At 62.7% G+C, this 57,671-nt stretch carries 47 protein-coding genes, 2 tRNA genes, 2 rRNA genes and 2 pseudogenes (2 of these 53 running past the window's edge); 29 read left to right on the forward strand and 24 right to left on the reverse strand.

Annotated elements, in window-relative coordinates:
* From E5554_RS14645 to E5554_RS14660, 4 genes are all read left to right on the forward strand, one after another.
* Positions 1-1,456: ribosomal RNA gene (locus E5554_RS14645) — 23S ribosomal RNA — on the forward strand (it extends 1,336 nt beyond the left edge of the window).
* Positions 1,457-1,599: 143 nt separating this feature from the next.
* Positions 1,600-1,714 (forward strand): 5S ribosomal RNA (gene rrf, locus E5554_RS14650).
* Between the two features lie 111 nt (positions 1,715-1,825).
* Positions 1,826-1,902 (forward strand) — tRNA-Met (locus E5554_RS14655).
* Positions 1,903-2,087: 185 nt separating this feature from the next.
* Positions 2,088-3,290, forward strand: coding sequence for an integrase arm-type DNA-binding domain-containing protein (locus E5554_RS14660; RefSeq protein ID WP_136187239.1), 1,203 nt, complete (start codon positions 2,088-2,090; stop codon positions 3,288-3,290).
* Positions 3,291-3,339: 49 nt separating this feature from the next.
* On the opposite strand, the gene E5554_RS14665 is transcribed toward E5554_RS14660, so the two are convergent.
* Entirely contained in the window at positions 3,340-3,801 is a 462-nt protein-coding gene (locus E5554_RS14665) for a MucR family transcriptional regulator (RefSeq protein WP_136187240.1), read from the reverse strand.
* 266 nt (positions 3,802-4,067) lie between these two features.
* Here E5554_RS14665 and E5554_RS14670 point away from each other — a divergent pair, with 266 nt between their 5' ends.
* The 3 genes from E5554_RS14670 (at position 4,068) to E5554_RS14680 (ending at position 7,792) form a co-directional block, all read left to right on the forward strand.
* Complete coding sequence (locus E5554_RS14670; protein WP_136187241.1) at positions 4,068-4,751, forward strand: hypothetical protein; 684 nt, start codon at positions 4,068-4,070, stop codon at positions 4,749-4,751.
* A 378-nt stretch (positions 4,752-5,129) separates the two neighbouring features.
* A complete protein-coding gene (locus tag E5554_RS14675; RefSeq protein ID WP_136187242.1) occupies positions 5,130-7,331 on the forward strand; it encodes an alpha-amylase family protein in 2,202 nt (733 codons plus the stop codon).
* Between the two features lie 179 nt (positions 7,332-7,510).
* Entirely contained in the window at positions 7,511-7,792 is a 282-nt protein-coding gene (locus tag E5554_RS14680) for a hypothetical protein (protein WP_136187243.1), read from the forward strand.
* Between the two features lie 77 nt (positions 7,793-7,869).
* On the opposite strand, the gene E5554_RS14685 is transcribed toward E5554_RS14680, so the two are convergent.
* Positions 7,870-8,064: a hypothetical protein gene (locus tag E5554_RS14685; protein WP_136187244.1), complete on the reverse strand. Its 195-nt coding sequence runs from the start codon at positions 8,062-8,064 to the stop codon at positions 7,870-7,872.
* Between the two features lie 43 nt (positions 8,065-8,107).
* Here E5554_RS14685 and E5554_RS23075 point away from each other — a divergent pair, with 43 nt between their 5' ends.
* Complete coding sequence (locus tag E5554_RS23075; protein ID WP_168708717.1) at positions 8,108-8,284, forward strand: hypothetical protein; 177 nt, start codon at positions 8,108-8,110, stop codon at positions 8,282-8,284.
* A gap of 774 nt (positions 8,285-9,058) precedes the next feature.
* Here E5554_RS23075 and E5554_RS14695 read toward each other — a convergent pair.
* The 5 genes from E5554_RS14695 to E5554_RS14715 all read right to left on the reverse strand — a co-directional run bounded on the left by E5554_RS14695 (position 9,059) and on the right by E5554_RS14715 (position 15,646).
* On the reverse strand, positions 9,059-10,270 hold the full coding sequence (locus tag E5554_RS14695) for a hypothetical protein (protein WP_136187246.1): 1,212 nt from the start codon (positions 10,268-10,270) through the stop codon (positions 9,059-9,061).
* Positions 10,271-10,392: 122 nt separating this feature from the next.
* Positions 10,393-12,045, reverse strand: coding sequence for a S8 family serine peptidase (locus E5554_RS14700; protein WP_136187247.1), 1,653 nt, complete (start codon positions 12,043-12,045; stop codon positions 10,393-10,395).
* 2 nt (positions 12,046-12,047) lie between these two features.
* Positions 12,048-13,166 carry a trypsin-like serine protease gene (locus tag E5554_RS14705; protein WP_136187248.1) on the reverse strand — a complete coding sequence of 373 codons (1,119 nt, stop codon included), beginning with the start codon at positions 13,164-13,166 and terminating at the stop codon, positions 12,048-12,050.
* The gene (locus E5554_RS14710) at positions 13,163-14,428 is read right to left on the reverse strand and encodes a hypothetical protein (RefSeq protein ID WP_136187249.1); all 1,266 of its coding nucleotides are present in this window, start codon (positions 14,426-14,428) and stop codon (positions 13,163-13,165) included. The genes E5554_RS14705 and E5554_RS14710 overlap by 4 nt, the downstream gene beginning before the upstream one ends.
* Positions 14,429-14,449: 21 nt before the next feature.
* Entirely contained in the window at positions 14,450-15,646 is a 1,197-nt protein-coding gene (locus tag E5554_RS14715) for a M23 family metallopeptidase (RefSeq protein WP_136187250.1), read from the reverse strand.
* Between the two features lie 356 nt (positions 15,647-16,002).
* On the opposite strand from E5554_RS14715, the gene E5554_RS14720 reads away from it, so the two are divergent.
* The 4 genes from E5554_RS14720 to E5554_RS14735 are packed head-to-tail and all read left to right on the forward strand — an operon-like array spanning position 16,003 to position 18,806.
* Positions 16,003-16,716, forward strand: a complete 714-nt coding sequence (locus tag E5554_RS14720) for a hypothetical protein (protein ID WP_136188380.1) — start codon at positions 16,003-16,005, stop codon at positions 16,714-16,716.
* Between the two features lie 16 nt (positions 16,717-16,732).
* Positions 16,733-17,893 carry a M48 family metallopeptidase gene (locus E5554_RS14725; RefSeq protein WP_247594276.1) on the forward strand — a complete coding sequence of 387 codons (1,161 nt, stop codon included), beginning with the start codon at positions 16,733-16,735 and terminating at the stop codon, positions 17,891-17,893.
* 12 nt (positions 17,894-17,905) lie between these two features.
* Positions 17,906-18,487 carry a hypothetical protein gene (locus E5554_RS14730; protein ID WP_136187251.1) on the forward strand — a complete coding sequence of 194 codons (582 nt, stop codon included), beginning with the start codon at positions 17,906-17,908 and terminating at the stop codon, positions 18,485-18,487.
* Positions 18,488-18,491: 4 nt separating this feature from the next.
* The gene (locus E5554_RS14735) at positions 18,492-18,806 is read left to right on the forward strand and encodes an excalibur calcium-binding domain-containing protein (RefSeq protein ID WP_136187252.1); all 315 of its coding nucleotides are present in this window, start codon (positions 18,492-18,494) and stop codon (positions 18,804-18,806) included.
* 90 nt (positions 18,807-18,896) lie between these two features.
* Here the strand turns inward: E5554_RS14735 and E5554_RS23080 are convergent, their stop codons facing one another.
* Both E5554_RS23080 and E5554_RS14740 read right to left on the reverse strand, forming a co-directional pair.
* A complete protein-coding gene (locus E5554_RS23080; RefSeq protein ID WP_168708718.1) occupies positions 18,897-19,049 on the reverse strand; it encodes a hypothetical protein in 153 nt (50 codons plus the stop codon).
* A gap of 154 nt (positions 19,050-19,203) precedes the next feature.
* A complete protein-coding gene (locus E5554_RS14740) occupies positions 19,204-20,169 on the reverse strand; it encodes a hypothetical protein (protein ID WP_136187253.1) in 966 nt (321 codons plus the stop codon).
* Positions 20,170-20,247: 78 nt separating this feature from the next.
* Between E5554_RS14740 and E5554_RS14745 the strand changes: the two genes are divergently transcribed.
* Positions 20,248-21,288, forward strand: a complete 1,041-nt coding sequence (locus E5554_RS14745) for a c-type cytochrome (protein WP_136187254.1) — start codon at positions 20,248-20,250, stop codon at positions 21,286-21,288.
* 295 nt (positions 21,289-21,583) lie between these two features.
* Here E5554_RS14745 and E5554_RS14750 read toward each other — a convergent pair.
* Positions 21,584-22,546, reverse strand: a pseudogene (locus E5554_RS14750) (cation diffusion facilitator family transporter).
* Positions 22,547-22,734: 188 nt separating this feature from the next.
* On the opposite strand from E5554_RS14750, the gene E5554_RS14755 reads away from it, so the two are divergent.
* Positions 22,735-22,821, forward strand: a tRNA-Ser gene (locus E5554_RS14755).
* A gap of 3 nt (positions 22,822-22,824) precedes the next feature.
* Here the strand turns inward: E5554_RS14755 and E5554_RS14760 are convergent.
* Positions 22,825-23,367 (reverse strand): hypothetical protein, encoded by a 543-nt coding sequence (locus tag E5554_RS14760; RefSeq protein WP_168708719.1) that lies wholly within the window; start codon positions 23,365-23,367, stop codon positions 22,825-22,827.
* Positions 23,368-23,619: 252 nt separating this feature from the next.
* Positions 23,620-24,784: pseudogene (locus tag E5554_RS14765) on the reverse strand (IS3 family transposase).
* Positions 24,785-24,993: 209 nt separating this feature from the next.
* Here E5554_RS14765 and E5554_RS14770 point away from each other — a divergent pair.
* Genes E5554_RS14770 through E5554_RS14815 form a run of 10 tightly spaced genes read left to right on the forward strand, consistent with a single transcriptional unit; the run spans position 24,994 to position 34,952 of the window.
* On the forward strand, positions 24,994-26,046 hold the full coding sequence (locus E5554_RS14770; RefSeq protein ID WP_125986038.1) for a lytic murein transglycosylase: 1,053 nt from the start codon (positions 24,994-24,996) through the stop codon (positions 26,044-26,046).
* Complete coding sequence (locus tag E5554_RS14775; RefSeq protein ID WP_136187256.1) at positions 26,030-27,001, forward strand: septal ring lytic transglycosylase RlpA family protein; 972 nt, start codon at positions 26,030-26,032, stop codon at positions 26,999-27,001. Before E5554_RS14770 ends, E5554_RS14775 begins: the two co-directional genes overlap by 17 nt.
* A 47-nt stretch (positions 27,002-27,048) precedes the next feature.
* Positions 27,049-28,212 (forward strand): D-alanyl-D-alanine carboxypeptidase family protein, encoded by a 1,164-nt coding sequence (locus tag E5554_RS14780; protein ID WP_048937070.1) that lies wholly within the window; start codon positions 27,049-27,051, stop codon positions 28,210-28,212.
* Positions 28,209-28,835 carry a dTMP kinase gene (tmk, locus tag E5554_RS14785; protein WP_136187257.1) on the forward strand — a complete coding sequence of 209 codons (627 nt, stop codon included), beginning with the start codon at positions 28,209-28,211 and terminating at the stop codon, positions 28,833-28,835. Before E5554_RS14780 ends, tmk begins: the two co-directional genes overlap by 4 nt.
* Positions 28,832-29,803, forward strand: a complete 972-nt coding sequence (locus E5554_RS14790; RefSeq protein ID WP_136187258.1) for an AAA family ATPase — start codon at positions 28,832-28,834, stop codon at positions 29,801-29,803. Before tmk ends, E5554_RS14790 begins: the two co-directional genes overlap by 4 nt.
* 43 nt (positions 29,804-29,846) lie before the next feature.
* A complete protein-coding gene (metG, locus tag E5554_RS14795) occupies positions 29,847-31,415 on the forward strand; it encodes a methionine--tRNA ligase (RefSeq protein WP_125986033.1) in 1,569 nt (522 codons plus the stop codon).
* A gap of 3 nt (positions 31,416-31,418) precedes the next feature.
* On the forward strand, positions 31,419-32,207 hold the full coding sequence (locus E5554_RS14800; protein ID WP_136187259.1) for a TatD family hydrolase: 789 nt from the start codon (positions 31,419-31,421) through the stop codon (positions 32,205-32,207).
* The gene (locus E5554_RS14805) at positions 32,204-32,992 is read left to right on the forward strand and encodes an MBL fold metallo-hydrolase (RefSeq protein WP_136187260.1); all 789 of its coding nucleotides are present in this window, start codon (positions 32,204-32,206) and stop codon (positions 32,990-32,992) included. The genes E5554_RS14800 and E5554_RS14805 overlap by 4 nt, the downstream gene beginning before the upstream one ends.
* Positions 32,992-33,651, forward strand: coding sequence for a TIGR02281 family clan AA aspartic protease (locus E5554_RS14810; protein ID WP_136187261.1), 660 nt, complete (start codon positions 32,992-32,994; stop codon positions 33,649-33,651). Before E5554_RS14805 ends, E5554_RS14810 begins: the two co-directional genes overlap by 1 nt.
* Positions 33,648-34,952, forward strand: a complete 1,305-nt coding sequence (locus E5554_RS14815; RefSeq protein ID WP_136187262.1) for an MFS transporter — start codon at positions 33,648-33,650, stop codon at positions 34,950-34,952. The genes E5554_RS14810 and E5554_RS14815 overlap by 4 nt, the downstream gene beginning before the upstream one ends.
* A 247-nt stretch (positions 34,953-35,199) precedes the next feature.
* On the opposite strand, the gene E5554_RS14820 is transcribed toward E5554_RS14815, so the two are convergent.
* Together E5554_RS14820 and secA are read right to left on the reverse strand one after the other, a co-directional pair.
* Positions 35,200-35,715 (reverse strand): glycine zipper 2TM domain-containing protein, encoded by a 516-nt coding sequence (locus E5554_RS14820; RefSeq protein WP_136187263.1) that lies wholly within the window; start codon positions 35,713-35,715, stop codon positions 35,200-35,202.
* A gap of 160 nt (positions 35,716-35,875) precedes the next feature.
* Positions 35,876-38,608 carry a preprotein translocase subunit SecA gene (secA, locus tag E5554_RS14825; protein WP_136187264.1) on the reverse strand — a complete coding sequence of 911 codons (2,733 nt, stop codon included), beginning with the start codon at positions 38,606-38,608 and terminating at the stop codon, positions 35,876-35,878.
* A 254-nt stretch (positions 38,609-38,862) separates the two neighbouring features.
* Between secA and E5554_RS14830 the strand changes: the two genes are divergently transcribed.
* The 4 genes from E5554_RS14830 to E5554_RS14845 are packed head-to-tail and all read left to right on the forward strand — an operon-like array spanning position 38,863 to position 43,097.
* On the forward strand, positions 38,863-40,380 hold the full coding sequence (locus E5554_RS14830) for a glycosyltransferase family 39 protein (RefSeq protein ID WP_247594277.1): 1,518 nt from the start codon (positions 38,863-38,865) through the stop codon (positions 40,378-40,380).
* A 51-nt stretch (positions 40,381-40,431) separates the two neighbouring features.
* Positions 40,432-41,658 carry a bifunctional glutamate N-acetyltransferase/amino-acid acetyltransferase ArgJ gene (gene argJ, locus E5554_RS14835; RefSeq protein WP_136187265.1) on the forward strand — a complete coding sequence of 409 codons (1,227 nt, stop codon included), beginning with the start codon at positions 40,432-40,434 and terminating at the stop codon, positions 41,656-41,658.
* Between the two features lie 12 nt (positions 41,659-41,670).
* Positions 41,671-42,468 (forward strand): inositol monophosphatase family protein, encoded by a 798-nt coding sequence (locus E5554_RS14840; protein ID WP_136187266.1) that lies wholly within the window; start codon positions 41,671-41,673, stop codon positions 42,466-42,468.
* A gap of 17 nt (positions 42,469-42,485) precedes the next feature.
* Positions 42,486-43,097, forward strand: a complete 612-nt coding sequence (locus E5554_RS14845) for a glutathione S-transferase family protein (protein ID WP_136187267.1) — start codon at positions 42,486-42,488, stop codon at positions 43,095-43,097.
* Between the two features lie 51 nt (positions 43,098-43,148).
* Here E5554_RS14845 and trxA read toward each other — a convergent pair whose 3' ends face one another.
* The 10 genes from trxA to E5554_RS14895 form a co-directional block, all read right to left on the reverse strand.
* A complete protein-coding gene (trxA, locus tag E5554_RS14850; RefSeq protein WP_004207167.1) occupies positions 43,149-43,469 on the reverse strand; it encodes a thioredoxin TrxA in 321 nt (106 codons plus the stop codon).
* A 59-nt stretch (positions 43,470-43,528) separates the two neighbouring features.
* Positions 43,529-46,939 (reverse strand): double-strand break repair helicase AddA, encoded by a 3,411-nt coding sequence (gene addA / locus E5554_RS14855; protein ID WP_136187268.1) that lies wholly within the window; start codon positions 46,937-46,939, stop codon positions 43,529-43,531.
* Positions 46,920-49,898 carry a double-strand break repair protein AddB gene (gene addB / locus E5554_RS14860; protein ID WP_136187269.1) on the reverse strand — a complete coding sequence of 993 codons (2,979 nt, stop codon included), beginning with the start codon at positions 49,896-49,898 and terminating at the stop codon, positions 46,920-46,922. Before addB ends, addA begins: the two co-directional genes overlap by 20 nt.
* Positions 49,891-50,598, reverse strand: coding sequence for a nucleotidyltransferase family protein (locus E5554_RS14865; RefSeq protein ID WP_136187270.1), 708 nt, complete (start codon positions 50,596-50,598; stop codon positions 49,891-49,893). The genes addB and E5554_RS14865 overlap by 8 nt, the downstream gene beginning before the upstream one ends.
* Positions 50,595-51,581 (reverse strand): phosphotransferase, encoded by a 987-nt coding sequence (locus E5554_RS14870; protein WP_136187271.1) that lies wholly within the window; start codon positions 51,579-51,581, stop codon positions 50,595-50,597. The genes E5554_RS14865 and E5554_RS14870 overlap by 4 nt, the downstream gene beginning before the upstream one ends.
* Positions 51,578-52,036 carry a tRNA (adenosine(37)-N6)-threonylcarbamoyltransferase complex ATPase subunit type 1 TsaE gene (tsaE, locus tag E5554_RS14875; protein WP_010338765.1) on the reverse strand — a complete coding sequence of 153 codons (459 nt, stop codon included), beginning with the start codon at positions 52,034-52,036 and terminating at the stop codon, positions 51,578-51,580. The genes E5554_RS14870 and tsaE overlap by 4 nt, the downstream gene beginning before the upstream one ends.
* Positions 52,029-54,377, reverse strand: coding sequence for a PAS domain-containing sensor histidine kinase (locus E5554_RS14880; protein WP_125997539.1), 2,349 nt, complete (start codon positions 54,375-54,377; stop codon positions 52,029-52,031). Before E5554_RS14880 ends, tsaE begins: the two co-directional genes overlap by 8 nt.
* Before the next feature lie 179 nt (positions 54,378-54,556).
* Positions 54,557-55,975 (reverse strand): adenosylhomocysteinase, encoded by a 1,419-nt coding sequence (gene ahcY / locus E5554_RS14885; RefSeq protein ID WP_010338767.1) that lies wholly within the window; start codon positions 55,973-55,975, stop codon positions 54,557-54,559.
* Between the two features lie 119 nt (positions 55,976-56,094).
* The gene (locus E5554_RS14890) at positions 56,095-56,700 is read right to left on the reverse strand and encodes a hypothetical protein (RefSeq protein WP_048937089.1); all 606 of its coding nucleotides are present in this window, start codon (positions 56,698-56,700) and stop codon (positions 56,095-56,097) included.
* 170 nt (positions 56,701-56,870) lie between these two features.
* The gene (locus tag E5554_RS14895; RefSeq protein WP_136187272.1) at positions 56,871-57,431 is read right to left on the reverse strand and encodes a YqgE/AlgH family protein; all 561 of its coding nucleotides are present in this window, start codon (positions 57,429-57,431) and stop codon (positions 56,871-56,873) included.
* Positions 57,432-57,575: 144 nt separating this feature from the next.
* On the opposite strand from E5554_RS14895, the gene E5554_RS14900 reads away from it, so the two are divergent.
* Positions 57,576-57,671, forward strand: the start of a protein-coding gene (locus E5554_RS14900) for a peroxiredoxin (RefSeq protein ID WP_069336045.1). Its footprint extends 387 nt past the window's final position; 96 of the gene's 483 nt are visible here — the first part of the coding sequence; it begins with the start codon at positions 57,576-57,578; its stop codon lies beyond the right edge, outside the window.

Raw genomic sequence — 57,671 nt, forward strand, 5'->3', positions numbered from 1 at the left:
TCCAAGGGTTCCTGCTTAAAGCTAATCTGAGCAGGGTAAGCCGGCCCCTAAGACGAGCCCGAAGGGGGTAGTCGATGGGAACCACGTTAATATTCGTGGGCCTGGTGGTGTGTGACGGATGCCGTAAATTGTTCGGGCTTATTGGATTGCTCCGGGCAGTGAAGGGGTCCCAGGAAATAGCCCCACCGTATAGACCGTACCCTAAACCGACACAGGTGGAATGGTAGAGTATACCAAGGCGTTTGAGAGAAGTATCCTGAAGGAACTCGGCAAATTGCCTCCGTACCTTCGGAAGAAGGAGGCCCCATCTTAAGGCAACTTTTGATGGGGGGCACAGGCCAGGGGGTAGCGACTGTTTAGCAAAAACACAGGGCTCTGCTAAGTCGGCTTCAAGACGACGTATAGGGCCTGACGCCTGCCCGGTGCCTGAAGGTTAAGAGGAGGAGTGCAAGCTCTGAATTGAAGCCCAGGTAAACGGCGGCCGTAACTATAACGGTCCTAAGGTAGCGAAATTCCTTGTCGGGTAAGTTCCGACCTGCACGAATGGCGTAACGACTTCCCCACTGTCTCCAGGATATGCTCAGCGAAATTGAATTCTCCGTGAAGATGCGGAGTACCCGCGGTTAGACGGAAAGACCCCGTGCACCTTTACTGCAGCTTCAGAGTGGCATTAGGAAAGAACTGTGTAGCATAGGTGGGAGGCTTTGAAGCATTGACGCCAGTTGATGTGGAGCCATAGGTGAAATACCACCCTGTTGTTTTCTGATGTCTAACCTCGCACCGTTATCCGGTGCAGGGACCCTCTGTGGCGGGTAGTTTGACTGGGGCGGTCGCCTCCTAAAGAGTAACGGAGGCGCGCGATGGTGGGCTCAGGACGGTTGGAAACCGTCTGTTAGAGTGCAATGGCATAAGCCCGCCTGACTGCGAGACTGACAAGTCGAGCAGAGACGAAAGTCGGTCATAGTGATCCGGTGGTCCCTCGTGGAAGGGCCATCGCTCAACGGATAAAAGGTACGCCGGGGATAACAGGCTGATGATTCCCAAGAGCTCATATCGACGGAATCGTTTGGCACCTCGATGTCGGCTCATCACATCCTGGGGCTGGAGCAGGTCCCAAGGGTTTGGCTGTTCGCCAATTAAAGTGGTACGTGAGCTGGGTTCAGAACGTCGCGAGACAGTTTGGTCCCTATCTGCCGTGGGCGTCGAAATTTGAGAGGAGTTGACCCTAGTACGAGAGGACCGGGTTGAACATACCTCTGGTGTACCTGTCGTCACGCCAGTGGCGCAGCAGGGTAGCTATGTATGGACGGGATAACCGCTGAAAGCATCTAAGCGGGAAGCCTCCCTCAAGATAAGATTTCATCGAGCCGTCGTAGACCACGACGTTGATAGGCTGGATGTGGAAGTGCGGTAACGCATGGAGCTAACCAGTCCTAATTGCTCTGTTCGCGCTTAAGAGTCCCACCATCAACGACAATGCTGGAAACAGCTAAGACGCTGATGGCGTGGTTTTAAGCCAGCCCAGATATACGAACATACAAACTCCAAAATTGTGCACGGTATCGATTAAAAACCCGCAGTTATGCGCCTGCTTCATTGCTTGGTGACCATAGCGTCTGTGACCCACCCGATCCCATCCCGAACTCGGCCGTGAAACCAGTCTGCGCCGATGGTACTATTGCTCAAGCACTGGAAGAGTAGGGCGTCGCCAGGCATTGAAGCACGCGCATAGCAACGGATCAAAAACCCATCACAATGTTACAAAACAGGGCGGCCCGCAAAGCCGCCCTTTTTGCATGTCAGGGCCACACAAAACGCCCAGTGTCGCGGGATGGAGCAGCCCGGTAGCTCGTCAGGCTCATAACCTGAAGGTCGTAGGTTCAAATCCTACTCCCGCAACCATATACTAAAAGACCAAACCGTCTCGGAGCATTCCGCGGCGGTTTTTTTATACCTTTTATGGCGGATTTGCGCCGTTTCTTGAGGATGCAGCGCCGCCCATCGGATCGCGCCTGATGCCAGGACGTCGATTTGCTTTTGGGGGTGTTTTGGAGGGTAATGCCTGTGCCCAGCAGGAGATACCCCCAATGCCGCTCAAGGAACTCGAGGTTCGCTATGCCAGCCGGCGATCGAAGGATTACAAGCTTGGCGATGGCGGTGGTCTCTATCTGCTCGTCCGTCCCACCGGATCACGCCTCTGGCGCATGAAATATCGGTTCGACGGCAAGGAGAAGCTGCTCTCGTTCGGGCGCTACCCGGAGGTTACCTTGGCTGAGGCGCGGCTGCGCCGCGCTGAGGCCAAGCTGGCTCTTGCGCGGGGCGAGGATCCCGGTCCCAAGGCTCCTTCGCCTGTGACGAGCTTTGAGGCGGCTGCGCGGGCCTGGCATGGTAACCGGGCGAGCGGGCTGGAGCCGGGGCATGCGGCACGCATATTGTCGCGTCTGGAGCGCGATGTGTTTCCGTCGCTCGGGCAGCGCGACCTCAAGGACATCACAGCAGGCGATGTGCTGTCGATGTTGCGGGCGGTCGAGGCGCGCGGCGCGCTCGATGTCAGCCGTCGGCTGCGCCAGCATGTGAGCCAGGTCTATCTCTTTGCCATCCCCCAAGGCTGGGCCACCCATGATCCGGCTGCCGGGCTTGCGACCCTGCTGCGGCCAAAGCCTCGGGTGCGGCATATGGCGCGGGTCGGGGCAGGGGAGTTGCCTGCGCTTGTTCGGGCGATCGATGCTTATGATGGCGATGAGAATCCCCGGCGGCGTGCGGTCACGCGCGATGCGCTCTTGTTCACGCTGCTGACCTGGGCGCGGACCAATGAAACCCGCTATGCGACATGGGACGAGTTTGAGGGGCTGGATGGCCCTGATCCCATCTGGCGGGTGCCGGCCGAGCGGATGAAGATGGGGCGTGAGCATATCGTGCCGCTGTCGCGGCAGGCGGTCGGGTTGCTAGAGAGCGTGCGGGTTTACAGCCGGGGGCCCTATGTCTTTGCCGGCGACAAGGCTGAGCTCCCCATATCGCAGAACACGATGATCTACGGCTGCTACCGCATCGGCTATCGCGGCCGTCAGACGGTGCATGGGTTCCGGGGCCTTGCTTCGACCTGGGCCAATGAGGCGGAATGCTATCGCCCAGATTGGATCGAGGTGGCGCTGGCCCATGCCGATCGTGATGATGTGCGGGGGGCCTATAACAGCGCCCTCTACCTGACCCCGCGTCGACGGATGCTGCAGGCCTGGGCTGATCATGTTCTGGGTATGATCGTGATGCCGCAGGAGGCGCTGGTCGCGTGATTGCAGGGTGATACGGGGATCGGCTCTGCCGGTCCCCGTATAGCTATCCTCAGGCCGGTTCGGCGACCTTCGTCTTGCGCGGGGTGCGGGCCGGCTTGGCAGGAACTGCTGCAGCGGCGCGCGGTTTGCGGCCGAGGCCGATCTTGTGGGCCAGTTCCTTGCGCTGCGCGGCATAGTTGGGCGCGACCATCGGATAATCCGCAGGCAAGCCCCACTTGGCGCGATAGTCCGCCGGGGTCATCTGATAATGGGTCATCAGGTGACGCTTGAGCATCTTGAGCTTCTTCCCGTCTTCCAGGCAGACAATATAGTCCGGCTTGATCGACGCGCGCACCGAAACCGCAGGCTCGGGCTTCACTTCTTCTGCAACCGCAGGTTCGCTCAGGCTAGCCAGAGCGCCATGCACATTAGCGATCAGGGCAGGAATATCATTGATCCCAACGCTGTTGTTGCTGACATGGGCGGCGACAATGTCGGCGGTGAGCGTGATGAGCGTTTCTTCTGCGGACATTTTTATTCCTTCTTCATGGCGACCAGTTATTTTTGCTGAATGGCAGAAGGGGGGGGCGGATTACCAGTGTGCGTTCGATGAACTATTGCTCATGTTCGATCATCGGATATTAGAATTATTGATTGGCGCTGGCATCCGTCGATTGAAGGACGAATGTTCCGCGCGCGTCATTGAGGACCACGCTCCGGGCTAGGGAAGGGGGCTCATAAACGAATCTTCCAGTCGCCCTTGTCGCAACCTGCTCAGGGCGGCAGAACCGTATCAGGATGATCGAGTTTCATGCCCCAGTCGGTGACGTAGATCAGTTGGCGCTGTCGCCGCTCCATCGCGCGGCTGTGCTTACACTGCGCCATCTCGCAGAGATTGGCCCAATCGGCCTCACACCCAACAGGGCGATGAAGCGCTACTTCGTCACCTGGGCTGCCGAAGCCTTCAATTGGCCTTTTTACACCGCAGATGAGCTCTATGCGGTCAACAAAGTTCTCAACGAACACGATTTCCAGCCATTGGCCATTCTGCATGACCTGCTTCTGGCCGCCAAGCTCTGCCGACACCGCAAGGGTTTTCTGCACATAACCAGGTTAGGCAGGGACCTGTTGCAACATCCAGCGAGCCTCTGGCTCACCTTGGCCCAGCATTTGCTCCTTTCCGCCGGTCAGGATGACATGCTGGAAATCGAATGGGTCTCGGTCCTTCATGCTGTGAACATAGAGGCTCAATCAGGCGTGACGGACGGCCAATTCTGCGCCAGGCTGACTGGCGGCGATGTTGAGGACACGCATATGAAATCGCTTGTCTATATGAATGTCCTTCGCCCCCTTTGCTGGCTCGGCCTATTGCATGAGACACGGCAAAGCAGGACTGAGCGTCTATTCACCAAGACCACCCTCTGGCCTCTTGTCCTGACATTCGAAGGTGGCGCTCCGCTGCCAGTGGTCACGAAACACTAATTGCGCAAACCGAGGCGCCAAGCATCCCGTTGCTCAGAGCGACCAATCCGATGCGCAGTGCCGTCTGTCCACTATTCCGGCAGCTCGCGACCAAAGTCCGCCCTTCAGGTCTGTGGCGGTGAATGTCTGGTCGAGGCGAAAGCAGCCACCACTGCTCATCTCCTCAATAATCTGTCTCCGAAGAGCGCCACGAAGTGGATGCCAACCTCAGCTTGACCGACACGTACGTCGCCAAGTGGGTGGGGTAAGAAGCTGTGGCGTTGATGCGTCGAGCCTTGCTGGACGCTTTAGCCGAGATAAGATATTGGTCTTACCAATCAATGCTGGTGGCGGCGTGTAAAGGAAGAGCTGCCACTGCCGCCTCCAGGGAGAGATGCCATGATATCGTCTGACAGAAGAACGTTAATCAAGGTGGCAGCATCGCTGGCAGCGGCAGCGGGCTTCCACCCGCTGTTCGGCTCATCCGCTTATGCCGCAGAAGCGCAGGACTGGGTCTGGGACCCGATGCGCTGGGTACAGGTGAACTTCACGGACGATGATCCCGGTCGGTTCGATCCCGGCTTCTGGCTGGATTTCATGCGACGCACAAGCACACAGGGCGTCTGCTTAAGCGCGGGCGGTATTCTGGCGTTCTATCCCACCGAAGTGCAGTTCCACCGGCGCAGCACCTTCCTTGGAAACAGCGATCCCTTCGGCGATATGGCAAAGGCCTGCAAGAGGATGGGCCTGCGTGTACTGGCACGCGTCGATCCCAGCGTGCTCTACCCTGATGCCCTTGCCGCGCACCCCGAGTGGGCGGCGCGCGGGGCGGATGGTAAGCCCCGCAGGCACCCGGACGACCCCTCGGCTTACCTGAGCTGCCCTAATGGCCCGTTCAGCTTTGGATGGGTGCCGCAGGTGATCCGCGAGATCATGGCCAAGTACCCGGTCGACGGCATTTTCGGCAACCGCTGGTCAGGCGGGCACGTCGGCGTATGCTACTGCGACGTGTGCAAGACCGAGTTCCGCCTGGCGAGCGGCCTCGACCTGCCCGCCAACCTGTTCAACCGACAGGATCCCGCAATGGTCGCCTACCAGCGCTGGAACGACGACAAGCGGTTCGCGCAGATCAAGGCCTACAACGAGGCCGCGCGTAGCATCAATCCACAGGCCCTGTTCGCGCCTGGATCTTCGTGGCAGCGCCTCGATCCTAAGCGCCTTCGCGGCGTGTTCCGCACGATCTATGCCGACCAGCAGCACCGCGCTGCCACCCACCCGATTTGGGCGGCGGGCCGGGGTGCCAAGGAGGCGGCCTGCGTCATGCAGGGCGCCGGGCCCATCGCGGGCAGCTTCAACGTCGCCCAAATGGAATTCAAGGACTCGGTCCAGTCGGTCGACGAGACGCTGGCCTTCATGCACGACGGCATGGCGCAGGGTTTCCGTCCCTGGCTAATCAAATTCAAGGCCGAAGTGTTCGACAAGCGCTGGGTCGCACCATTCGAACAAGCCTTTGCCTGGCACGCGCGCAACGAACGCTACTTCCGCAACACCGCCAATCTCGCGCAAGTAGCGATGATGCAGTCGCTCCAGACCAACAGCGGTTTTCGCTCGGGCGGGCCGGTCAACATGCAGCCAGTCAGCGCTATGGCCGCTGGTGGCAACGAGGCGGCACTCAACGGCGCTTATCAGGCTCTGCTGGAAGCGCGGGTGCCGTTCGCTTTGGTCGATGACCGCGACATGGACCAGTCGGTGCTGGGCCAGTACCGCACAGTCTATCTGCCTAACATCGCCTGCATGACGGATGAGCAGTGCGATAGCATCCGGCAATACGTGCGCGGCGGCGGCGCGATCGTCGCCACAGGCGAAACTTCACTCTACGATGCCAGCGGGGCGGAGCGGAAGAACTTCGGCCTCGCCGACCTGTTTGGCTGCGACTATGGCGGTCAGGTCGATAAGAAGGTCGAGAATTCGTACATCAGCATCGATGGCCCCCACCCGCTGACCCTGGGGCTGGACGACACGCCAAGGATTATCGGTGGGACGCGCGTGGTCCGCGTCAAGCCGACCGACGAAGCGAGCAAGCCGCCGCTGCGCCTCATCCGCAGCTATCCCGATCAGCCAGCGGAACTGGCCTACCCGCGTGAGCCGACTTCGGACGTACCGATGGTCTTCGCGCGCAGCTTCGGCGAGGGACGGGTGGTCTACTTCCCGTTCAACATCGACCAGTTGTTCTGGGAACAGGCCCCGCGCGACCACCTGTATTTGCTGCGCAATGCTATCGCCTGGGCATCGAACGGGCCGCAGCCGATGGAGGTGTCGGGCGCCGGCCTCGTAGACGTCAGCTATTTCAGGCAGGAAAAGTCACTGGCGGCACACCTCGTCAACCTGAACAACGCCTCGGCCCTCAAAGGCTACATGCACGAAGCCGTGTCGATCGGGCCGTTCACCGTGACACTCGACCTGCCGGACGGGACACGCCCACGCCGCGTGCAACTGCTGGAGGGCGCCAAGAGCGCCGCCTTCCGGCAGCAGGGTAACAAGCTAGTGGTCAAGGTGCCCAAACTGGCGCTGCACGAGGTCATTGCAGTGGACCTCGCTTGAGCCTCCGGGTACGTCCGACACATGGCAGTAGAGATCGATTTTTGTCCAGTGTTGGGCTGAAAGCCACCCTTTTAGTGCTACCGCGAGAAAGGCGGCTTTGTCCCAGCCCCGGTCATAAGCAGAATGTCCGCTCGGTGGTTCGCCATAATTTTGTTCGAACGGCGTGAATGGGCGCATCGATGCCGGTCGAGAGCCAGTGGGTACGTCGGACGTTTCATCTTGGCGATGAAGGCACCCACGCTTATTTAGGCGACCAAGAGCGTCAGGATGTAAATGGACACACGCGCATGGCTGCCCTCAAAACGCAATATGCTCGCCTGGTTCAGTTGGCTGTGGAAGAAGAGAAGGCTGCGCTCATTGCCCAATGCCGCCGCGACGACATCCTGCTGATCGAACAGCATAAACGCAGGGCCTTTTTCTTTCGCCAACAGGCCGATATTCTAGCGAAAGAAATTCAGTAGTATTGAGGGTATGTAGGTAGCCGCATTATTGGTCGATGCTTGTCCTGCAATCGCCTTGAGCATCGCAAGATGACCTTTCAGCTGGGGAATTGGAAAATGATTCGCCTTCGTTGCAGTTCTTTTGCCGCACCGGCTTGAGCAGGCGTCAGATTAACAGGATCGGTGATGCCAGCAATTTCCTCCAGCAATGCTTCTCGAGTGCGAAAAATCGCTTCGTCCTCGGCGAAGGCGAAATCCTGAAGAGAATATCGTCGCCGCTCTTGATCTCGCATCAATCGCCTCCGTCTTCAATGCGCAATTCATTGCGATATCGAAATGACGGTTTGGATCAAGATGCCTGTATTTCAGCTGTGTGCCGGATCGACAGCTGTTTTTGCGTCAGCCCATTTGGTGAAACTCGTCTACCGACTGCTGCCGCGAAACGAGAATGCGCCGCAAAACGGCGAGAAGGGGCGCATGTCCGACGTGCTAATTGCGCAAATCGGCGGTTGATTGATGCCAATTAATCTGGCGGCGGGGGCAGTTCCGAGGGAGCTCGGTCTGGTTCATCCACGTTGGGCGTGTCCGGCACGATCTCTGCGGGTTGTTCGAAAGGCGTTTCAGCAGGAGCCGTTTCACCTGGTATCTCCGCAGGCGACTGCGGGTTGATAGTGTCAGGCGGCGGAATTTCCGGGTTCGAAGCCATAAATATCTCCTCACGAGAGACCAGCGAGTGAGATCGACAGTAGTTCCCAAATTGCAGATCACGCGCGTGATCTGTCTCCGCCTTGTAAAAGAGATAGCCGCCGCCGGTAGTGTCTGAAGCGGGCGCGCAGCCGCCCACTTCCGTCGTCGACCCAAATCAGACCTCCAGCGGACAATATCAGTTCTCCAATTACAGACAGTCAACTTGTAGTCCCGGCTGCCTTATGGTGCAGCAAGCTCGAAGACCTTGCTGCACTCATGCTGGAACACCGACGGGCTACCTCAATGTCCGATGACCGCAACATCTCCTGTACGGCTTCCTGCAGGAAAGCCGTACGCAGGCGCTGACCATGCCAGCATAAATCCAGCCAAATTTTCGCAAACATGGCCAAGGGAAATACTGTTGCCCCCCCATGTCTCAAGCAGACGCTGCATTGGAAGCAGTGTGCATTTCGCTCGCCGACGCTTTCGGTCGTGGGGAAGCACGGACCGCACTCGAATTCCTGAACCATATCTTGGAAGATCGAACGCAAAAACTGGCCGGGACCTGCTTGACGGGGCACACGCGCCTGCCCGCCGGCATCAAGCGGGATGGCACGCGACGGATGAGTGCATCAAGGCGCCTTCCTTCGGCGTGACCATCGGCGACTGGGCGACTGCCTCCGCCGCGAGGGCCGCATCGCTGTCATTCAGGCCGATGTTGGTCAGCGCTCCCCGGATCAAGCGGCAGAATGCATCGGCAGTGGCGCCGCTGACGTCCAGAGCCTTCACCCCTTCGGCCCACCAGTCGAGCTGCCTCAGATAGCTGGCCAGCGAACCGGTCGTGCTCGTGCCATCGGATGTGAGCGGAAAGGCGAGGATATCGCCATAGTGCTGCCGTGCCTCGGCTATGGCCGATGCTCTGGCGGTCGTAAGTGCGGCCTGGCAGCCTTCGTCCGCAGTCGTGCCTTCAGGGCAGACGACCGTCACGGAGGCGAAGGATGATGCACGCGGGGCTTCAAACATCAGCGTCCATCTTCCGATATGGACATAGTCCAGATCTTCAAGGGTGGGCTGGCTCGGGTTGCCGCTTTGCTTGAGTTTCGACCATGCTCCCTGTTTGCGGGGCAGGTGGAGATTGACGACGATAGGCGTCCACAGCCGTACCGATCGGTCGACGGCATGCTTTTCTGCGATGCTGCGGGAAAACAGCTGGTTGATGGCCAGATCGATCGCCGTCGCTGTGTCCTTACCGGTGTTCGCGCTGAGCGTGGTGAGCAGTGGCTCGGCGGGCGCGATAAGTTTCGTGGCGGCGACGACGGCGCTGAGCGCGCTGCCTGCCGCCGACGATTCGACCTTGTCGGTCCCCTTGAGATCGAGCGTGGCCGACGCCACGTCGCTTGCGCTGTTGGAACGGACCAGAAACAAGGGAAAGTCGCGCGCTTCCTGACGGATGATCCGATTGAAGACCTCCCCTTCGCTTCTCGTGCTATCGTGCGCGACGGTTACGAGCGGAACGGTGGCGACGAAAGCGCCGGATGTCACCTTTGCGGACAGGGTTACGCTGTGGCGCTTGCCCACGAAGAAACGCGCGATCGCCGAGCGCGATTTGTAGGGATAGACCTGCCGATCCATTTGTTCGGAGCCGACGTTGCTGGCATTGGCGGAGGTGATGTTGAGCCGCGTATAAGTGCCGCTGGGTATATAGACGCCCGGACCTGCATCGCTCAGCCGGGTGGCGGGGGTGAGCATGATGAACGGCTGGTCGCTGCCTGCCTCCCCGTCGCTCCCGGAGACTCCTGACATAGTGGGCATGTCACCATCCCTCTGGGTCGCGCAGGCGGAAGCGAGAGCCGCTGCCAAGGTGAGCGCAATGAGACCGGCGCGAGGGGGCATTACGTTTCTCTCCTCATGACGAAAGCGCGTGGAGCGGCGGGTCACTGGGCCTCATCCTTCATCGACCGAGTGACGACTCTGACGACGCGGCTGGGCGGAACCTCCCAGGACTGGCCGTCGGGAACGGGCGAGCCGTTCTGGATGGGGGCTCCATCGGGCTGGTCTTTTGCCGGCAAAGGAGTGAAGGCGAAATTATCGGTCGGCGCATCAGCGTTCTCGCATGCCGTCAGCGAGTCTGTGTTCCCGATCAGTTGATAACGGTAGATCACCTGATATTTGCCCGAAGGCATGATCCTGACGCCGGCCGGGCGCGACAGCCGGACACCCGTGGACTCTGGTTTGTAGGGCGGTGGATCGATGCATTGGGTCACGGCGGAAGGGAGAGAGGTGATCTTGCCCAATGCTATGCGCGTCGTGCATCCCAGTGCGGCTGGGCGCTTGTCCGCAACGGGCGATCCGACCGGCTCATCGACGCAGTATTCGATCATGTCCTGATCGACATAGAGGGCCGCTTCGATATCAAGAACGCTCCCCCATTTTACGCACGCTGCCTTGGGTTTGCGCTCGTGGCAGCCTATATCAAGCTTCCAGCTGTAGCGCGAACTTGTAATCAGGCGTTCGCGCAGGTCGTTCACCTTGTCGATCCCCGAATAGGACTTGAGAAGCACGGCGGCAAACGACACGATGGCGGCAGCCTGGGATGTACCGTTCGCTGCTTTTGCCTCGTCTACGTTCTTGTCTTTGGGGCCGCCGGAGAACCAGGAACGGATTGCGCAGCCCGGCGCAGCCAGCGTCACATAATCCTCGCCGTAATTGCTGAATTCCGATCGTTCCAGACTGCTGTCATGGGATGCTACGACGATCATATTGCCTTTGGACCAGTCCGACATCGCAGGATATTGCGCGGTGTCGTAACCGAGCGGGCTAATCCCCTTTCCCATGTTTCCCGCGGAGACGACGACAAGAGAATATTTGAACTGACTCGGCAGCGCCTTGTAAGTTTCTTCGTTTCCATCACTAGAAACCGGTGTTCTCAGGCTTATATTCACGACGTCGGGCGATGATCTGTAATCCACCGGTATGTCACTATTGTCGAGATTAAGAAGTTTGTCTTTGTCCCACTCGTCAGTGTTGCTTTTTAAGGCGGCCATGAATATGTGGACAATCTCTCGGGGCTTTTCGCCTTTCGGGACGATCTTTCCGGTGAAATTTTCAAAGAACAGCCGTCGGACGCCGGGTAGGCCCAGATCGTCGATGGATGGCAGCCCCCCTCCATACATTCCGCCGAGAATGAGGCCAGTGATGTGCGTTCCATGGCCCCATGTCTCAGCGTCTTTCTCTTCACCCAGGGAGCGGATGAACTGCGAGGGCCGGGATACCCCGTCCGGCTGCTGATAGAAGAAAGTTTCAGGGAAGATGACTGTGGGCACCTCGCTGCCATCCTTGATGGCGTATCCTGCAAAGGCATTGTCGATCACCAGAACCCTGACGACCCGCTTGACTCGACCCAGACGCTCAAGTGCTCTCTGGATGCGCTTCACGTCAAACGGATAGGGAATGCTGCTTTTATCGGCGGAGAGAGCCTCCTCCCCGGTGCAGCCGATGCGCAACGCGCTGGCTTGCGCGCTTGCCTGTTGGATCGGGCTGCAGATTAGGACCGCGCAGAACAAGATGAGGGGACGTAGCGCGCCCATGGCTATTCCCTACAGCGCGTCGTGCCGGACGGATAATCGATCCCGCAGATCCCACGCGTCTTCGGTGCCTGCTTCGTGAATTTCTTCGCGAACTCGACGAAGTCCGGGTCTGATAGTGGCGACAGATAGGATACCAGCTCGGTCCCGTCCGGCGGAGTCGCCAGGCCGGCAGGCGGCGGATTCTTCTTCCAATCAGCCAGTGTCTCGCGCGTCGGGCCAACGCCTGAATTAACCGATGTCACGCGCCATCCGCGCGGATCGACCTGCCGCGACAGTACGCCGGAATAGGCCGCTCCGCCTGAATCCCCTGCGCAGACGATCGCCTGGCTGCTGCCCACGCGACCGCGCGCCTGAAGCCAGCCGGACCGTTTATCGGGCTCGAGCGTGGCGTTGCCCGCGTTCAGCGCCGCACTCGTTTGTCCGTCTCCCTCCACCCGCTGGCCAAGGATCCTGTGCTGCGTGCAGCCGTAACCGGCGAGAAGCACGGGCGAGCCACCGATGACCTGCGCCGTGTCGGTTGAAACGGTCTCCCGCTGGACGTCTACATCCTTTCCAAGCTCGCACAGCGCCCAGTCCTTCGAGTTGCGTGGGCTCCCGATGGACAGCCGGGTCGCGTCCATATATTTCGCGGGCATCTCGCAGGATTTGAAATGGGCGACTGCCACCTGCCCGGCCAGCTGGATGCCGCCATTGAGCGCCATGACCGTCTTCGATCCGCCCTTGTCCAGGCAATGCGCTGCGGTCAGCACTACTCGCGGCCCGATGACCGTCGCGGTGCAGACGGCGCCGTTGGTGAACGTCCTCTTGAACGTCGCCTTCAGCCGTTCCGGCTGAAATTCCTCGTCGGCTCCGGCAATTTGTCCGACGGTCTTGCCGTCGGCGACCTGTGTGAACAGATAATTGTCACCGTCCGCAGCGGCCTGACCCAGATCATTGCCAAACATCGGCACCCCGTCCGAAGTCTCCACCAAGCCAAAGGGGAGGCTTGCTGGTGCGGTGACAGCGGAGGTGGGTGTGTCGGTGGCGGGTCGCTCCTGCGCATGGGCCAAAGATGTCGTCCAGCCGCAGGGGAGGAGCGCGGTCATTCCCAAAAAGGTGGCTTGGCGTACGGAGCGCTTCATGGTTTGGCTTCTGTGGTTGTCGGCGACGGCTGCGTGGGCGGCATTTCGTTGACCGTCAGGGAATACGGACCCAGCCAGTCCAGATCGCCCATGACCCGGAGTGTCAGTTCGCCGGTTCGGTTGAAGGTGAAGGTGATCGTGGTTCGCCCGACGCCGGGTTGATCCGTCGACGAGGTCGAACTGATCTTGGAGATCAGGAAGCCCAGGGGTGTGATCGCACCGACGCCCAGCGACACCGCAGGAGCCTTGCCAAGACCGCTCGGATCGCGCGCTTCAAGTGTCGCCTGGAACGTTTCTTCGGCCGATCCGGTGAGCTTGTAGAGTGCGTAGGATCGATCGTTGATGACCGGGTTTTTGAAGGCGAGCATATCGTTGGTTGCGTAGCTCGGATGTATGCGGGTCGGCGCGGGTTCCGGCTGCGGCGTTGGTGCGGCATCGACCTGAACCCTGAAAGCGCCGAACTCTCCTGCTCTTGCGGCGACCAGAATGCTGTAGTCGCCATCCTCCTTAAGATAGCGGATGAGGCGGGCGTCGCGCCCTGGACCGCTGTCGGAATCCTGGCCGATCAGCTTGTTGTTCAACCGCAATTGGAGCGTCGGATCGAAATCGTCCGAATGGGCGTCGATCACGACGCGCTGTTTCGCTTTGCCCAAGAAGGTGTAGATTTGATAGGGCTGCTCCAGCCCTTCGATCCGGAGGCTGCTGCTGTCGATAGTGCCGTAGGTCGGCGTTCCAAACTGCAGCCGCGGTAGGTCGAAGGTGGTCGTGCTCTCGATCTGCAATGTGGAGATCTCAAAGGGGCCGCCCAGACCCTTTTTGTCGCGAACGACGATAATCAAAGGGGTCTTGTAGGCGCGCGGCGCCAGTACCAGTCTCGCATCCAGAAAGTCCCCGCCGTCATCATCCTCCATCAGCGGTTTCGTGCCGCCCGGCTCATAGATCTCGACAACGCTGTCGATCGTGCGTGATCGAACATCGATCTGGACGGTGGCGTCCGGCGGTGGCGTGAAGAGGTAAACGGCGGCGGTGCCGTCGCCCCGGTCGACCATGCCCGGACCTACGTGGCCGAATTCCAGTATGTCCTTTATTGCCTCCTGCGAAAAAGGCGGGGTGAACCGGATCGGTTCGGGCATTTGTGATGAGGGTGTCGAGCCGACTGATTCCTGCGCGGAGGCAGACCAGGCGAGGCCTAACGCGATCGGGAGCAGAGCAGCCGCCCGCACTGAGGCCCCAAGTGCCCGCGCATGGTCAGTACGCATCATCGCTCCCTCCGTCCCTTGTCGTCAGGGGTGCACATAGGATGCTACCAGTGAAGAATAGGGCGGCACGTGGCGTAGGCCCTTCCCGTTCCTATTCTGCAGCATCTCGAAATGCAGGTGAACCGTCGTCTTGGTGTTTCCGAAATCGTTCGAGATCAGGCCGATCCGCTGTCCGCGCATCACATTGTCGCCGAGTTTTACCGCCAGCTGGTGCATCGCGAGATGCAGGTAGCGATATTCCGTCCCGCTCGAGCCGATCAATATGACCGAATAGGATCCGATCTTGCGGATCTTGCCACTTTCGGCGGCGACAGCCCAATATTTCGCGACGCCAGGGCCGCCTGGACGAATGTCCTGCCCTTGATGGCCGGTGCCGGACGGGCACATTGGCGTAGCCCGCGACCGCGATTCACAGAAATTGTCGCGCCACGGGTATTGGTAGTTCCGTGGGTCGCTCGCGCTGCCGCGCGGCCCGCTCAGCCCGCCGACACCCCAAACCTGCGAGTTCAGATAAGCCGGCGGAGTTTCGACCGGAAAGCGGATCGACGGCGCGAAGATTGTCGTCGACGTCACGCCCTTTCCGCTTCGCGGAAGTAGTTCTCCCGGCGGCTTCGCGAAATCCGCCGGCGGCTTGGCAGACGAGACAGCCGATGGCCCTGTGTCCGGCTCGTCAGGCTGCGGTTGCGCGGGCTGCCCCTGCGCCCCACCCGCCAGAACCACGCTTTCCAGCAAGCGGCGGGCATAGGCGCCATCGGCACACCGTTTGTCCGACGGACCGTCGCATTCGACATCCACGCGATAGGCCGCACCGAAGCGGACGTAGCCCGCGCTCGCGCTGCGCTCGCCCTGATCGACCGTAATCTCGCTGGGCGTCTGCGATGGTTTCGTGGGCCGTACACCCGGCTCGTCGAAGGCGAGGCGTGTACCGGTGATGGAAAGTGTCGCGCCCTTGGCGGTTACCATCACCAAATAGCTGCTGTCCTCACCGACAAATTTGCGTGATACGAAATCGAAAAATGATTCTGGGACGAGGACGGGGAGAAATGTTTTTTCCGCTCCGGCAATGATTTTTTCTCCGCCGGAGACAGAACTCGGGCTCTCATCAGGCCAGGTTACGTCGCCGACACGAGCCGTGATCGAATTTTCTGTCTGGGCGAAAGAGATACTTGCCACTGCGGCCGCAATACCAAGAAAGCTTGCCACTCGTACCGTGCTTGCCATGTCGCCACGCCCCAAAATGGCTATATTTCTTGACCGAATCAACCGGACGAATCAGATATATTTTGGCAACCGTCGGGCAATCATGATAATTCCGGAAAGTTCCGTCAACAGTATTATCTTTGTATAAATTTAATCTTGTTAAAACCGGCACATCACGCTGATAAACGGTCGATTACGCCAGCTCCGCCGGCGTAACCGTGATGGGCGTCACGCGCATTCACAATCCGGCAGTTTTAAGATCGCTATGCGATTGGGACGTGAGGGGCACGTTGCAATCGGCGGTTAGCGACTTTGATGGCGCGGCAGCGATGGGGAGCGGGGGAAAGGTGCGGATCAACAATTTTGCGCGAGCATGTATGCTGGCGCTTGCATGCTGCATTTCGTCGACTGCAGTCGGCCAGGAGAAAACCGGCAACAAGGAGGGTTTCGCCCTCAAGCCCGGGACAGTGAAAATAATCCTCATGCGCCCTGTCATTGGAGTGGGCGAGCAGTCGACCGGGGGCCTTTATGAACCCAATGCAGACTGGACCACGCAGGCACGCGGCCATCTCGGGACGGCGCTGAGCGAAGCGCAGACGCAACTGGGAAACCAGGTCATGCCATATGAGGAAAGCGCTGGCCCAGAAGGCCCGCTGGTGACGCAATATTCCCAGTTGTTCAACGCTGTCGCGGACTCGGTGATCGAATATCAGTTCTTTCCAGGCAATCGTCTCCCCACCAAAAAGCGGGACAAGGGTTTTGAATGGGCCGTCGGCCCCGGCATTGCCGAACTCAAGTCCCTTGAGGGCGCGGACTATGCCCTCTTCATTTCAACCCATGATGAATATGGTTCGACCGGCCGCAAGATGTTGCAGATCGTAGGCATGTTGGGCGGCATCGGCGTCACATCGGGGGTGCATCAGGGATATGCCGGCCTTGTGGACCTCAAGACCGGAGAACTGGTGTGGCTGAATGCCGACCGGCAGATGGGTGGCGATGTCCGTACGCCCGAAGGCGCGCAGAAACGGATCAGGCAATTGCTTGAAGGCTTTCCAGGGAAGCCTGTCGCCCTCACCACTGCGCAGCCCTGATATGCGCGGATATGCTATGGCTTTTGCTCTCCTGGCGGAGCTGGCCTTTTCCCGGCCGGCCGTGGCCAGGGATGATTTCACGCTTGCGCCCTATATGGCGGCCTATGAGCCTTCCACCGTTGACGAGCGCGGCGTGTGGATGCTTGCCGATGAAGGCGAGCGCCAGCTTCGCGATAGTCCCTTGCGGATACGGGACGGCGGTCTTGAAACCTATCTGCGCAACGTCCTGTGCAGGGAGGTCGGCAGTGATCGCTGCACTGGTATCCGCGTCTACGCAGTCGAAGTCCCGACCTTCAATGCCTCGATGATGCCCAACGGAGCCATGCAGGTCCACTCGGGGCTATTGCTGCGCGCCCGCAATGAGGCGGAACTCGCTGCCGTGCTGGGCCATGAGTTTGCGCATTTCGAACTGCGGCATTTTCTTTACGGCTTCAAGAACCGCCGCGGCACGACCGATGCGATGGCTTGGCTCACGGTTCTGGGCGGGATCAGTAACACACCGGTCGGCGACACGAATTTCTCGCTTCTGGGGTCCATTTACCAATTCAACCGTGCGCAGGAGACGGAGGCTGATCTTCTAGGCCTGAAATATCTCGCTCAATCGGGCTATCCAGCACAATCCGCCTCCGAAGTCTGGCAGGCCCTGATGGCCGAGGCGGATGCCAGTGCGCTTGGTCGCAAGCAAAAGGTGAAAGCAAAATATTCGGCGGGCTTCTTCGACACGCATCCTGCCTCCGTGGCGCGTGCCTCCTACCTTGCCACCGAAGCGGACAAGCTTCCGCCCGGCGGCGACGCGCGAGCGAAGGAATATAATGATGCCATCGCGCCTTATATTTCCCGTTTTCTCGCCGCCCAGATGAAGCTCAATGATTTCGGGGGTAGCGAATATATTCTGGGCAATATTGCGGAACGATCCGGCTGGACCGGTGATCTGCTGTTTGCGCGCGGCGAACTCTATCGCGCCCGGGCTAATCCGCGAGACCTCCAACAGGCGAGCGAGTTCTACCGTCAGGCCAAGCTTGCTGGGTATGCCGCTCCGGAGCTCGACCGCAATCTGGGCCTTTCCCTGTTGCGAAACGGGCAAAGTGATGAGGCCCGAATAGCTCTCTCGGCCTATCTCACCGCGCGTCCGGATGCCTCTAACGCAAAAGCCATAACAGCCCTTCTTGCGAATTGAGGAATTGACGTCATGCGCCTGATTATCGCCACTGCCATACTGATGTTGACCGCCTCTTCCGCATTGGGGAATGCCTTGATTTCGCCGGGACCACGTGCCGGTATCGCAAAGTCCAGGCTCTCGGCAACGCCTGATGGCGAATGGAACCGGCTCAGTCGCAAGGATGGAAAGAATGTCGAGCTTTGGACGCTCGACGGGGATTCCCTGAACAAGGTGAGTTTCTTCGGTGGCGTTCCAGTCGGCGAGCCATTGCTTCGCGAAAACGACAAAAAGAACCGGCCTTTGCCCAGAGTGACAGCCAATATGCTGATCACCGATATCCCGGCCCTGCTCGAAACCACCTATCGCAGCCAGTTCTCCGTGAACCAGATGGAGATTGCGGACCAGGAACCTGCCTTGCTCGCCGGGAACAAGGGCATTCGCTTTACCTACGCTTTCACGCGGGCTGACGATGAAGTGCAACGCAAAGGGGAAGGTATAGGGGCTATCGTCAATGGCCAGCTCTACCTGGTGATCTACGAAGCGCCGAAACTCTATTATTTCGACAAGGATGTGGACAAGTTCAGGAAACTTGCTGCCACACTGAAGCTGTAGGCCCATGGCCCTGGTTTTTCGATATTGGCCTTGGCGCGCTACGCTTTGGCTCGTCATCGCGGGGTGCGGTGCGGCAGCATCGGGGCATCCTGGTGGCTTGAATGCTGAGGGCTGTCATAATGATCGGAAGAACGGCGGCTATCATTGCCATCGTTCTTCATCGGCACCGTCCCGGCCCCAGCCTCTGTCCTCATCAACTCACGGGGCGTTCCCGAACTGCGCTGCAGCGCGAGCAGCGGGCGCTGCGCCGGTTCGTGTCGGCGATCCTGGCTATGGCCGACACCTCGATCGAGATGGTGATGGGATCGGCTGCGAATGATCCGAATGGATTGCTGTGCGGACGACGCTGGAGTTCGTCATCAACAGGGCAAGACTGCATGCAATGCCGCTTGCGCCCCTTGTCGGTCGCTCACAGCCGGAATTCGGCTTCCCAGCTGCAGACCTTCAGCTTTTCCGGCAGCTCGCGACCAAACTCGGACGTCAAATGTCGACCCTTGATCGGCTGCTCCTGACGAGAGTTGCCACTTGCGCGGGAAAGACCGGCGAAGCGAAGTCCTGCCAAGATTAGTCGCTTGGAAGAACTTCGCTGCCCCAAAAGATCGGAGCTCGAGGGGATCACCGCCCACGTGCTCCGCCGCAGCTTTGCCTGCAATGAGGCGATCTCGGCGTTGATGCGACGCCCCCTTCCATGTCGCCACCGAATCGGAAACAGCCGTTCAAATGTCGCCGATATCTCCTTCGCGCTGCTCGACCTCGGCCTCATTGTCCCCGAGGATTCGGAGCGGTGTCATCCCCATCCGCTGCGCCACCGGCTTAATTATCGCCTCGCGCTCATAGGCAAACAGGTTGTTGGCACGATGCCTAGTAAAGGGTTGCATGTTGTCTGGGTCTATTAATTCCCACGCCTCGCTTGAGATTAGATGGCGTGCCCGCGCTTGTTCGTCCAGTTGACGGTTGAGCAATCGCACCCGAAATTCTGAAGCGTAGGCCGGCTCCACTAGGAACCGGGCGCCCTGATCGCCGCGTTCGACACCTGACATTGTCAGGAATTGGAATGCCTCGCCGCCATAGGTTTCGACCAGATCGCTGCCTTTTCCAGCCTCGACTTCGTCCGCGCGTACAGCAAGGGCCAGCATGAGCGCCTTGACGCGCGCTGCCCGAAAGTCACTCTTGACCCCTGCGATGCTACGAACTGCGGGGGGGTCGCGGAGCGACCACTGGAAAATGCCGGAGTCGACGAAGGATCGCAGATCGCCGATTGCATTTTCCGACTGGCGGCCGGTGCCGCCGAAGAGTTCGGCATAGGTCGATAGCCAAACCCAATCGATAAGCCGTGACGCGCAATCCTCATATGTTTGGTTAAGCAGCGCCGTCGCGATCGCAACGATCTGAATGCGGTACGGCACCAGCGACGGGTTCGTGATAGAGAAACGGTCGTGGAAGAACCTTGCTGCGTCCCCCAACCCCGCGAACGTTCGCTCCAGCGCGGCCGGATCATGTTTGAGGCTTTTGCTAACCTCATCGGGATTGGTCTTGTAGATGTCTGCGCCAAGGCTCACCTTAAGACACCGCAAGACGATGTCGGAATCGATATCCTGCCAGCCGAACGGCGCCAGCAGTTCCTTGCGCAACTCTTGGTCCCGCTTGAGCAAGTCGAAGCCCGGCGAGTAGGTTAGCGCCATGCTGCTGGTTGGCGGGGCCAGCTATTTCATCGGTGGTCTTGTCCTGTTGGCGAGCCTCCTTCGCCAGAGGGGGGCGGCATGATCCTTCGCATCAGCTTGAAGCGCGCAATTGTCGCGTTGCTCGGTCTCGGCATTCTGGGCATGCTGTTCGCCTGGTCCGGGGCCATGCAGATTTCCGCGTCGTCGGGCCATTGGCGTATCACCGACTGGTTCCTTCACTGGACGATGCGCAATTCCGTGCGGACTTATGCCTGGCTGGACACACCGCCCGATCCGCTCGACGATGAGGGCCTGGTCAGTGCAGCAGGGCATTTTCGTCAAGCCTGCCAGGTCTGTCATGGCGCGCCGGGTGTACGGCCATCGCCCGTAATGCAGCAGGCAACCCCGCCAGCGCCAGATCTTGCCCGGACGGCAGGGGAATGGCGGGATCGCGAATTGTTCTGGATCATCCGGCATGGCGTCAAATTCACCGGCATGCCGGCCTGGGCGGCGGCTGATCGACCGGATGAGGTGAGGCGGATGACCGCTTTCGTCCGGCGCTTGCCACAGATGACGGCGGCGCAATATCAAGCACTGACTCAGGCTGGCGAGGAGCGACGCCTGCCCGGCGTTGCTCCGGCAACCTTGTCGGCATGCACAAGCTGCCATGGCGTCGATGGTCGGGGGAGGGAGCAATCCGATATTCCGGTCCTGGCTGGGCAGAGCGCGGCCTATCTGGTCGCCAGCATGCGCCAATATAGGTCGGGGCAGCGCAGCAGTGCGGTCATGCAGACAGCGCTGGCAACGATCGGGCGCGAGGACATGGCGAGGCTCGCGACCTATTTCTCTGCGATGCCCGGGCTCAAGAATAACGCGACCTCGCCCAGTTCTCCGGGACTGGATCGTTTTGGCCAGCCCCTGCCGGCCTGCAGCAATTGTCATGCGGCTGGCAAGGCGGCGCCCATTCTTGCCGGGCAGAAGCCAGGCTATCTCGCCGCGCGCCTGCGGCTTTGGCAGCAAGACGGGAATGTCATCGACGCGCGCCTGCCGCCGGATACCATGGCGATGATAGCAAGACGTATCCCGGTCGATAAGATCGATGAACTGGCACGGACCGTGGCGCAGTCCGGTTCGGACTAAGGGGCTATCGTCCGGTCAGGCGTGCATGTTGACCCAGATGAAAGCCAGGATGGCTGCAACGATGAATGCGAAGACGAGGTAGAGCGCAAGGCGACTGGTGGCCTTGCGGGCAGGACGTTCCTTGTGATGGGGCATTTTGATCCTTTCGTGGCGATCTCCTCCTCTCAACGCGTGGAAGCGTCCATGGTGCCCGGTCATGCACGTTGAAGGCGTGAGGGGGGGCATCAACGCCTCCAGTCCTGGCGGTCAGGACAGAGGTTTGGCTGATAGGGCTTGCCGCTGTTCCTTGCGTTCCTTACCGGCCCTCCAATGATGAGCGCAGGATCCATTGCTGCACGGCATCCGCCTGTTTTTCCGGTCGGATGTAGATGGAGGTCAGGTCGGGCACGCAGGCCTTCATCTCGCGCTCAATTTCCTCGATCAGGTGCTCTGCGTCTCCCATCGGCAGATCATCGACGAAATCGGCACTGATCGCCACGAACACGGCATCGGGCGCGGTGTGGATCGTGCGCACATGATTGACCGCGCTGATCTGTGGTCGCTTGTCCAAAATGGCCCATAACGCCGAAATGATCGCCGGATCGGCACTTTCGCCGATCAGCAGCCCCTTGGCTTCGCGCGCGAGCAGCATGGCGACCCCGGCCAGGATGAGACCCACGGATCGATGCGACGCCATCGATCCGTGGGTCGGCATAATGATGACTGGCCCAGACTCCGATGCCCGCAATGCCAAGGCCGATTAGCGCCGCACTGTCCTCGAACAGGACGATGAAGCCGGCCGGATCCTTGGATCGGCGGATCGATTGCCACCAGCTACTTGAGCCCCTCTTGCCGTTGAACTCGCGCACCGCGATGGCCCAGCTTGTTCCCTCGAGCAGGACCGCGACCGCCAGCACCACATAATTGATCGTCGGGTCTCGCAACGGCTCAGGCTCGGCAATATGTAGCCAGCCCTCATAGATCGAGACGCCAGCGCCGACGGCAAAGATCAGGATGGCGACGACGAAAGCCCAGAAATAGAGTTCGCGGCCATAGCCGAAGGGGTGGGTGGCGTCGGCCGGGCGCCTGGCCTTTTCCTGGCCATAGAGCAGCAGGACCTGGTTGCCGCTGTCGACCAGCGAGTGGCCCCCATCGGTCAGCATGGACGAAGAGCCACTGATCGCCGCCGCCACGAATTTGGCGATGGCGATCCCGACATTGGCCAAGAGGGCCCATAGAGGACCATATTCTCGCGTAACCTGTGCGGCAGATCGGCCATGGGGCTCAACCGGGATAAGGGCTGGAGCGCAGGCCACGGATCAGGCGGCTTGGTGTTGATCCTCCTTAGCGGGCCAGTTCTTGGGAAGCAGTTCGAGGATGGAGATGATGACACTGCCGCTTAGCGGCGCTTGGGAAATCAATTTGGGCTGGCTATTTCTATCTCTTGATTCTAGGAACGCCGCGTTTGGACGGGTGGCCGAGTGGTTTAAGGCAGCGGTCTTGAAAACCGCCGTGGGTTCGCGCCCACCGTGGGTTCGAATCCCACCCCGCCCGGGTTCACCCGTCAACGCCTTTCGCACACCAAGCTTGGATGTCGGACAGAAGAATTTTGGGAACGATCAGCCGGCTTCCTGGACGGGCAGCGGTGTTCACGATCCCTTCGTCTGAAAGCGCAAATCCCAGAGTGCTGACGCTATCGAGTAAAATTGATAAACATCTGCAAAGGTTATCGATCGATTCCGACCGATCCTCGAATTGCTTATCTTGGGGCGCAACCCGGTTCGGATTGTGGACCGTGAATTTTCTTAACCGTTTAACGTCATTTTTTAGCTGATGAATTTCGAGATTTTGGTTTGCGATAACGCCATGCGAGATCTCCAAGTCGGACGTTTCTCGAATTGTTTGCGGCTTCAGACCGTTCTGTCTGTAAAACGTATTCTCTATAAGTACACGGTATGATTTATTCCGAAGAAGTCTCCCTGAACTGACGTTGGCATGTGGAGAAAGATACTTTGCGAGTTCGGATATGTTCGCAAATCTCATCTGCGATCGTTCCAGCTTATTTATCTGCTGGTTCATTAGTTCCAATGGTGCCGCCATGAGCGAGTTCTGGTGGTCTCGAGCGTTCTGCGACCCTTTCGGTGCGCCCATAGCTATTGCATCATGTCTGAAAGAAGGGGGATCGATACTGGCACATGCTGCTGTGGTTCCAGCATTGCTACAGCGAGATTGTCGAAAGATATCTCCGTTATAGACATTACCGAACGAATATAGTTGGCTAGTGACCGAACCGCATCCGGCTCAGGCTCTAATCCTTCTAGCAGGGTGTCAACTTGAGTATCCCCTAGTTTTCTAGACGCCTTCTGCTTTTAAAATCTGCTGCCGTTCGAACTGTGCGGGGGACAGCATCCCGTTCCTGACCTGCTTGCGGACCGGATTGTAGAACATCTCGATGTAATCGAACACGTCCTGCCGGGCTTCATCGCGTGTTTTGCAGGTCCGACGCTTAATGCGCTCACGCTTGAGCGAGGAAAAGAAACTCTCGGCCACCGCGTTGTCGTGGCAGTTGCCACGCCGGCTCATCGAGTGCTCAAGATTGTGAGCCCGGATGAAGGCCGCCCAGTCCATGCTGGTGAACTGCGAGCCCTGATCCGAGTGGATCAGCACCCGCTGCTTCGGCTTGCGCCGCCAGACCGCCATGTGCAGCGCTTACAGCACCGCATCGGTGGTCTGCCTGCTCTGCATCGACCAGCCCACCACGCGGCGGGAATAGAGATCGATCACGACAGCCAGATAGGCAAAGCCCTCCAGAGTGCGGATGTAGGTGATGTCCGTCACCCAGGCCCGATCGGGAGCTGCGACGTCGAACTGACGATCCAGAGTATTGTCGACCGCCAGGGACGGTTTGCCGCCATAGCTGCTGGGCCGGCGCTTGTAGCCGACCTGCGCCCTGATACCTGCCAGCCTAGTCAACCGGGCAACGCGGTTGGGGCAGCAGGTCTCGCCATGATCCAACAGGTCATCGTGTAGCTTGCGATAGCCGTAGACCTTACCGCTGTCGCTCCAGGCCTGCCGCAGCAACTCTGTCTGACGAGCATCGTCCCGAGCCCGCTGGCTCAGCGGGTTCTTCTGCCAAGCATAGAAGCCGCTTGGCTGGATGCACAGGCACCGACACATCGACCGAACCTGGAACTGGTCACGATGCTCGGCAACAAACGCGTATCTCACTTTGCATCCCTGGCGAAATACGCGGTGGCTTTTTTTAGTATATCGCGCTCCTCGGTCACCCGGGCCAGCTCGCGCTTCAACTGGCGGATCTCGGCATCCTTGCCGGCATCGCCAGACACTTGCCCGGCCAGTTGCCGCTTCCATGCGTACAGCGAATGCTGACTGACGCCGAGCCGCTCGGAAACCTCCGCTACCGGATACCCGCGCTCGGTGATCTGGGCCACCGCATCACGCCCTTCGACAAGCTCAGGAGAGCCTTGGACTCATCGCTGAAATTGGGCTTCCCCATCGTCGTCTCGTGTCCTCAAAATTAGGATAGAAGGCGTCCAGAAATCTAGGGGCTACTCACTCGGCCACACTTCCGTTGCGACGCTTCCTAGCGAAGCGGACGAACAAGCCAAGGGCAAAAATGACAATATTGAGGGGAATGGTCGTCCATTCGCGACTTCGTATCGGATAGGGGTTTCGCCGGTCGCCCTGGCTGTGCCACAAAAGGTCATGGCAGATTCTCGGTTCAATTCGCTGGCCATTGCGCTGATGATGGGTTTTTCGACGGTTGTGGCAGGATTGGCTGCGCCACAGGTCGCGATCGCGCAGGATGATGGGGACTTTCGCGCCTATCTGGAATCGCTGCGGCCCAAGGCACGGGCCATGGGCATTCGCGACGCGACGCTGGACGCCGTCTTCCCGACCCTGACGATCAACCCGCGCGTCGTGGCGCTGGACCAGAGCCAGCCGGGCGGCGGCGCCTATTCGCCCATTCCCAATTTCGAACCCTATCGGGTCAAGCATGTCGATGCCGCGCGGATCAGCCGCGGGCGGGCGGTCTATGCGGCCAATCGCGCACGCCTGGCCCGGATCGAGGCGGAAACCGGCGTGCCCGAGGAAATCATGGTCGCCATTTTCGGCCATGAAACCAATTATGGTTCCTATACCGGCGATTTCGACCTGATCCGGTCGTTGGCGACGCTCGCGCATGAGGGGCGCCGACGCACCTTGTTCGAGCCGGAATTGCTGGCGACGCTCAAGATGCTGAACGATGGCGTGCCGCGCAGCCGGCTGGTCGGCAGCTGGGCCGGGGCGACCGGCTATCCGCAATTCCTGCCGTCGGTCTATCTCAAGCTCGCCAAGGATGGCGACGGCGATGGCCGGGCGGACATCTGGACCAGCCAGGCGGATGCGCTCGCCTCGATCGCCAATTATTTCGTTGCGGCCGGATGGCGGCGGGGCCAGCCCTGGGGCGTAGCGGTCAGCGTGCCGACCAGCTTCAACCGCGCATCGGTGGCCGCGCGCACGACGGCGCCGCGCTGTCCGCGGGTCTTCAATCGCCACAGCCGCTGGCTGACCATGGCTGAATGGCGCAAGCTGGGCCTGTTCCCGGCCAGTGGCATCTGGCCGGCGGACACTGTCATGGCAACCCTGCTGGAACCGGATGGGCCGGGCAAGACCGCCTATCTGCTGACCAGCAATTATCGCGCGATCCTCGACTATAATTGCTCCAATTTCTACGCTCTTTCCGTGGGGTTGCTGGCCGATGCGGTCAAGCAATAGGAACTGGCTCGCACTGGGCGGCGCGGCGTCTCTGCTGGCCTCCTGCGGCAGCGAGCAGGCTGTTACGCCGCCGGCCCCACGCCCCGCGACGCCTGTAACGGGGCCAGCGGTTGCGGACGAACCGGTCAAGATCGGCGAACCCTATAGCGTGGGCGGCAAGACCTACGTCCCCGCCGATCCCGTCAATTATGACGAGGTCGGTTATGCCAGCTGGTATGGCGAAGAGGCTACGGGCAAGCCGACGGCCAACGGCGAGGATTTTGTGCCGTCGGCGATCAGCGGCGCGCACAAGACCTTGCCCCTGCCAAGCTATGTCGAGGTGACGGCATTGGACAGCGGTCGCACCATCCTGGTCCGGCTCAACGATCGTGGTCCGTTCAGCGACGACAAGATCATCGACCTGTCGCGCGGCGCAGCCGAGCAATTGGGCATCACTGGCGACGGGGCTGCGGCCGTTCGTGTCCGGCGGGTCAATCCGCCCGATCAGGAAAAGGCGCTGCTGCGCGCTCATCAACGCGCGCCCGAGCGGATCGAGACGCCGCAGCCCTTGCTCAAGGTGCTGCGTGGGCGTCTGGCGCAAGTGCCGGCAAGCCAGCCGGCGCAGGTCCGGTCGGCACGCCCCGTCGTTCAGGCGATCCCCGCAGCGAGCAGTTCCAGCCGTGCCGGCGCCTCCTTCGATACGCCCGCGCCACCCGTTCCCAAGCCGGTCCCGAAGACCTCGACACCGGCAAAACCGGTATCAGGTAGCTATGTCGTTCAGGTTGCGGCTCTTTCTTCCCAGAGCCGGGCCGAGGCGCTGGCCAGGCAGATCGGCGCGCATGCTGTTGCGGCCGGTCCGGTCTGGCGGGTGCGCTATGGTCCCTATCCCTCGCAGGAGGCGGCGCAGGCCGGCGTGAAGGCAGCGGCAGCGAAGGGCTTTGCGAATGTCCGTGTCATGGCTAATGACGCGCGCTAATCATAGCGATGCGTCCAGCGAATCTATCCAGTCGAAGGCTTGAGTTCATGAAGAAAACCGTTGCCGCCACTCTCTTCGTCGGTCTGCTGGCCCAGCCGCTGGTTGCCGCGGCCCCGCCTTATACGAGCGAGGCGCCGATCGCCTATCTCAAGGATCTTTCCTCGGGCGCCGTCCTCTATGACAAGGGCGGCGAGACCCGGATGCCGCCGGCGTCGATGGCCAAGATGATGACGGCGCATGTCGCCTTCCGCCTGATCCAGAAGGGCGAGTTGAAGCTCGACACCAAATTCACGGTCCGTCCGGAAACCTGGCAGCAATGGCACGGCCCCAAGGCCGGATCGACCATGTTCCTTTCGGTGGGCGAGCAGGTATCGGTCGAAAATCTGCTGCACGGCATCGTCACCCTGTCGGGCAATGATGCATGCGTCGTGCTGGCCGAGGGCATTGCCGGCACCGAGCAGGCGTTCGTCGCACTGATGAACGAGGAGGCCAAACGCATGGGCCTCAAGAACAGCCATTTCGGCACCAGCAATGGCTGGCCTGACGAGGGCGTGACCTATGTCACCGCCGAAGATCTGGCCAAGCTTGCCGAGGCCACGATCGTCGAGACACCGGATCTCTACAAGAAATTCTACGCCACCCGCTCCTTCACCTGGGGCAAGACCATGGGCGGCTCCGACATTGCGCAGGCCAATCGCAATCCGATCCTGGGCAAGATCGCGGGCGCCGACGGCCTCAAGACCGGCCATACCGAGGAAGCCGGATTCGGCTTCACTGGTTCGGCAGAACAGGATGGCCGCCGCCTGGTGATGGTGGTCGCCGGTCTGACCAGCTTCAACGGCCGGATTGCCGAATCCGTCCGCTTCATGGATTGGGGCTTCCGCGCCTGGAAGGCGCAGCCGCTGTTCAAGAAGGGGCAGACGGTCGAGACCGCGGCGGTCCAGTTGGGCAGCGCGTCGACCGTGTCGCTGGTCGCACCGCAGAATATGGCGGTCACCATGCCGCGCACCGCATCGGCCAATGTGAAGGTGAAGGTCGTCTATACCGGCCCGATCAAGGCACCGATCGCCAAGGGCCAGCAGATCGCCCAGCTCATCGTCCAGACCCCGGATACGCCGCCGCAGGTGTTGCCGCTGGTTGCCGGTGAAGATGTCGCGGAAGCAGGCATTTTCGGTCGTCTCTGGAATGGTCTGAAGTCCTTCTTCGGGTGATCATAGGCCGTTTCATCACGCTCGAAGGCGGCGAGGGCGCCGGCAAGTCGACCCAGCTTCGTGCGCTGGCGGCGGCCTTGCGCGCGCGCGGGCTGGAAGTCGTCGAGACTCGCGAGCCGGGCGGCAGCGAAGGGGCGGAAGCGATCCGCGCCATGCTACTGACCGGTGGTGCGGACCGCTGGAATGCCCGCGCCGAAGCGTTGCTGTTCGCCGCCGCGCGCGCCGACCATATCGAGAAGACGATCCGCCCGGCGCTGGCCCGTGGCGCCTGGGTTCTGTCCGATCGGTTCCTCGACAGCAGCCGTGCCTATCAGGGGCAGGGCGAACTTAGCGATGCCGACATATTGGCGCTGCACCAGATCGGCAGCGCCGGCTTCCTGCCCGATCGCACCTTGTTCCTGACCCTGCCGGAAGCCGAGGCGGAAACCCGCGCCTATGCCCGTGACGGCGACGTGTCGGATCGGATTGGCGGTCGCGACCGCAGCTTCCACCGCGCCGTGGCCGATGCGTTCGTCCGCTTTGCCGCAGATGAACCGGCGCGGGTCCGCGCGATCGATGCGTCGGGCGCAGCGGACGATGTCACTGCCCGGCTGCTCGCGGCACTGGACGACCTGCTGTCATGACGTCACTGGTCGGGCATGACGCCCAGGCGCAGACCCTGCTGGCGGCGGCAAGCAGCGGCCGCATGCATCATGGCTGGATCTTGAGCGGTCCGCGCGGCATCGGCAAGGCCAGCTTCGCCTGCGCCATGGCGATGCGCCTGCTGGCGGATGCGGCCGGCCCGAAGATAGAGGGTGAGGGGCTCGCCGTTCCAGAAAGCCACCCGATCCGCCGCCTGATCGAGGCGAGCGCGCATCCCGATTATGCCGAACTTGCGCCGCTGGAAAAGGATGGCGTTGCCGCACGCAACATCAGCGTCGATCAGGTGCGCGGCCTGCAACGCCTAATTCAGTCGGCGCCGTCACTCTCTTCCCGTCGCATCGTCGTGATCGACAGTGCCGATGATCTGGAGCGCGGCGCTGCCAACGCCCTGCTCAAGACATTGGAAGAGCCGCCGGCAGACATGATCTTCCTGCTGGTCAGCCATGCGCCGGGCCGGCTGCTGCCCACCATTCGCTCGCGCTGCCGCACGATGCGCTTCGATCCGCTGTCGGACGGCGCCATGGCGACGGTGCTCCGGCGCGAGGATGAAAGCCTGTCCGGGCCGGAACTGGACGCACTGCTGCGCGCCGGGGAGGGCTCGCCCGGTCGTGCGCTGCGCTATGCGGGTCTCGACCTTGCGGGCCTCGAAAAATCGCTGCTCGCGATCGCTGCCGATGGTGATCCGGGCAATCGCGAGCGCCTGCGCCTGGCCAAGGCCCTGGCCGGCAAGGCGGCCAAGCCGCGATACGAAGCCTTTCTGGAGCGCGCGCCTGCCTTCATCGCGCAAGCCGCCCGAACCCGGCATGGCCCGGCACTGGGTAGCGCGCTCGATCATTGGGAAGCGGCCCGGCATCTGGCGGGCGGCGCGGTCATCCTGTCGCTGGACCCGGCCTCGGTCGTTTTCGAGCTGGGCGGCCATGTCGCGGCACTGGCTGAGGCGGCGACCTGAAAAGCGGCTTTGCGGCGACGCGAACAGCCGCTAGGGAGGCTGCATGTCGCAGCCTTACACCATCACCACCGCCATCTCCTATCCCAACGGCCGTCCGCATATCGGCCATGCCTATGAGGTGATCGCCACCGACGCGATCGCCCGGTTCCAGCGGATGATGGGCCGCGATGTCTTCTTCCAGACCGGAACCGACGAACACGGCCTGAAGATGGCCCAGACGGCGCGCAACCGCGGCATCGAGCCGCGCGAGCTGGCTGATGAGATGTCGTCCTATTTCAAGCAGATGAACGATAGCCTGAATATCAGCTATGATCGTTTCATCCGCACCAGCGAACCGGATCATCACCGCGCCAGCCAGGCGATCTGGCAGGCGATGGAGGCCAATGGCGACCTGTATCTGGGCCGCTATGAGGGCTGGTATTCGGTCCGCGACGAAGCCTTCTATGACGAGAAGGAAATCACCGAGGGCGAGGATGGCGTAAAGCTGTCGCCGCAGGGAACGCCGGTCGAATGGACCGTCGAGGAAAGCTGGTTCTTCCGCCTGTCCCAATATCAGGACAAGCTGCTGGACCTCTATAACAGCCAGCCCGACTTCATCCGCCCGGAAAGCCGCCGCAACGAAATCCTGCGCTTCGTCGAGGGCGGCCTGTCCGATCTCAGCATTTCGCGCACCAGCTTCGACTGGGGTGTCAAGGTGCCCGGCGCCGACGGCCATGTCATGTATGTCTGGGTCGATGCGCTGACCAACTATATCACCGGCTGCGGCTATCCCGACGATGCCGAGCGGATGGCGCGCTATTGGGCTGAGGGTGGTGACATCACCCATATCATCGGCAAGGATATCGTGCGTTTTCATACGGTTTACTGGCCGGCTTTCCTGATGAGCGCGAAGCTGCCGCTGCCCAAGCAGGTGTTCGGCCATGGCTTCCTGCTGAACCGCGGCGAGAAGATGTCGAAGTCGGTCGGCAATGTCGCCGATCCGATGGAATTGGCCGAACGCTTCGGCGTCGATCAGCTGCGCTATTTCCTGCTGTCCGAAGTGACCTTCGGCAATGACGGCAGCTATAGCGCCGAAGCGATTGTCCAGCGCTCGAACAGCGACCTGGGCAACGCGTTCGGCAATCTGGCCCAGCGCACGCTGAGCTTCATCGCCAAAAATCTGGAAGGTCGCCTGCCGGCCGTGAACGGCCATGACGCCGCCGATACGGAGCTGTTCGCGCTGATCGACAAGGTCGTGCGCAGCGATATGCCCGCCGCCATGGCCGATCTGGCGCCTTCGGTGGCGATCGATGCTTGGCTGCGCGCGGCCTTTGCCTGCAATCAATATATCGACGCGCAGGCACCCTGGTCGCTGCGCAAGACCGATCCCGAGCGGATGGAGACAGTACTGGCGACGCTCTATATCGCCATCGCCCAGCTGGCGGTCGCAATCCAGCCGGTGATCCCGGCGAGCGCCACCGCGCTGCTCGACCATATGGGCGTGCCGGCGGACAAGCGCAGCTATGGCGCGATCGGCGATCATTGGTATAGCGATCTGGCCGAAAGCGATTTCGGGCTGGCCGCGCCCAAGCCGCTCTTCCCGCGCCTGGAACTGACCGAAGCGGACGCCTGACGCATGTTGATCGACAGCCATTGTCACCTCAATTACAAGGGGTTGATCGAGGATCAGCATAATGTGCTGGAACGCGCCCGTGCGCGCGGCGTCAACCTGATGCTCAATATCGCCACCCGCGAAAGCGAGTGGGACGATGTGCTGGGTACGGCGGTGCGCGAGGCGGATGTCTGGGCGACCGTCGGCATCCACCCGCATGAGGCGGACGAGCATCCTCACGTCGACACCGCCAAGCTGGTCGAGCGCGCGGCCCATCCGCGCGTCGTTGGCATCGGTGAAACGGGCCTCGATTATTATTACGACCATAGCGATCGCGAGCGGCAGCAGAAGAGCTTCCGCAGCCATATCGCCGCCTGCCGCGAGACCGGCCTGCCGCTGATCGTCCATACCCGCGAAGCGGAAGAGGATACGCTGGCGATCATGCGGGATGAGATGGGGAAGGGGGCCTATAGCGGCGTCATCCACTGTTTCACCGCCAGCGGCGCCTTCGCTGATGCGGCGATGGACCTTGGCTTCTTCATCAGCATTTCGGGCATCGTGACCTTCAAGAGCGCGAAGGATCTGCAGGAAACGGCGGCGCGCCTGCCGCTCGACCGGCTGCTGGTGGAAACGGACTCGCCCTTCCTCGCCCCGGTGCCCCATCGCGGCAAGCCGTGCGAGCCGGCCTTCGTCGCCGACACGGCGCGCTTCCTGGCTGATCTGCGCGGCGAGAACATCGAGAATCTGGCGGCGGCGACCTCGGCCAATTTCCTCCGCCTCTTTGCCAAGATCGAGGGCCGGCCGCAGGCATGAGCCTCAAGCTGACCATCCTTGGCAGCGGCACATCCTCCGGCGTTCCCCGGATCGGTAATGATTGGGGCGCCTGCGATCCCACCGAGCCGCGTAACCGCCGCACCCGCGTCTCGATCCTGGTGGAGAGCGCGACGACACGGATATTGGTCGATACCTCGCCCGACATGCGGGCGCAGTTGCTGGCGGCCGACGTGATCGACATCGATGCGATCCTGTGGACCCATGACCATGCCGATCACAGCCATGGCATCGACGATGTTCGCCAGTTGTTCCATCATCGCGGCAGCCCGATCCCCGGCTATGCCCGTGCCCAGACGATGCGCCTGCTCCAGGCCCGCTTTGCCTATGCCTTTGCGGGGAGGGGGGGCTATCCGCCGATCATCATCCCGCATGATCTGCCCGATGGGCTGCGGATCGGCGATATCGACATTGCCTGCACCGACATGCCCCATGGCGACATTTATTCGACTGGATTTCGCTTCAGTCATGCTGATAGTCATGTCGGATATGCCACGGATTTTCATGAAATAACCCCGGATATGCTGGCGCTGTTCGAGGATCTCGACATCTGGGTGGTCGATGCGCTGCGCGCGCGGCCGCATCCCACCCATGCCCATCTGGAGATGACATTGGCAGGGATCATGGCAACCCGGCCCGGTCGCGCGATCCTCACCCATATGGACCAGAGCATGGATTATGCCACCCTGTGCGCCACGCTCCCCAAAGGGGTGGAGCCGGGCTATGACGGGCTGGTCATCGACCTCAACAACGGAGCACCCCACTGATGGACGGCACGGATCAGGCGATGTCCAGCATCTGGTATCTGCTCGCCCTGGTCCTGGTCGGCTCCGCCCTGATCGGCCGCCGCATCGCGCTGGGCAACTTCGTGCGGATGGCGCTGCTCTGGGTGCTGATCTTCGGCGCCCTGCTCGGCCTCTTCACCTTCGCCCAGAAGGCGGGACTGATGCCGGCACGGTTCGCAGCGGAGGAGGGGGCCTTGCTCCAGCCGCAGAACAGTGCCGAGCCAATGCCACAACCCGCGCCGCCGTCGGCCCCACCGCCGATCCAGTCCGATGGGCAGGTGGTGCGCATTCCGGTCGCCCCGGACGGCCATTATTGGGTGGAGGGCATGGTCAACGGCATGTCCGCGCGCTTCCTGATCGACAGCGGCGCGACCATCACCGCCCTTTCGGAAAATACCGCCCGCGCCACCGGCCTCAATATCGACATGAACGCGCCCCCGATCCCGCTCAACACCGCCAATGGCAAGATCGACGCGCGCCGCGCCAGCATCTCGACCCTGACGGTCGGGCCGCTGCGCGCCAATGATGTCGAGGTCGTCGTCTCGCCGGCGCTGGGCGACGTCAATGTCATCGGCATGAACATGCTGTCCCGTCTCAAAAGCTGGAGCGTTGAAAATGGTGAAATGGTGCTGACGCCATGACGTCACATGTGGGGCAGGGTGCTGCACCCGACAAACAGGCCCGGCTCAAGGCGATCATCGGCGGTTCCACCGGCAATCTGGTCGAATGGTATGATTGGTATGCCTATGCCGCCTTCACCCTTTATTTCGCCCCGCATTTCTTCCCGAGCGAGGATCGCACCGCCCAGTTGCTGAGCGCGGCCGGCATTTTTGCCGTGGGCTTCCTGATGCGACCGATCGGCGCCTGGCTGATGGGCGTCTATGCCGATCGGCATGGCCGCAAGAGTGGCCTGACCCTGTCGGTCTCGCTGATGTGTGCCGGATCGCTGCTGATCGCGGTGACGCCGGGCTATGAGGTGATCGGCGTCGGCGCGCCATTGCTGCTCGTTCTTGCCCGGCTGATGCAGGGGCTGTCGATCGGCGGCGAATATGGCGCCAGCGCGACCTATCTCACCGAAATGGCCGGTAAGGACCGGCGCGGATTCTATTCCAGCTTCCAATATGTGACGCTGATTGCCGGGCAGTTGGTCGCGATCTGCGTGCTGTTGCTGCTCCAGTCGGTCCTGACCGAAGTGCAACTGGACGCATGGGGCTGGCGCATTCCCTTCGCCATCGGCGGCGCGCTGGCAGTGATCGTCTTCTGGCTGCGGCGCGGTCTCGCGGAAACCCAGAGCTATGAAGTCGCAAAGGCTGAAGGCGCGCCCAAATCCGGCTTCATCGAACTCATCACCAATCATCCGCGCGAGACGCTGACGGTGATGCTGCTCACCGCCGGCGGCACGATCGCCTTCTACGCCTACTCCATTTACATGCAGAAATTCCTTGTCAACACGGCCGGTTTCGGTCGTGAAATAGCATCGGAAATCAATGGGATAACATTGTTTATTTTCATGCTGTTGCAGCCTTTGGCGGGCGCCTTGTCCGACAGCATCGGGCGCAAGCCGCTGATGATCGGCTTCGGCATCATGGGCGTGCTCTGCACCTATCCGATCTTCGCGACCCTGGCCGTGACCCGCGATCCGCTGGTCGCCGGACTGCTGGTAATGGCCGGCCTGGTGATCGTCACTGGCTATACCTCGATTAACGCGGTGGTGAAGGCCGAGCTGTTTCCCGCGCATATTCGTGCGCTCGGCGTCGCGCTGCCTTACGCGCTGGCCAACACCTTGTTCGGCGGCACGGCGGAATTTGTCGCGCTCTGGTTCAAACAGTCCGGGATGGAATCCGCTTTCTATATTTATGTCAGCGTCATGATCGCTATCTCGCTGACGGTCTATATCCGCATGCGCGACACCAAAGCCCATAGCCGCATCCTGGAGGATTGAGATGGGTGAGGAGAAATACCTCCCATCGATCCTGTTCATAATTTAACATAATATATATTATCGAACTTAAATCTGCGAAGTGAGGGATCACTAATCGAAGCGTCTCAAGCCGCTTGAGCCCCATCAGCGGAGCGCAGCGCCGCGCCGACATCACAGGCGTTCAATAAATGGCCTCCCGTCACCGGCCCCGCCCGCGAAAAGTGCCGCCGATCACGCGATCGGCGGCACTCCGCATTCTGGTGATCGATCATTCGCAATAGACGTTGCCGCGATCAATCTCGCGGCCCAGCGCGCCACCAACACCCGCGCCCAGGATCGTGCTCAGCAGGCCGGAATCGCCGTCACCCAGTGCATTGCCCAGAAGGCCCCCGACAGCCGCACCGACGATCAGACCGGTCGAGCCATCATTACGACGGCAATAATAGCGCCCGTTTCCACCGCGATAGACACGGGTATTTCGGTCGATGCGATAGCGATCGCGCGACGAACCGGGGCGATAATGCTGGTCGGGATAATATTTCCCGCCGTGGGAGGCGGAATGCGATGGCTTGCCCGGTGCCGGCGGGCGTCCATTATTATGGGATGGCTTGCCGTGGGATGCGCCAGGACCCGGCCCGCTATTATGGCCCGGCGGTCGGTTGCCCGGACCGTTGCCATTATTGTGCGAAGGCTTGTTCTGCCCATGGCCGGGCGGATGTTGAGCAGTTGCCGCAATCGGGGCCGCGATCACAGCCAAGGCCAATACCATCGCAAATTTTCTCATGCCCTTCTCCTTCCGCCGGAACATCCGGTCCGCATCGCACAGGCGCAATGCGCAACGGCCTGTAAGCGCAAGAGTTCCGCCTTATCATTGCAGGACCAAAACAAAAAAAGGGCGCTGCCATCGGCAACGCCCTTCCCTGTTTCTCGCCTGTGGTCGCGCCTCAGCTCAGCGCACCATGACAATGCTTGTATTTCTGACCCGAACCGCAGGGGCAAAGCGCGTTGCGGCTGATGTCGAGATTGGCGAACTCGCCCGGCGCGACATTGTCCACCGGCGCGCGCGGAATGGTGGTGGTGATGCCCGCCAGCTGGCTACCATCGATATCCGCGCTGTTATCCTCGCCCGAGAAGGGGTCGATATGGGTGGTGATGAAGTCCGGCAGCACCGGCAGGTCGAACTGCGGCTGCGGCGCTTCCATGCGGAACTGCACCCGCGCGATCGAGCTGGTCACGTCCTCGCGGATATTTTCCAGCATGCGCTCGAACAGGGCGAAGGCTTCCTGCTTATATTCGTTGATCGGCGTCTTCTGCGCATAGGCGCGCAGATGCACCACCTGGCGCAGCGCGTCGAGCGTCGAGAGATGCTCCTTCCAGTGATGGTCGAGGCTCTGGAGCATGATGCTCTTCTCGATCATGTGCCAGTCGGCCGCTTCGACTTCCTGCGTCTTCTCGGCAATGGCCGCGTCGGCCAGACCGGCAAGCCGCTCCTCGATCATTTCCGGATCGACGGCATCCTCGGCGAGCCAGGCGTCGAAATCGGGCTCCAGGCCCAGCACTTCGGCGGTGCGCAGCTTCAGCCGCTCCATATCCCATTGTTCGGGATAGGTGCCCGGCGGGCAGGATGCGCCGACCAGGTCGTTGACCGTCTCATGGCGCATGTCGGTGACGACATCGTCCACCGTTTCGGCGTCCATGATGTCGCTGCGCTGCTCGTAGATCACCTTGCGCTGGTCGTTCATGACATCGTCATATTCGACGACCTGCTTGCGGATGTCGTAGTTGCGGGCCTCGACCTTGCGCTGGGCGGTCTCGATCGCCTTGCTCAGCCACTTGGACGGGGGCAGCGCCTCGCCATCTTCCAGGTTGGAACGGATCATCTTGGCGAACATCGTGTCCGGCCCGAAGATGCGCATCAGGTCATCGTCGAGGCTGAGGTAGAAGCGCGACAGGCCGGGATCGCCCTGACGGCCCGAACGGCCACGCAGCTGATTGTCGATACGGCGGCTTTCGTGCCGCTCGGTCGCCAGAACGAACAGGCCACCGGCGGCCAGCACTTCCTGCTTCTCTGCCTCGATCTCGACCTCGATGCGGGCGATCGCCGCATCGCGCTCCGGGCCTTCCGGCATATCACGCAGCTCATCCTCGACGCGCATCTCCAGATTGCCGCCCAGCTTGATGTCGGTGCCGCGGCCAGCCATGTTTGTGGCGATCGTCACCGCGCCCTTGCGGCCTGCCTGGGCCACGATATGGGCTTCGCTCTCGTGGAAGCGCGCGTTCAGGACCGCGTGCTTGACGCCTTCCTGATTGAGGAATTCCGACAGCATTTCCGACTTTTCGATCGACACGGTGCCGACCAGCACCGGCTGACCCTTTTCGGCATGTTCCTTGATGGTGCGCGCGATGCCCCGGAACTTGTCTTCCAGATTCTTGTAGAACGTGTCTTCCTCGTCGACGCGCTGCACCGGCCGGTTGGTCGGGATGGTGACGACGTTCATCTTGTAGATTTCGTAGAATTCGGTCGCCTCGGTCGATGCGGTGCCGGTCATGCCCGAAATCTTGGGGTACATGCGGAAATAATTCTGGAAGGTGATCGATGCGAGCGTCTGGTTTTCCGGCTCGATCTGGACGCCTTCCTTGGCTTCCACCGCCTGGTGCAGGCCATCCGACCAGCGGCGGCCATCCATCATGCGGCCGGTGAATTCGTCGATGATGACGACCTTGCCGTCCTTGACGATATAATCGATGTCGCGGCGGAACATCACCACCGCGCGCAACGCCTGGTTGACGTGATGGACGACCTGGGTGTTCTCGAAATCGTAGAGATTATTGCCCTGGAGCAGCCCGGCGGCCTCCAGCAGGCGCTCGATCTTCTCGGTGCCGTCTTCGGTCAGCGTAATCGTGCGCTGCTTCTCGTCCTTCTCATAATCCTCCTCGACCAGCTGCTTCACGATCGCGTCGACCGCGACATACAGCTCCGACTTGTCGTCGGTCGGACCGGAAATGATCAGCGGCGTGCGCGCTTCGTCGATCAGGATCGAATCGACTTCGTCGACGATCGCATGGTTGAACGGGCGCTGGACCATCGCACCGCGATCGAACTTCATGTTATCGCGCAGATAATCGAAGCCGAGTTCATTGTTGGTCGCATAGGTGATGTCGGCATTATAGGCCTCGCGGCGCTGGTCTTCCGACAGGTTGGGCACGATCACGCCGGTGGTAAGGCCCAGGAAGCGATAGACCTGACCCATCCATTCGCAGTCACGGCTGGCCAGATAGTCGTTCACGGTGACGACATGGACGCCCTTGCCTTCAAGCGCGTTCAGATAGGTGGCGAGCGTCGCCACCAGCGTCTTGCCTTCGCCGGTGCGCATTTCGGCGATTTCGCCGCGATGCAGGACGATGCCGCCGATCATCTGGACGTCGAAGTGACGCATGCCCAGCACGCGGACCGATGCTTCGCGGACGGTCGCGAAAGCTTCGGGCAGAAGGCCGTCCAGCGTTTCGCCATTGGCCAAGCGCTCACGGAAGCGCGCCGTCTGGCTCACCAGTTCATCATCGCTCATCGCCTGGATCGTCGGTTCGAAGGCGGCGATCTGGTCGATGACCTTGCCCAGCGATTTCACATAACGTTCGTTGGACGATCCGAAGATAGACTTGGCGAGTGCGCCGAACATGCAAATTCCTGACAATGAGGGGGCCATGGGTCCAACGGACACATGGGCAGATATGCGCCGCGATTTAGGCACGGCACAGCCGATAGTCAATCAATGCGACGGACTGTCGCACGGCTGTAACGGCTTTGCCCGATGCGGTTTTGCCGCAGCCGCGCCGTCCTGCCGTCGTGCAGGCGCGACGCGCCGCCGAGAATATTTTGCGTTTGGGCGCACGCCGCCGCAAGAGCGCCACGACAACAAGGGTCGCAAACAGGGTGTATCGTTCCATTTCCATGGCGCCGTCGCGCCGATTGCGCCTGCCTCTGGCGGCGCTGCTGGTCAGCGCATTGACCGGCTGGTTCCTGATCGCCGCGATTGCCGCACCCTTCGATCATGACGAAAGCCAATATGTCGCAGGCGCCTATTTCAGCGGGCATGCGGTCATGTTTCGCGACTTTCTCTATCTTCAGCCGCCGCTGCACGCCTGGGCGCTGGCACCGCTGAGCCTGATCGCATCGGGCCATATGGTACTGGCAATGCGCCTTGCCACCGCCGTCATGGCGCTCGCGACGCTTGCGCTCATCTGGGCGGCCCAGCGTGCGGCAGGCATATCGCGCTCCAGCGCCACCCTGGCCATGCTACTGATGGCGGCAACAGCCGCGTTCCAGTTCAGCGGCTCCGTGGTCCGCAACGATATGCTGCCGACCTTGCTGGCTTCCGCCGCCATGCTGCTGATCTTGCTTGGCCTGCGCCATCGCTCGGACCGCCACTGGCTTGGAGCTGGCATCCTCTACGGCCTTGCCATCGCGACAAAGCTCAATTTCGCCCCGCTCGGCGCGACCGTGGGCCTGTTAGTCATCGCCAGCGGCGGCTGGCAGGCTATTCGCGCGGCCCTGTGCCTGGCGCTCGGCGCGCTGCTGGGCATGGCGCCCATGGCCATCGCCTGGGCATCGGGGCCGGACGGCTTTCTCTACGGCGTCCTGACCTATGGCATGACCGCGCCCCACGCCTGGTATGCCGCCAACGGTGCCGCGCAGGAACTAGCATCGGCCGAAAAGCTGCGCGACCTTCTCAAATATCTCTGGAAGGGCCCAGCCCTTGTCGTCTTGCTGCTGCTCATCGCCAACTGGATCGCGACCCGTGGCCGCACGCGCTCATCGGGGCGTCGGCTGGCGATATGGATGACCGCCGGCGCGCTGATCGGCGCCGCGCTGCCGACCCCCACGCAATTGCAATATCTGATGCCGTTGCTGCCGCCGCTCGCCCTCGCCCTTGGATATCTGCTCGACGACGCCCGTCACTGGCGCCCGCTGGGGCGCAAGGCGATGCTGGCGCTGCTCTGCCTGGCAGCGATCCCCGGCCTCATCCCCTCGATCCGGGATCTGGTGACGGCTACCCGTACCGGATCGCCGCTGCTCGCCGCGCAGGCCAATGCCCATTGGCTGGGCAGGACGGTGCCCGCTGCGGGCGGCGCCGATATCCTCACCCTCTCGCCGCATCTCGCGATCGACAGCGGCCTGGCGCTCGATCCGCGTCTGGCAACCGGCCCGTTCGTCTATCGCACCGGCTGGACGCTCCGCCCCGAGCAGGCCCGCCGGCTCCATGCGCTGACGCCTGCCACCCTGCCGGACCTGGATCGCGCCATGCCGGCAGCGATCCTTACCGGCTATGAAAGTGGCACGCGCAAATTGCCGCTGCGCCCTGACAACGGTCTGGACAATTACGCCCGCCGCCATGGCTATCGCATGGTCCCGATGCCCGATGGCGTCGGGCGCCTCTATCTGCAGGACTAGCGCCCGATCGGGCCATTGACGCAAGGGGGGATTTCGCTCATGCCGCGCCCCATGACCGACCGTTCCCCCCTCGCCCCCGTCACCTTTCCTGCCCTGCCCGCCATTGCCGGCGTGACGCTGCGTGTCGCAAAGGCGCGATACAAGAATTGGGACCGGTGCGACCTCACCTATGTCGAGCTGGTCGCAGGCACGGCGGTCGCCGGCGTGACGACGCAAAGCAAATGCCCCTCGCCCGAGGTCGAATGGTGCCGCGACGCCATCCCCATGGGCCAGGCCCGCGCCGTCGTCGTCAATGCCGGCAACGCCAATGCCTTTACCGGCCATCGCGGCCGCGCCGCGGTGGAAGCGATCGCCGCCAAGGTCGCCAATCACCTGTCCTGCCAGCCGTCCGACATCTTCGTCTCCTCGACCGGCGTGATCGGCGTGCCGCTGCCGATCGACAAGGCCGAGGCTGGCCTCGAAGCCGCCTTCACCGCTGCGCCCTGCGGCTGGGAGGACGCGGCGAACACGATCGGCACCACCGACACCTATGCCAAGGGCGCCCATGTCTCGGCGATGATCGGCGATACCCGCGTCGACCTGGTCGGCATCATCAAGGGTTCGGGCATGATCGCGCCCGACATGGCGACGATGCTGGGCTATATCTTCACCGATGCCGCGATCGATCCGGCACTGCTGCAGCAGATGCTGTCGGCCGCCAACAAGCGGACCTTCTCCTGCATCACGGTCGACAGCGACACCTCGACCAGCGACACGGTCCTGGCCTTCGCCACCGGCAAGGCGGGCAATGCGCCGCTGACGTCGATGGATGATGCGGGGGCGGACGCCTTTGCTGCCGCCCTGTCCGACCTGTGCCGTCAGCTCGCCCATCTGGTCGTGCGCGACGGCGAAGGCGCGAGCAAGTTCATCGAGATCACGGTCGAGGGCGCGGAAAGCGACGCCAGCGCCCATCGCATTGCCCTTTCGATCGCCAATTCGCCGCTGGTGAAGACCGCGATCGCCGGCGAGGACGCCAATTGGGGTCGCGTCGTCATGGCCGTCGGCAAGGCGGGCGAACCGGCCGAGCGCGACAAGCTGGCGATCCGCTTCGGCGCGACGCAGGTCGCCGCCGGCGGCCTGGCGCTGGACGGCTATGACGAGGCCCCCGTTTCCGCGCATCTCAAGGGGCAGGATATCGTCATCGGCGTCGATATCGGCCTGGGCGAGGGCCGCGCCACGGTGTGGACCTGCGACCTGACCCATGGCTATATCTCGATCAACGCGGACTATCGCAGCTAAGGGGACCGGCGCATGATGGTGGAACTGCATGATCCCGTCGTCGCGCTGATGCGCCAGGTCGGGCGGGACATCGTCATGCCCCGCTACCAGAATCTGGCGGCGGAAGAGATTAGCGAGAAGGCGGCGAACGACTTCGTCACCATCGCCGACAAGGAAAGCGAGATCCGGCTGGCCGAAGGGTTGGCCTCGATCCTGCCCGAAGCCGGGGTTATTGGCGAGGAAGCCTGCGCCGCGGACCCGTCGATCCTCGACCGCGCCGGCGACGGCCTCAACTGGATCATCGATCCGATCGACGGCACCGGCAATTTCGCCTCGGGCAAGCCGCCTTTCGGCATCATGATCGCGCTCGCCGACAATGGCGCCACTTTGGCGGGGTGGATCCTCGATCCGCTGACCGGGCGGCTGTGCCATGCAACTTTGGGCGGCGGCAGCCATGTCGATGGCGAACGGATCATGGCGAAGGAAAGCACCGGCGACCTGCCGATTGCGGCCATCTCCACCATCTTCATGGAGGCGGCGGAACGGGCCGAGATGGAGCGCAAGTCGCAGACCATTTTCACCATGGTGGACATTCCCCGCTGCGCCGCCGAGCAATATCCAAGGCTGGTGCTGGGGCAGAATGACGTGTCGATCTTCGCGCGTGTCCTGCCCTGGGACCATGCGGCCGGCACCCTGTTCGTCAATGAGGCGGGGGGCTGCTGCCAGCGGCTCGACGGCAGCGCCTATCGGGTCGGGGAACAGCGTCGGGGCCTGATGGGTGCGTCCTCACCGCGCCTGTGGGATCTGGCGGTCAAGACCTATTACGCCTGACCGAAGGAAGACCGAACATGCTGACGATCTGGGGCCGTCTCAATTCGCATAATGTGAAGAAGGTCGCCTGGTTCGCGCAGGAAATCGGCCTGCCTTTCGTGCGGCATGATGTCGGCATGGAACATGGCATGTCCGACGCCTATCTCGCGATGAACCCCAATCGGCTGATCCCGACGATCGAGGATGGCAATGTCATACTGTGGGAGTCGAACGCGATCCTGCGCTATCTCGCCCATCGCTATGCTTCCGAGCAGTTCTATCCTGCCGACCCTGCTTTGCGGGCGCAGGGCGACAAATGGATGGACTGGCAATTCAGCTTTGCCGACGCCCAGCGCGACGCCTTCATCCAGCTGATCCGACGCCAAGATGGACAGCGAAATTTACAGGTCATCGAGAAGTCGGCGCAGGCGTCCGGCGCGGCGATGGCGATCCTCGACCGGGCGCTGGCCGATCAAGAATGGCTTTCGGGTGTCAATTTCGGTGTCGCGGATGTGCCGATGGGCGTCTACGCCCATACCTATTTCACGCTCGACATGGCGCGGCCCAACCTGCCGCATCTGCGCGCCTGGTATGACCGGCTGCGCGAGAGGCCGGCTTATGCCGAACTGGTGATGATCCCGCTCAGCTAATAAAAAGGGACGGCAGCCGGGCTGCCGTCCCTTTTTAGATTTACCAGCGACTTAGAGGACGCTTTCGATCCAGCCCTTGAGCGCGCTCTTGGGCGCGGCGCCGACCTTGGTCGCGGCGACTTCGCCATTCTTGAACAGGATCATCGTCGGGATGCCGCGCACGCCATACTGGCCCGGCGCATCGGGATTTTCGTCGATGTTGATCTTGGCGATCGTGACCTTGTCGGCCAGTTCCTCGCTAATCTCTTCCAGAGCCGGGCCGATCATCTTGCACGGGCCGCACCATTCGGCCCAGAAGTCGACAAGCACGGGCTTGTCGGCGTCGATCACATCCTGCTTGAAGCTGACATCGGTAACTGCCTTGGTGGCCATAACTGCAAACTCCTTAAGTTGGTCGATATCTAGGATGGCTGCGCCCTTGGCTCAACGGGTCACAGCAGCAAATATTGCTGCGTGGGCGAAAAGCCCGGCTTGTAGGGCGCCAGTTGCGCCGCCGGCAACGGGATGAGCCTCGCTGCGCTGGTGTAGAGCAAAGCCGCCTCCACCCTGCGGCCGGGGAAGATCACTTCCAGCGCGGCGACATAGGCGGCCATCTGCCGGACATGGGCGACCGGCACCTCCTCCGCATCGCGCGGCGTCATCCGCCCGGTCTTGAAATCGACCAGCTGGACCCGGTCCGCCTCGACCCGCAACCGGTCAACCGTGCCGGCAATCACCGCTTCGCCGACCACCGCGGCGATCGGCGCTTCGGCCAGCGCGCCCGGCGCGAACAGGGCGGCGAAATGTGGATCCTCGATCACGCGCAGTGCATGGTCGATCACGTCCTTGCGCAGAGTGGCATCCCCTGCCCCCTGCTGCTCCAGCCAGCGTCCCGCTCCCTCGCGACGCCGCGCGGCGGGCAGGTCGGGCAGGCGCTGGAACAGGGCATGGAGCCAGCGACCGCGCTCGGCTGCCTGGCGCATCGCGGCGGTGGGCGGCGGATTGGGCACGTCATCCTCGACCGGCGCGGAGGGCGCCAGTGGCCGGGGTGGACGCTGTTCCGCCGGCGCCTGCGCGCGCAGCCAGTCCGGCTCGACCACTACCGGCTTGTCTTCGGCGCTTTCCGGCTGTGCCGCCTTGGGCGTCAGTACCTCGGTCCCGCGCCAGCGGCGGCGGGCACCCCAGAGGGGATCGGCTTCCCAGTCGCAGCCCATGTCGACCATCGCCGCATCGACCGCGCCATACCAGCTTTGCGGCTTCACCTCGCCCTTGGCGCGCGGCCCGAGCGATCCGGCGACGATCAGCTTCTCCTCGGCACGGGTCAGCGCGACATAGAGGAGGCGCCAATGCTCCTCGCGCTCGATCGCGGCGGCATCGGCCGCAACCTCACCGATCGGCCCAAGTCGCTCGCCCTTGCGCGGGGCCAGGATCGGCAGGCCGTTCCATTCGAGCGAATCCATGCGGTTGCCGGCATCGGGATCGAGACAGGCATCGGCCAGGATAACGATCGGTGCCTGCAAGCCCTTGGCGCCATGCACGGTCAGCAGCCGCAGCGCATCGCCCTGCGCCGCCGCGTCGCGGACAATCTCTACCTCGCCCCGGTCAAACCAGTCGATGAAGCGCTGGAGCGAGGGATGGTCGTCCGCCTCGAAGCCCAGCGCGGCATTCAGCAATTCCTCGATCGGGTCGGCCGCTTCCGCCCCCAGCCGCTCGATCAGCCGGCGACGGCCGTCCATCGGGCCGGACAGGATCGCCTCCAGATAGCGATAGGGGGTGGTGAAGTCCGCCTGCCCCAGCAATTGGCGCAGCGGCTGTAATTGCGCGTCGTCCAGCCGCTGGAGCAGATGGCGCCACAGGCCACCCTTGCGCCCGATGGCCCGCTCCATCAGTTCGTTCTGGGTCCAGCCGATCAGCGGCGACACCAGCAGGGCGGCAAGGTTCAGGTCATCGTCGGGCTGCGTGGCAAAGCGCAGCGCGGCCAGCAGGTCGCGCACCGCCAGCGGCGCATTGAGGCGCAGGCGGTCGATGCCGGCAACCGCCACCTTTTCCTCATAGAGGCGCGCGACGATCAGCCGCGCAAGTTCGCTGCGGCGGCGGACCAGGATCATGATGTCGCCAGGGCGGACCGGGCGCCCCCGCGCTTCCAGCATCATCTTGTCGTCGATCCATTGCCGGATCTGGCGCGCGATCTTACCGGCCAGTTCCCGTTCCTGATCGGCGACCCAATCCTCCTCGCCCTCGACCTCGTCGGCAAGACCCGCGATCGTCGGCTTCCACAGCAGCACCTCGCCCGGATGCCGATTGGCGCTGATATGCCGCACTTCGCCCTCGGTCAGGCCCAGCGATTGCGCTCGCAAGGTCGCGATCGTCCGGTCGACCAGGTCGAGAACCGGCGGCGTCGAGCGGAAGCTGCGATCGAGCGATAGGTCGTGGAAGGCATGGCCGGCCATGTCGGCATGGCGGGCGAACACCATCTGCGCGGCGGCGAACGCCTGCGGGCTGGTGCCCTGGAAACCGAAGATCGCCTGCTTGAAATCGCCCACGGTGAAGATGGTGCGGACCTTGTCGGCCTTGGCACCGTCACCAGCGAAGAACTCGGCCGCCAGCGCGCCGACGATCGCCCATTGATGGACGTTGGTGTCCTGCGCTTCGTCGACCAGGATATGGTCGATCCGCTGATCCAGCTTGTAGCGTATCCATTCGGCGATCCCCTCCTTCTGGAGCAGGGACGCCGTGCGCGCGATCAAATCATCGAAATCAACTGCGCCGGCGAGCCGCTTGGCCTCGTCATAGGCGCGGGCATAGGCGCGGCCGGCATGGAGCGCGCGGGCCAGCAGTGCGGCATAATCGGCCTGCAGCTTGACACCGATCAGTTCGGCGCAACGGGCATGGAGCCGCGCCGTCGCCTCGCCATAGCCGTCGATCGGTGGCACCCAGCCCTTGGCGGAGATGAGGTCGCCATCCGCCTTCGCCCAGGCGCTATGCAGGTCGGTCAGGGTCGCGGCGCGGGCTGCGGGATCTCGCCCGCGCCAGGCAGCGATCCGGTCGCAGCGTTCCAGCGCCCGCCCCGTGCCCCAGTCGGCATTGGCCTGCGCCACCCAAGCAAGGCTGCGCATGTCGAACATGGCGTCGCTGCACTGGTCCGCCAGCCAGGCGTCGATATCGCCTTCGGGAAGTCCCAGTTCCCGTGCCAGCCAGGGGCCGATATCGCCGGGTAGCTCTGCCAGCGCGGAAAGGCGCGCGGCACAGCGCAGCAGGAACGTCTCGGCCGCGCCCTCGCCCAGCCGCAGGCTGAGCGCCTGCAAGGCATCGATCAGGTCACCGTCGCCCAGTTCCTCGGCCCGGATGACCATGTCGGCCAATGTCTGGCGGGCCAGCACACCCTGTTCGCGCGCGTCGAGCGGGCGGAAGCCGGGGGCGAGGTCCGCCTCCAACGGGAAGGAGGCGAGCAATTGCTGGCAGAAGCCATGAATAGTCTGGATGCGCAGGCCGCCACCGGTCGATTCCAGCACTTCGGCGAACAGGCGCCGGGCGCGGTCGCGCGCCTCCGGGCCGCTCTCTTCGCCGAGCGCCTCCAGATCGTTGAACAGGTCGCGTTCCTCGGCCTGCACCCAAGTGGCGAGCCGATCATGGATGCGGTCGGCCATTTCCGCCGCGCCGGCCTTGGTGAATGTCAGACACAGGATATTTTCCGGGCGCACCCCCTGCAGCAGCAGGCGGAAGACGCGCGCGGTCAGCACATGGGTCTTTCCGGTGCCGGCGGAGGCCGACAGCCAGACATGGGCGTCGGGCGCGGCGGCCAGCGCCTGCGCGCCGGCCAGCGGTTGCAAAGGGCTGGAGCCTTTAGCCATCGTCGCGCCCATACCATTCCTCCAGCCGCATCAACTGGTCATAATCACCATAATTGGCCACTTCCGGATTGACCTGCGCGGCGAAGGGCGCGGTGCCGGTCAGCCAGGTTTCGGCCGCGTCGCGAAACTGGTCATAGACGAAGGCGGTGAAATCGGCGGTGATGATCTTGTCGCGCTTGCCCATCGGATCGACCGGGCTCTCGCGATAGCCGAAAGCGTCGCCCTTCTTGGCCAGCGACCAATATTCGAAACTGCCCGCCACCCGCGCGCCGGCCACGCCGGGAAAGGCGCCATCGGCGGATTCGGCGATCAGGCCGAGCAGGCCCAATTGCAACGCATAACCGCCGCGCACCTGCCGCGCGCTGGGCGGCTTGCCGGTCTTGTAATCGACGATGCCGATGCTGCCGTCGGGCATCCGGTCGATGCGGTCTGCCTTGCCGGTCAGCAGCACGCCGGCAATCTCCGCCTTGCCCTCGGTCTCGACCGCCAGGATATGGCGACCCGCGGCCTGATCCTTCGCCACTTCGGCCGCGATCCAGCGGATCGCCTCGATCAGGCGCGGCTGCCACAGCGCGCGCAGCAGCGGATGGACATCAGGCCGGGCGAACATGGCGCGGGCGCGCGCCTCCAGATCGGCCGGATCGCGGCTGCCACCCTGCGCCCAATGCTCCAATATCTCATGCACGACCGTGCCGCGCCAAGCCGGCCCGGCATCGGCATCGACCGGATCGAGGCGATTGAGCTTCAGGATGCGCCGCGCATAGAAGGCGAAGGGATCGGCCTTCAGCCGGTCGACATCGGTGACCGGAATGCGGGTCGGCCGGGCGGCGAGCGGCGGCACCGGCGCGGGGCGCGCGGAGGGTTTGTGGCTGGGCGGCAGGTCCAGCGCATCGGCCAGCAGGCGATAGCGATCGGCGGCTTTCCATTGTGGCCCCGCCATTGCCTTCAACCGCAGCCAGAAGCGCGAGGCGATCGCCGGGCCGCCGCTGCCGCGCCGGGCACGGGTGATGAGGACATGCGGGGCGCCGAGCGCGCTCGCAAAATCATGCGCGGCAAGGCCGATCCGGGTTTCGAGACCCGGCAGACCCAGTTCGCGGCGAATGCGCGGCGCCAGCCAGGGATCGGGCGAAGGCAGGCCCGGCCAGCTGCCTTCGTTGAGGCCGCCCAGGATCATCAGGTCTGCCTGCACCAGTTGGGCCTCGACCAGACCTAATATGGCGATGCGCGGATGCCCGCCCTGCGGCGGGCGCACCGACACGCCGCCCAGCATATGGTCGAGCAGCGCCGGCAGCGATCGGATATCGGCCTGGCGCGGCCCTTCGGTCGCGGCGGCCTCCATCTCGGCGAACAGGTCGGCGGCGGCATGGCCCTGATGCCCGGCCCAGAGCGCGTCATTGGTGAGCGCCCCGGCCTGTTCGCGCACCGCCGCCAATTGCCCGGCCAGATCGGGCGCGAGCGCGAAGGCGGCCTCCAGCGGTTCGAGCAGATCGCGCGCCCAAGGCCACCAGGCGCGGGCCTGTGCGCGCAGATCCTTCTGACGGTCATCAACCTCGCGCGGCTCCAGCAGCAGGTCGATGCCGCGCAGCCCCGCCTGCGGCCGCGGCCCCCGCAGCAGCAGGTCGAGCTGACGCACGCCCTCCAGCCAGGGCAGGCGCATCTCGCCGCGCATCACCAGCGGATGCTTGAGCAGGGTCAGCAGCGCGACCGGCGCAAAGCGCTCGGCCGCCGCCTCCGCCATCGCAATCAGCAACGTGCCGGGCGGCAGGCGGGAGAGTGGCTGACCAGCGGAATCGTCGGCCTCTATGCCCCAGCGGCGCAGATGGGCGGAAACGCGCACGGCCAGTTGCCGATCGGGCGTCACCAGCGCGGCGGTCCGCTCCGACGTTTCCAGCGCCTCGCGCAATGCGATGGCGATGGCCTGCGCTTCCTCGCCCGGCGTCGCAACCTCCAGCGCCTCGACCCCGGCGAGCGAGCGGTCGGCGCTCTTGAGATCGCGCCAGCGGCTGGTCAAGCGCGGCGGCAGCATCGCGTTGGAAATATTGCGGCCGCGCACGGCGCGGGCATCATGTTCGCTGCCCCAGCGCCATTGGGCGACATCCTCGCGGCTGGCGCTCATCCGGTCGAGCAGGCGCTTGAGCGCATATTGCGGATGGGTCTCATGCCCCGCGGCGCTGCGGCCGGTGACGGGATCGGGCGGGAATGGACCGATCGCGGCCCAGGCGTCTTCATCCAAATTCTGGTCGAGGCCGGCGAACACCACCTGTCCATTGGGCAGTTCGGCGATCCGCCGCAGCAACCCCGCGATCGCCGGTGCGGTTGCGCTGATGCCGGCCGCGACTATGAAGCCGGGTGGTGGAGCCTCAGCCCAGCGCGCGGCAACCCGATCGAACAGCCGATTGCGCCGGTCGGCCAGGTCGATGAAGCCCAGCCGTGCCAGTTCAGCCGGCCAACGCGCAATCAGGATGGAGAAGAGGTCGAGCGATTTTTCCCAATGGCTTGACAGCCCCTCGATCAAGTCGAGCTTCGACAGCGCATCGAGCGGCACCCGCTCCACTTGCATCTGGTCGAGCACGGCGCCGAGCGCCTGCCCCAGTTGCAGCGCCTGGCCGGCATCGGCCGCGCCGCCCGCATCCTGCACCATGCGCGCCAGGATCATCTGCCGCCGCATCGGCGGGATGGCGGCGGGGACGGCATCGCCCTCCCACAGCGGATCCAGCGCGCCGCCCACTTCCTCGCCCAATTCCGGGTCGCCCAGCGCGACCAGACGGGGCAGCAGCAGGCCGCCCTCGGCCCGACGGACGAAGGCGTCGCTCACGGCCCGGACGGCGCGATTGCTGGGCAGCAGGATCATGCCCTGCGCCAGACGGACGGGATCGCCTCCCTGCTGCGCCAAGATGCCGGCGACCAGCGCGTCGGCGAAGGCGCGATGCGCCGGGATGGTGTACAGCGCCGGCTTGGCCCGATCACCCATGGGCGATCATCGACTCCACGACGGGAATGGCCTGCGGCGTGCCCACGTCGAACCACAGCCCCTGATGGACCGCGCCATAGAGGCGTCCGGCCTTGATCGCGCGGTTCCAGAAGATGTTCGTCGAAAAGACATCCGCCGGCGGATCGACCAGCAGGCGGGGCGAAAGGATCTGCACGCCGGTAAACACGAACGGCGCCACATGGGCTGTCTTGCGCCGCGTCAGGCGGCCATTGGCGTCCATATGGAAATCGCCCGGTCCGCTATGGCAATTGGCCCGCGCCAGCGGCACCAGCAGCAGCAGCGCGTCCATCCGTTCGGGATCCCATAGCCGCTGCATCATGCCCAGCGTCTCGGCCGGGCCGTCGATCCAGAGATTGTCGCTATTGGCGCAGATGAACGGCTTGTCGCCGAGCAGTGGCCTGGCGTGGATCAGCCCGCCGCCGGTTTCCAGCAGCTTGGCCCGCTCGTCGGAAATGCGAAAGTCCATGTCCTTGCGCGTCCTCAGATGCGCCTCGACGGTGTCGGCAAGATAATGGACGTTGACGACCACCGTCTTGATGCCGCCGGCCGCCAGGCGATCGAGCGCATGGTCCATCAGCGCCTTGCCGGCGACTTTCACCAGCGGCTTGGGACGGGTCGCCGTCAGCGGGCGCATCCGCTTGCCGAGTCCTGCTGCCATGAGCATGGCGGTATCGATCATGCCTGAGCGAACTCCGCGAGCGCATGATGGCGCTTGTCGGTAGGGATATTCGCATCGAACCAGGCCTTGACCGGCGCCAGCGCCGGATGGGCCAGATCGCGCTCCAGCAGACCCCACATGCGCGGCAGATAGGACAGGTAGCGCGGCTTGTGGTCGCGCTTCCAAAGCCGGGTGAAGATGCCGATGATCTTCGCGTTGCGCTGGGCGCCCAGCACCGCATAGGCGGCGTCGAAATCGGCCGGCGGATTGGCGACCGCATGATAATGGGCCAGCATCGCCGCCTCCAGTTCCGGCGACACGTCGCGCCGGGCATCCTGCAGCAGCGAAACGAGGTCATAGGCCGGGTGGCCAGCCAGCGCGTCCTGGAAATCGAGCAGACCCAGGCCGCGCACTTCGGGCCGGTCAATCAGCATGATATTTTCGGCATGATAGTCGCGCAGCACGGTGACGACAGGGCTTGCCGACTGTTCGGCGATCGGCAGCACCGCGTCCCAGGCCGCATGATAAGCGTCGGCATCGACGTCCAGCGCCAGCGCCGGGCAATACCATTCGGTCAGCAGCCCGACCTCGCGCTGATAGACCGCGCGGTCGTAGGGCGGGACATCGGCAGCGGGCAGCTTGTGCAGGTCGGCCAGCAGATCGATCGCGCGGCGATAGACCGCCAGTTCGCCTGCCGGATCCTGCTCGACATGCTCCTTCAGGCGCTCGTCACCAAAATCTTCGATCAGGACGAGGCCCTGCGTCAGGTCCTGCGCCAGGATTGCCGGCGCGGCAAAGCCCTGACCCAGCAGATGCTGAGCAATCACGATGAACGGACGCGGATCTTCATGCGGCGGCGGCGCGTCCATCAGCACGGCACGGCGGCCGCCGTCGACCACGCGGAAATAGCGGCGGAAGGACGCATCGCCGGCAAGCGGCACGATGGCGGCGCCATCCCAACCCGCCTGCGTGAGGAAAGCGGGGGCGGTTGCGGGGGGGATCATATCTGTGACCATCGGTCCGTCCAAGCGTCGGGCACGCGCGCTGTCAAGCGCCGTGCGCCATCCGGCTCGATCATGATGGTCAGAAACAGGGCGTGCGACCAGAGCCCATCGCCCAGCCTGTCGGGCCATTCGATGATCAGCAGGCTGTCCTGCAGATATTCGTCCAGCGCCAGCTCGGCCGCTTCCTCCGCATCATCAAGCCGGTAGAGATCGACATGGGCGACCGGCAGGCGGACATCGGGAATGTCATAGGGCTGGACGATCGCGAAGCTGGGGCTGGGCGCCTCCCCCTCCAGGCCAAGCCCTTCCAGCAGGCCGCGCGCCAACGTCGTCTTGCCGGCGCCGAGGCCTCCTTCCAGCGCGATGACGTCACCGATGCGGACATGGCTGGCCAATCGTCGGCCAAGATCGAGCTGGGCGCCCTCGCCCTCCAGGATCATATCCAGCTCAGCCACGGGGAAGCTCGATCACGACCATCGTTCCCTGGCCAGGTTCCGATACCAGTTCGAACGTGCCGCCATGGGCCTGTGCCAACTGCTTGACCAGCGGCAGGCCAATCGTCGCGCGCGCGCCCTTGCGGTTCTGCTCGGCGCGGCTGATCGCATCGAAGATCGTCGCCTGCCGGGTGGCATCGATACCGGGGCCATTGTCCGACACGACCAGACGGGCGAGATCGGGGCCGCCATCGCCATGCAACAGCACCCGTGCGCCCGAGCCGCAATAGCGCACCGCATTTTCCAGAAGATGATCGACCGCCTGGCCGATCCGGCGTGCATCGCCCTGGATCACCCCCAGCGTATCCTGCAAGGTGACGGCAAGATCGATCCCCTTGGCCTTCGCCTCGGCATCGATGCGCGCCACGCTGGCACGCACCAGAGCCGCCAGATCGACCTCGCTGCGCTCGATCGGCAACGTCCCGGCCTCGCCCTGGGTCAGGTCGAGCACATTGTCGATCAGCATCGACAGACGGCCAGTGCTCTGCAGGATGCCGTTCACATATTCGACCGCGCTGTCGCTGAGTTCACCGGCATAGCCCGCGCTCATCATCTCGGCAAAGCCGGCGATGGTCGTCAGCGGCGTGCGCAATTCATAGCTCATATTGGTGACGAAGGCGGTCTTGACCTTGTCGGCCTGTTCCAGTGCCTCGTTCCGGTCGCGCAGCATCTGCTCGACCCGCCGGCTGTCGGTGACATCCAGCATGGTGAACAGCGCATTGCCGTCCGGCAGCGGAATGGCGGCAAATTCGAAGATGCGCCCGTCGGCAAAGCCCACATGGCCGACACGCTGCTTGCGCTCGACCGTCGCCGCGCGGACCAGTTCGCGCACCAGATTGCTCTGCTGCGGCTTGGCAAGGCGGCTCTGCACAGCGCGCATCAACTCGTCGATGCGGGGATGCTTGCCCAGCGCCTCTTCACTGATGTCCCAGATGGTGCGGAAACGGCTGTTCCACAGATGCAGGCGCCCATCCGACGAGAAGACACCGATCGCCTCGAACAGATTGTCGAAGGTCGCCGTCCGCACCCGCAGCAGCGTGTCGCGCGCACTCGACAATTGCACCTGTTCGGTCCGATCCTCGAAGATCAGCAACAGGCCACCGTCGGGCAGCGGCTGGGCATAGACGCGCAAATGCGTGCCATCGACCAGCAGCCAGTTCTCCTCCAGCGGATCAGGCGACAGGAACCAGTCGCGCCGCTCCGCGCGCCAGGCCGGAAAGTCGCGATTTTCCGGCAGGCGGCGGGCATCGCGCATCTGATCCAGCACGCGCTCGAACAGCGGCGCATCGGTCAGCGCTTCCTGCTTCAGGCCGAACAGGCTGATGAAGGGCTGGTTCCAGAAGCGCAGCGCCCGGTCGGGACCAAAGCGCGCAACACCGGCCGACAGACGATCGAGCAGATCGCGCTGCGCCGCTTCCAGCCGACGATGCTCGACCCGCGCCTGTTCCAGTTCATGCTGGTCCATCGCGAAACCTGCGACACCGGCCGCGCCCAGCGGCACGTCGACGACGCGCATCGTCCGCCGTTCGCCGTCGATCGTTGCCGGAACGATACGGGCAAGAGAATTGCCCTCGTCGAGCGCCTGTGCTGCGGCGTCCTGCGGGCTGAAGCCGTTCACATTCTCGACCAGTTCGGTGCCGTTCATGATCACGTCATGGGCACCAGCACCATCGACGGCGCGGACATAGGCGCTGTTGACCAGGCTCAGCCGCAGGTCGGGCGTGCGGTGCCACATCGGGAAGGGCGCGGCCTCGACCAGTCCGGCGAGCGCCTCCAGCGCCTCGCGCAATTGCCCGACGGTCGCGCTCAGCGCCTGGATTTCCGCCTGGCTGTCGGTCGCGTCGAATATCCACAGCACGACGCCGCCATTGGCGGCCAGCGCCGGCCCGGCTGGCGCACCGCGAACCAGCAGCGTGCGCGACGAACCGCTACCGCGGATCGGCAGCGAAAAACTCTTGCCGGCCTTCTGTGCGGCGCCGATCTCGCGCCCCAATGCAGCGGCATCGGCCGGCTCAAGCCCGCCATCGGGCGCCGTCAGTTCGGACACGAAGGTCGGCACGCGGTCTCGGCCCAGCCATTTGCCCAGCCGGTCGGCGGCCTCCATCCGGCCGTCGGGATGAATGATGACGGGCGCAGCCGGCGCCGACGCCAGCAGCGTCGTCAGCCGATCAAGCTTGCCCTGCGCCTGCATGCCTGCGCGGCGCATGCGCTGGCCCGTGACCAGCGCCCATATCGCAGCCCCCAGCCAGCCGGCCATCACCGTGCCCAGCAACAAAGTGGCAAGCGGGCTCATAGACCCCATTGCGCCATTCCCATCCCGTTCGCGACCAGTTGTTTATCGTTCATACAGACCAATGGCCACGGGCCTAACGCAACTTGGCGCCGGCGGAAAGCGCCCAGATATGATGAATGCCCGGCACAGCATGGTCCGGGCATCGGATAAGGTAAAAGGGGGAGGATGGCCCTCCCCCTTTCCAATTCTTAGTAGCGGTAATGGTCCGGCTTGAACGGGCCTTCGACCGGCACGCCGATATAGTCGGCCTGACGCTGGCTGAGCTGGGTCAGCTTCACGCCCAGCTTTTCCAGGTGCAGCGCGGCGACCTTCTCGTCCAGATGCTTGGGCAGGACGTAGACGTCGTTGCCGTAGGTCTCGCTCTTGGTCCACAGTTCGATCTGCGCCAGCGTCTGGTTGGTGAAGCTGGCCGACATCACGAAGCTGGGGTGGCCGGTGGCGTTGCCCAGGTTGACCAGGCGACCCTTCGACAGGACGATGATCTTCTTGCCATCGGGGAACTCGACTTCGTCGACCTGCGGCTTGATCTCGGTCCACTTCATGTTGGCGAGGCCGGCGATTTCGATTTCGCTGTCGAAGTGACCGATGTTCGACACGATCGCCATATTCTTCATGGCGCGCATATGATCGACGGTCAGGACGCCTTCGTTGCCGGTGGCGGTAACGAAGATGTCGGCGCGCGGGGCGGCTTCTTCCATCGTCACGACTTCATAACCTTCCATCGCGGCCTGCAGGGCGCAGATCGGATCGACCTCGGTCACGAGGACGCGGGCGCCGCCATTGCGCAGCGAGGCAGCAGAACCCTTGCCAACGTCGCCGAAGCCGGCGACGCAGGCGACCTTGCCGGCCAGCATGACGTCGGTGCCGCGACGGATGGCATCGACCAGCGATTCCTTGCAACCATAGAGGTTGTCGAACTTCGACTTGGTGACGCTGTCGTTCACGTTGATTGCCGGGAAGGGCAGCTTGCCCTTCTTCGACAGTTCATACAGGCGATGCACGCCGGTGGTGGTTTCTTCCGACACGCCCTTGATCGACTGGACGGTCTTGGTCAGGAAGCCGGGACGCTCGGCCAGCACGCGCTTCAGCACGGCGCAGAAGATTTCCTCTTCCTCGTTCGACGGCGTAAACAGCTCTTCGCCGGCTTCGACGCGGGCGCCCCACAGGGCGAACATGGTGGCGTCGCCGCCATCGTCGAGGATCAGGTTGCAGACGCCGCTGTCGTCATTGTGCCAGTCGAAGATGCGCTCGACATAGTCCCAATATTCCTGAAGGCTCTCGCCCTTGACGGCGAAGACCGGCACGCCCGACGCGGCGATCGCGGCGGCGGCATGGTCCTGCGTCGAATAGATGTTGCAGGTCGCCCAGCGGACCTGCGCGCCCAGCGCGGTCAGCGTCTCGATCAGCACGGCGGTCTGGATCGTCATGTGCAGCGAACCGGTGATGCGCGCGCCCTTGAGCGGCTGCGACGCACCGAATTCGGCGCGCAGAGCCATCAGGCCGGGCATTTCGGTTTCGGCGATCTCGATTTCCTTGCGACCAAAGGCGGCAAGGCCGATATCGGCGATCACATAATCCTGCGCCTTGTCAGCGGGTACGGTGGCCACGAGCCTGTCTCCATCATTAGAAATTGACCGGCCGCCGGCATAAGGAAGGCGGCGGCGATGGTCGGGCTTTACCAATCACCGCCAAGCATGGCAACTCAATATAAAGTTTTCTTTATGTGTTAATTGGCCGGCCCCCGAACCTGTGCGGACGGCAGGCGCGCTGCCCCTTCGGCCATGGCGATGGATCGGCCCACAGAGCCGCCGCTTACACCTTCGTCGGCCAGCAGATCATTGGCCAGCGCGATCGCCATGTCGCACTGGGGCGCATCGATCCGCGGCGCGATGCCGGCAGATTCCGACAATTTCCAGATCGCAGCCCGATTGGCCGGGACCGCATTGGCCGCCGCCTGGATCGCCTGAAGATCCCGGCATTCCAGCCCGCCAGCACCCGCGCCATAGCTGTTCGCCAGCATGATGACATAATCATCATAGGCGTCGAGACCGCCTTCCAGACCCGCAACGTCCGCAAAGTGGCTGCGCAGCGCGTCATTCACCTCGACCAGAGCCGTCCGCTTTTCACGCACGAACTGGTTATAGGCCGGCAGGAAATCATAGGCGCTGGTGTTGCAGCGAAGCGCCGACACCATCAGCATCATCTCGAAATTGCGGACCTGCGCCGCCTCGACATGATCCTTCTTCCAGCAGGTCGCTGCCGACGCCGGCGCGAGCGGCATCGCGGCGGCAAGCGCCGCACAGATAATCTTCTTCATGAAATAACCCCGCATATTCCCCAGAGACGGAGAATGGGCGGAACCAATTGCTGCAATCTATCGCGCTATGGTTAAGGCGAATTTACCCTAAACGGTTCAGTTACGATGTCAGAACAAGCGGCCAATGGCTGTTGTTGTTCTGCCCCTGAAACGGCCGAAAATCGACAGCGCAACGGATCGAAAAGTCAGGCCGACCCGCCGCCGCTCACCAGATGGGCCGAATCGACCCCCGCAGCGGCATAGGCGGCGCGCCATTTGCGGTGCGCAGGCGTATCGAACAGCAGGGCCGCATCGCCCTCGGCCAGGAACCAGCTTTCGCCCGCCATTTCCCGTTCCAGCTGGCCCGCGCCCCAGCCCGCATAGCCCAGTGCGACAAGATAGCGGCTCGGGCCGCGCTCTTCGGCAATCGCCTTCAATATGTCGAGCGAGCCGGAAAGGCCCCAGTCCGCCCCGGACTGCACCATATCCTGCCCGGCCCAGTCGAGCGAATGCAGCACGAAGCCGCGCCGCGGCTCCACCGGCCCGCCCTTCAGAACAGGCTGGTCGGGAATAGCCGAAGCGTCGATATCGAAACTCTGGAGCAGATCGCGCAAGCCGACCCCCTCGACCTCCTCGCTCAGGGAAATGCCCAGCGCCCCATCCTCGTCATGCACGCACAGCGCAATCACGGAATGGTCAAAGCGCTCATCTTCCATGCCCGGCAATGCCAGTAGGAAGCGGCCGCCATAGAAGTGCGGATCGGTCATGCTGCGGAATATAGGCAGAAACGCGCCAATGCCAATCGGCGACCGTCGCGACAAAGGGGCATCGTGCCATATTCCGCGCCCGCACCCTTGACAGCGAAGGCGCGAGCAACGAACTCCGCGACGCCACAGGCCAGGAGACAAGATATGACCATCGCCAAGGGTGACCGCCTTCCCAGCACCACCTTCACGAAGATGACCGAAAACGGCCCCGAACAGGTTGTTTCGGATGATTATTTCGCG

This window comes from Sphingobium sp. PAMC28499 (genome assembly GCF_004795815.1).
Taxonomy (GTDB): Bacteria; Pseudomonadota; Alphaproteobacteria; order Sphingomonadales; family Sphingomonadaceae; genus Sphingobium; species Sphingobium yanoikuyae.

Excerpts from the sequence above, each read along its gene's own strand:
- E5554_RS14660 (WP_136187239.1), top strand. The coding sequence starts at position 2,088 with ATGCCGCTCAAGGAACTCGAGGTTCGCTATGCCAGCCGGCGATCGAAG.
- E5554_RS14665 (WP_136187240.1), bottom strand. The coding sequence starts at position 3,801 with ATGTCCGCAGAAGAAACGCTCATCACGCTCACCGCCGACATTGTCGCC.
- E5554_RS14670 (WP_136187241.1), top strand. The coding sequence starts at position 4,068 with ATGATCGAGTTTCATGCCCCAGTCGGTGACGTAGATCAGTTGGCGCTG.
- E5554_RS14675 (WP_136187242.1), top strand. The coding sequence starts at position 5,130 with ATGATATCGTCTGACAGAAGAACGTTAATCAAGGTGGCAGCATCGCTG.
- E5554_RS14680 (WP_136187243.1), top strand. The coding sequence starts at position 7,511 with ATGCCGGTCGAGAGCCAGTGGGTACGTCGGACGTTTCATCTTGGCGAT.
- E5554_RS14685 (WP_136187244.1), bottom strand. The coding sequence starts at position 8,064 with ATGCGAGATCAAGAGCGGCGACGATATTCTCTTCAGGATTTCGCCTTC.
- E5554_RS23075 (WP_168708717.1), top strand. The coding sequence starts at position 8,108 with ATGACGGTTTGGATCAAGATGCCTGTATTTCAGCTGTGTGCCGGATCG.
- E5554_RS14695 (WP_136187246.1), bottom strand. The coding sequence starts at position 10,270 with ATGCCCACTATGTCAGGAGTCTCCGGGAGCGACGGGGAGGCAGGCAGC.
- E5554_RS14700 (WP_136187247.1), bottom strand. The coding sequence starts at position 12,045 with ATGGGCGCGCTACGTCCCCTCATCTTGTTCTGCGCGGTCCTAATCTGC.
- E5554_RS14705 (WP_136187248.1), bottom strand. The coding sequence starts at position 13,166 with ATGAAGCGCTCCGTACGCCAAGCCACCTTTTTGGGAATGACCGCGCTC.
- E5554_RS14710 (WP_136187249.1), bottom strand. The coding sequence starts at position 14,428 with ATGATGCGTACTGACCATGCGCGGGCACTTGGGGCCTCAGTGCGGGCG.
- E5554_RS14715 (WP_136187250.1), bottom strand. The coding sequence starts at position 15,646 with ATGGCAAGCACGGTACGAGTGGCAAGCTTTCTTGGTATTGCGGCCGCA.
- E5554_RS14720 (WP_136188380.1), top strand. The coding sequence starts at position 16,003 with ATGCTGGCGCTTGCATGCTGCATTTCGTCGACTGCAGTCGGCCAGGAG.
- E5554_RS14725 (WP_247594276.1), top strand. The coding sequence starts at position 16,733 with ATGGCTTTTGCTCTCCTGGCGGAGCTGGCCTTTTCCCGGCCGGCCGTG.
- E5554_RS14730 (WP_136187251.1), top strand. The coding sequence starts at position 17,906 with ATGCGCCTGATTATCGCCACTGCCATACTGATGTTGACCGCCTCTTCC.
- E5554_RS14735 (WP_136187252.1), top strand. The coding sequence starts at position 18,492 with ATGGCCCTGGTTTTTCGATATTGGCCTTGGCGCGCTACGCTTTGGCTC.
- E5554_RS14740 (WP_136187253.1), bottom strand. The coding sequence starts at position 20,169 with ATGGCGCTAACCTACTCGCCGGGCTTCGACTTGCTCAAGCGGGACCAA.
- E5554_RS14745 (WP_136187254.1), top strand. The coding sequence starts at position 20,248 with ATGATCCTTCGCATCAGCTTGAAGCGCGCAATTGTCGCGTTGCTCGGT.
- E5554_RS14760 (WP_168708719.1), bottom strand. The coding sequence starts at position 23,367 with ATGGCGGCACCATTGGAACTAATGAACCAGCAGATAAATAAGCTGGAA.
- E5554_RS14770 (WP_125986038.1), top strand. The coding sequence starts at position 24,994 with ATGGCAGATTCTCGGTTCAATTCGCTGGCCATTGCGCTGATGATGGGT.
- E5554_RS14775 (WP_136187256.1), top strand. The coding sequence starts at position 26,030 with ATGCGGTCAAGCAATAGGAACTGGCTCGCACTGGGCGGCGCGGCGTCT.
- E5554_RS14780 (WP_048937070.1), top strand. The coding sequence starts at position 27,049 with ATGAAGAAAACCGTTGCCGCCACTCTCTTCGTCGGTCTGCTGGCCCAG.
- E5554_RS14790 (WP_136187258.1), top strand. The coding sequence starts at position 28,832 with ATGACGTCACTGGTCGGGCATGACGCCCAGGCGCAGACCCTGCTGGCG.
- metG (WP_125986033.1), top strand. The coding sequence starts at position 29,847 with ATGTCGCAGCCTTACACCATCACCACCGCCATCTCCTATCCCAACGGC.
- E5554_RS14800 (WP_136187259.1), top strand. The coding sequence starts at position 31,419 with ATGTTGATCGACAGCCATTGTCACCTCAATTACAAGGGGTTGATCGAG.
- E5554_RS14805 (WP_136187260.1), top strand. The coding sequence starts at position 32,204 with ATGAGCCTCAAGCTGACCATCCTTGGCAGCGGCACATCCTCCGGCGTT.
- E5554_RS14810 (WP_136187261.1), top strand. The coding sequence starts at position 32,992 with ATGGACGGCACGGATCAGGCGATGTCCAGCATCTGGTATCTGCTCGCC.
- E5554_RS14815 (WP_136187262.1), top strand. The coding sequence starts at position 33,648 with ATGACGTCACATGTGGGGCAGGGTGCTGCACCCGACAAACAGGCCCGG.
- E5554_RS14820 (WP_136187263.1), bottom strand. The coding sequence starts at position 35,715 with ATGAGAAAATTTGCGATGGTATTGGCCTTGGCTGTGATCGCGGCCCCG.
- secA (WP_136187264.1), bottom strand. The coding sequence starts at position 38,608 with ATGTTCGGCGCACTCGCCAAGTCTATCTTCGGATCGTCCAACGAACGT.
- argJ (WP_136187265.1), top strand. The coding sequence starts at position 40,432 with ATGACCGACCGTTCCCCCCTCGCCCCCGTCACCTTTCCTGCCCTGCCC.
- E5554_RS14840 (WP_136187266.1), top strand. The coding sequence starts at position 41,671 with ATGATGGTGGAACTGCATGATCCCGTCGTCGCGCTGATGCGCCAGGTC.
- E5554_RS14845 (WP_136187267.1), top strand. The coding sequence starts at position 42,486 with ATGCTGACGATCTGGGGCCGTCTCAATTCGCATAATGTGAAGAAGGTC.
- trxA (WP_004207167.1), bottom strand. The coding sequence starts at position 43,469 with ATGGCCACCAAGGCAGTTACCGATGTCAGCTTCAAGCAGGATGTGATC.
- addA (WP_136187268.1), bottom strand. The coding sequence starts at position 46,939 with ATGGGCGCGACGATGGCTAAAGGCTCCAGCCCTTTGCAACCGCTGGCC.
- addB (WP_136187269.1), bottom strand. The coding sequence starts at position 49,898 with ATGGGTGATCGGGCCAAGCCGGCGCTGTACACCATCCCGGCGCATCGC.
- E5554_RS14865 (WP_136187270.1), bottom strand. The coding sequence starts at position 50,598 with ATGATCGATACCGCCATGCTCATGGCAGCAGGACTCGGCAAGCGGATG.
- E5554_RS14870 (WP_136187271.1), bottom strand. The coding sequence starts at position 51,581 with ATGATCCCCCCCGCAACCGCCCCCGCTTTCCTCACGCAGGCGGGTTGG.
- E5554_RS14880 (WP_125997539.1), bottom strand. The coding sequence starts at position 54,377 with ATGGGGTCTATGAGCCCGCTTGCCACTTTGTTGCTGGGCACGGTGATG.
- E5554_RS14890 (WP_048937089.1), bottom strand. The coding sequence starts at position 56,700 with ATGCGGGGTTATTTCATGAAGAAGATTATCTGTGCGGCGCTTGCCGCC.
- E5554_RS14895 (WP_136187272.1), bottom strand. The coding sequence starts at position 57,431 with ATGACCGATCCGCACTTCTATGGCGGCCGCTTCCTACTGGCATTGCCG.